This is a genomic window from Amycolatopsis sp. Poz14, from assembly GCF_006704225.1.
GTDB classification, from domain to species: Bacteria; Actinomycetota; Actinomycetes; order Mycobacteriales; family Pseudonocardiaceae; genus Amycolatopsis; species Amycolatopsis nivea.
Genome location: NZ_JACLHD010000001.1, coordinates 1 through 55079 on the forward strand (window position 1 = coordinate 1; position 55079 = coordinate 55079).

Annotated in this window: 62 protein-coding genes and 4 tRNA genes (1 of these 66 running past the window's edge); 21 read left to right on the forward strand and 45 right to left on the reverse strand. The window is 67.8% G+C overall.

Annotated elements, in window-relative coordinates; genetic code table 11:
• The 5 genes from rplA to FKO37_RS00025 form a co-directional block, all read right to left on the reverse strand.
• Window positions 1-561: 50S ribosomal protein L1 (gene rplA / locus FKO37_RS00005; protein WP_238603390.1), on the reverse strand; the 561-nt coding region annotated here is incomplete at its 3' end.
• Between the two features lie 90 nt (window positions 562-651).
• The gene (gene rplK, locus FKO37_RS00010) at window positions 652-1083 is read right to left on the reverse strand and encodes a 50S ribosomal protein L11 (protein ID WP_037360170.1); all 432 of its coding nucleotides are present in this window, start codon (window positions 1081-1083) and stop codon (window positions 652-654) included.
• An 82-nt stretch (window positions 1084-1165) separates the two neighbouring features.
• Window positions 1166-1987 (reverse strand): transcription termination/antitermination protein NusG, encoded by an 822-nt coding sequence (nusG, locus tag FKO37_RS00015; protein ID WP_037816303.1) that lies wholly within the window; start codon window positions 1985-1987, stop codon window positions 1166-1168.
• Between the two features lie 76 nt (window positions 1988-2063).
• On the reverse strand, window positions 2064-2498 hold the full coding sequence (gene secE, locus FKO37_RS47450; RefSeq protein WP_107051120.1) for a preprotein translocase subunit SecE: 435 nt from the start codon (window positions 2496-2498) through the stop codon (window positions 2064-2066).
• A 32-nt stretch (window positions 2499-2530) separates the two neighbouring features.
• Window positions 2531-2603: transfer RNA gene (locus FKO37_RS00025), tRNA-Trp, on the reverse strand.
• Window positions 2604-3037: 434 nt separating this feature from the next.
• Between FKO37_RS00025 and FKO37_RS00030 the strand changes: the two genes are divergently transcribed.
• From FKO37_RS00030 to FKO37_RS00040, 3 genes are all read left to right on the forward strand, one after another.
• Complete coding sequence (locus FKO37_RS00030) at window positions 3038-3940, forward strand: TIGR03619 family F420-dependent LLM class oxidoreductase (protein ID WP_037816305.1); 903 nt, start codon at window positions 3038-3040, stop codon at window positions 3938-3940.
• Window positions 3941-3990: 50 nt separating this feature from the next.
• A complete protein-coding gene (locus FKO37_RS00035; RefSeq protein ID WP_238603391.1) occupies window positions 3991-4899 on the forward strand; it encodes an SGNH/GDSL hydrolase family protein in 909 nt (302 codons plus the stop codon).
• Window positions 4900-5045: 146 nt separating this feature from the next.
• Window positions 5046-5936 carry a transposase family protein gene (locus FKO37_RS00040; RefSeq protein ID WP_238603392.1) on the forward strand — a complete coding sequence of 297 codons (891 nt, stop codon included), beginning with the start codon at window positions 5046-5048 and terminating at the stop codon, window positions 5934-5936.
• Between the two features lie 420 nt (window positions 5937-6356).
• Here the strand turns inward: FKO37_RS00040 and FKO37_RS00045 are convergent, their stop codons facing one another.
• From FKO37_RS00045 to FKO37_RS00070, 6 genes are all read right to left on the reverse strand, one after another.
• Window positions 6357-6755, reverse strand: a complete 399-nt coding sequence (locus FKO37_RS00045; RefSeq protein ID WP_238603393.1) for a MaoC family dehydratase — start codon at window positions 6753-6755, stop codon at window positions 6357-6359.
• Window positions 6752-7201 (reverse strand): MaoC family dehydratase N-terminal domain-containing protein, encoded by a 450-nt coding sequence (locus FKO37_RS00050; protein ID WP_037816309.1) that lies wholly within the window; start codon window positions 7199-7201, stop codon window positions 6752-6754. The genes FKO37_RS00045 and FKO37_RS00050 overlap by 4 nt, the downstream gene beginning before the upstream one ends.
• Window positions 7202-7326: 125 nt before the next feature.
• Window positions 7327-7491 carry a 50S ribosomal protein L33 gene (rpmG, locus tag FKO37_RS00055; RefSeq protein WP_005152047.1) on the reverse strand — a complete coding sequence of 55 codons (165 nt, stop codon included), beginning with the start codon at window positions 7489-7491 and terminating at the stop codon, window positions 7327-7329.
• 49 nt (window positions 7492-7540) lie between these two features.
• Window positions 7541-7613, reverse strand: a tRNA-Met gene (locus FKO37_RS00060).
• A 161-nt stretch (window positions 7614-7774) separates the two neighbouring features.
• Window positions 7775-7847, reverse strand: a tRNA-Thr gene (locus FKO37_RS00065).
• Between the two features lie 79 nt (window positions 7848-7926).
• The gene (locus FKO37_RS00070) at window positions 7927-10548 is read right to left on the reverse strand and encodes a bifunctional diguanylate cyclase/phosphodiesterase (RefSeq protein ID WP_037816310.1); all 2622 of its coding nucleotides are present in this window, start codon (window positions 10546-10548) and stop codon (window positions 7927-7929) included.
• Between the two features lie 249 nt (window positions 10549-10797).
• Here FKO37_RS00070 and FKO37_RS00075 point away from each other — a divergent pair, with 249 nt between their 5' ends.
• The 4 genes from FKO37_RS00075 to lon all read left to right on the forward strand — a co-directional run bounded on the left by FKO37_RS00075 (window position 10798) and on the right by lon (window position 15934).
• On the forward strand, window positions 10798-11739 hold the full coding sequence (locus FKO37_RS00075) for a GNAT family N-acetyltransferase (RefSeq protein WP_238603394.1): 942 nt from the start codon (window positions 10798-10800) through the stop codon (window positions 11737-11739).
• 35 nt (window positions 11740-11774) lie between these two features.
• Window positions 11775-12623: an SAM-dependent methyltransferase gene (locus tag FKO37_RS00080; RefSeq protein WP_238603395.1), complete on the forward strand. Its 849-nt coding sequence runs from the start codon at window positions 11775-11777 to the stop codon at window positions 12621-12623.
• A complete protein-coding gene (locus FKO37_RS00085; RefSeq protein WP_238603396.1) occupies window positions 12620-13444 on the forward strand; it encodes an SAM-dependent methyltransferase in 825 nt (274 codons plus the stop codon). Before FKO37_RS00080 ends, FKO37_RS00085 begins: the two co-directional genes overlap by 4 nt.
• Window positions 13445-13531: 87 nt before the next feature.
• The gene (lon, locus tag FKO37_RS00090) at window positions 13532-15934 is read left to right on the forward strand and encodes an endopeptidase La (protein WP_238603397.1); all 2403 of its coding nucleotides are present in this window, start codon (window positions 13532-13534) and stop codon (window positions 15932-15934) included.
• Between the two features lie 63 nt (window positions 15935-15997).
• On the opposite strand, the gene FKO37_RS00095 is transcribed toward lon, so the two are convergent.
• The 3 genes from FKO37_RS00095 to FKO37_RS00105 all read right to left on the reverse strand — a co-directional run bounded on the left by FKO37_RS00095 (window position 15998) and on the right by FKO37_RS00105 (window position 18765).
• A complete protein-coding gene (locus FKO37_RS00095; RefSeq protein WP_238603398.1) occupies window positions 15998-16645 on the reverse strand; it encodes a hypothetical protein in 648 nt (215 codons plus the stop codon).
• A 16-nt stretch (window positions 16646-16661) separates the two neighbouring features.
• The gene (gene rfbA / locus FKO37_RS00100) at window positions 16662-17543 is read right to left on the reverse strand and encodes a glucose-1-phosphate thymidylyltransferase RfbA (protein WP_037816316.1); all 882 of its coding nucleotides are present in this window, start codon (window positions 17541-17543) and stop codon (window positions 16662-16664) included.
• A 73-nt stretch (window positions 17544-17616) separates the two neighbouring features.
• Window positions 17617-18765 carry a hypothetical protein gene (locus FKO37_RS00105; RefSeq protein ID WP_037816317.1) on the reverse strand — a complete coding sequence of 383 codons (1149 nt, stop codon included), beginning with the start codon at window positions 18763-18765 and terminating at the stop codon, window positions 17617-17619.
• A gap of 198 nt (window positions 18766-18963) precedes the next feature.
• Between FKO37_RS00105 and FKO37_RS00110 the strand changes: the two genes are divergently transcribed.
• Complete coding sequence (locus tag FKO37_RS00110; RefSeq protein WP_238603399.1) at window positions 18964-19665, forward strand: hypothetical protein; 702 nt, start codon at window positions 18964-18966, stop codon at window positions 19663-19665.
• 38 nt (window positions 19666-19703) lie between these two features.
• On the opposite strand, the gene FKO37_RS00115 is transcribed toward FKO37_RS00110, so the two are convergent.
• Window positions 19704-20195 (reverse strand): YajQ family cyclic di-GMP-binding protein, encoded by a 492-nt coding sequence (locus FKO37_RS00115; protein WP_009072171.1) that lies wholly within the window; start codon window positions 20193-20195, stop codon window positions 19704-19706.
• 118 nt (window positions 20196-20313) lie between these two features.
• Between FKO37_RS00115 and FKO37_RS00120 the strand changes: the two genes are divergently transcribed.
• Window positions 20314-20395: transfer RNA gene (locus tag FKO37_RS00120), tRNA-Tyr, on the forward strand.
• Window positions 20396-20527: 132 nt separating this feature from the next.
• Here the strand turns inward: FKO37_RS00120 and xerC are convergent.
• The 18 genes from xerC to FKO37_RS00210 all read right to left on the reverse strand — a co-directional run bounded on the left by xerC (window position 20528) and on the right by FKO37_RS00210 (window position 32211).
• The gene (gene xerC, locus FKO37_RS00125) at window positions 20528-21874 is read right to left on the reverse strand and encodes a tyrosine recombinase XerC (RefSeq protein ID WP_238603400.1); all 1347 of its coding nucleotides are present in this window, start codon (window positions 21872-21874) and stop codon (window positions 20528-20530) included.
• Window positions 21874-22065 carry an AlpA family transcriptional regulator gene (locus FKO37_RS00130; RefSeq protein WP_238603401.1) on the reverse strand — a complete coding sequence of 64 codons (192 nt, stop codon included), beginning with the start codon at window positions 22063-22065 and terminating at the stop codon, window positions 21874-21876. The genes xerC and FKO37_RS00130 overlap by 1 nt, the downstream gene beginning before the upstream one ends.
• A gap of 184 nt (window positions 22066-22249) precedes the next feature.
• Entirely contained in the window at window positions 22250-23632 is a 1383-nt protein-coding gene (locus FKO37_RS00135) for a DUF3631 domain-containing protein (RefSeq protein WP_238603402.1), read from the reverse strand.
• Window positions 23632-24504, reverse strand: coding sequence for a bifunctional DNA primase/polymerase (locus FKO37_RS00140; RefSeq protein ID WP_238603403.1), 873 nt, complete (start codon window positions 24502-24504; stop codon window positions 23632-23634). Before FKO37_RS00140 ends, FKO37_RS00135 begins: the two co-directional genes overlap by 1 nt.
• Window positions 24501-24935: a hypothetical protein gene (locus tag FKO37_RS00145; protein ID WP_238603404.1), complete on the reverse strand. Its 435-nt coding sequence runs from the start codon at window positions 24933-24935 to the stop codon at window positions 24501-24503. Before FKO37_RS00145 ends, FKO37_RS00140 begins: the two co-directional genes overlap by 4 nt.
• Before the next feature lie 2 nt (window positions 24936-24937).
• Window positions 24938-25111 carry a hypothetical protein gene (locus FKO37_RS00150; RefSeq protein ID WP_238603405.1) on the reverse strand — a complete coding sequence of 58 codons (174 nt, stop codon included), beginning with the start codon at window positions 25109-25111 and terminating at the stop codon, window positions 24938-24940.
• Window positions 25108-25572, reverse strand: a complete 465-nt coding sequence (locus FKO37_RS00155) for an NUDIX hydrolase (protein WP_238603406.1) — start codon at window positions 25570-25572, stop codon at window positions 25108-25110. The genes FKO37_RS00150 and FKO37_RS00155 overlap by 4 nt, the downstream gene beginning before the upstream one ends.
• 234 nt (window positions 25573-25806) lie before the next feature.
• Window positions 25807-27993 (reverse strand): hypothetical protein, encoded by a 2187-nt coding sequence (locus FKO37_RS00160; protein WP_238603407.1) that lies wholly within the window; start codon window positions 27991-27993, stop codon window positions 25807-25809.
• Window positions 27994-28010: 17 nt separating this feature from the next.
• Entirely contained in the window at window positions 28011-29147 is a 1137-nt protein-coding gene (locus FKO37_RS00165; RefSeq protein WP_238603408.1) for a hypothetical protein, read from the reverse strand.
• Window positions 29147-29434 carry a hypothetical protein gene (locus FKO37_RS00170; RefSeq protein WP_238603409.1) on the reverse strand — a complete coding sequence of 96 codons (288 nt, stop codon included), beginning with the start codon at window positions 29432-29434 and terminating at the stop codon, window positions 29147-29149. Before FKO37_RS00170 ends, FKO37_RS00165 begins: the two co-directional genes overlap by 1 nt.
• A 15-nt stretch (window positions 29435-29449) precedes the next feature.
• Window positions 29450-29698 (reverse strand): hypothetical protein, encoded by a 249-nt coding sequence (locus FKO37_RS00175; protein WP_238603410.1) that lies wholly within the window; start codon window positions 29696-29698, stop codon window positions 29450-29452.
• Complete coding sequence (locus FKO37_RS00180) at window positions 29691-29933, reverse strand: hypothetical protein (protein ID WP_238603411.1); 243 nt, start codon at window positions 29931-29933, stop codon at window positions 29691-29693. The genes FKO37_RS00175 and FKO37_RS00180 overlap by 8 nt, the downstream gene beginning before the upstream one ends.
• Window positions 29930-30313, reverse strand: a complete 384-nt coding sequence (locus FKO37_RS00185; protein WP_238603412.1) for a hypothetical protein — start codon at window positions 30311-30313, stop codon at window positions 29930-29932. The genes FKO37_RS00180 and FKO37_RS00185 overlap by 4 nt, the downstream gene beginning before the upstream one ends.
• Before the next feature lie 94 nt (window positions 30314-30407).
• A complete protein-coding gene (locus FKO37_RS00190) occupies window positions 30408-30836 on the reverse strand; it encodes an RRQRL motif-containing zinc-binding protein (RefSeq protein WP_238603413.1) in 429 nt (142 codons plus the stop codon).
• Window positions 30833-31300 (reverse strand): hypothetical protein, encoded by a 468-nt coding sequence (locus FKO37_RS00195; protein WP_238603414.1) that lies wholly within the window; start codon window positions 31298-31300, stop codon window positions 30833-30835. Before FKO37_RS00195 ends, FKO37_RS00190 begins: the two co-directional genes overlap by 4 nt.
• Before the next feature lie 110 nt (window positions 31301-31410).
• Window positions 31411-31677 carry a hypothetical protein gene (locus FKO37_RS00200; protein WP_238603415.1) on the reverse strand — a complete coding sequence of 89 codons (267 nt, stop codon included), beginning with the start codon at window positions 31675-31677 and terminating at the stop codon, window positions 31411-31413.
• Window positions 31677-31991, reverse strand: a complete 315-nt coding sequence (locus FKO37_RS00205; protein WP_238603416.1) for a hypothetical protein — start codon at window positions 31989-31991, stop codon at window positions 31677-31679. Before FKO37_RS00205 ends, FKO37_RS00200 begins: the two co-directional genes overlap by 1 nt.
• Before the next feature lie 40 nt (window positions 31992-32031).
• Window positions 32032-32211, reverse strand: coding sequence for a hypothetical protein (locus FKO37_RS00210; RefSeq protein WP_238603417.1), 180 nt, complete (start codon window positions 32209-32211; stop codon window positions 32032-32034).
• 137 nt (window positions 32212-32348) lie between these two features.
• Between FKO37_RS00210 and FKO37_RS00215 the strand changes: the two genes are divergently transcribed.
• The 3 genes from FKO37_RS00215 to FKO37_RS00225 all read left to right on the forward strand — a co-directional run bounded on the left by FKO37_RS00215 (window position 32349) and on the right by FKO37_RS00225 (window position 34766).
• Window positions 32349-33170, forward strand: a complete 822-nt coding sequence (locus tag FKO37_RS00215) for a GntR family transcriptional regulator (RefSeq protein WP_238603418.1) — start codon at window positions 32349-32351, stop codon at window positions 33168-33170.
• Window positions 33170-34012 (forward strand): glycosyltransferase family A protein, encoded by an 843-nt coding sequence (locus FKO37_RS00220; protein ID WP_238603419.1) that lies wholly within the window; start codon window positions 33170-33172, stop codon window positions 34010-34012. The genes FKO37_RS00215 and FKO37_RS00220 overlap by 1 nt, the downstream gene beginning before the upstream one ends.
• Window positions 34013-34559: 547 nt before the next feature.
• Window positions 34560-34766 (forward strand): hypothetical protein, encoded by a 207-nt coding sequence (locus FKO37_RS00225; protein WP_238603420.1) that lies wholly within the window; start codon window positions 34560-34562, stop codon window positions 34764-34766.
• A gap of 314 nt (window positions 34767-35080) precedes the next feature.
• On the opposite strand, the gene FKO37_RS47455 is transcribed toward FKO37_RS00225, so the two are convergent.
• A complete protein-coding gene (locus FKO37_RS47455; RefSeq protein WP_167754348.1) occupies window positions 35081-35893 on the reverse strand; it encodes a ComF family protein in 813 nt (270 codons plus the stop codon).
• A complete protein-coding gene (locus FKO37_RS00235; RefSeq protein ID WP_037816320.1) occupies window positions 35890-36813 on the reverse strand; it encodes a DNA-processing protein DprA in 924 nt (307 codons plus the stop codon). Before FKO37_RS00235 ends, FKO37_RS47455 begins: the two co-directional genes overlap by 4 nt.
• Window positions 36814-37213: 400 nt before the next feature.
• Here FKO37_RS00235 and FKO37_RS00240 point away from each other — a divergent pair, with 400 nt between their 5' ends.
• A complete protein-coding gene (locus FKO37_RS00240; RefSeq protein ID WP_238603421.1) occupies window positions 37214-37702 on the forward strand; it encodes a VOC family protein in 489 nt (162 codons plus the stop codon).
• Window positions 37703-37719: 17 nt separating this feature from the next.
• On the forward strand, window positions 37720-38514 hold the full coding sequence (locus FKO37_RS47460; RefSeq protein WP_037816472.1) for a MerR family transcriptional regulator: 795 nt from the start codon (window positions 37720-37722) through the stop codon (window positions 38512-38514).
• 6 nt (window positions 38515-38520) lie between these two features.
• Here the strand turns inward: FKO37_RS47460 and htpX are convergent, their stop codons facing one another.
• Entirely contained in the window at window positions 38521-39369 is an 849-nt protein-coding gene (gene htpX / locus FKO37_RS00250; protein ID WP_182890326.1) for a zinc metalloprotease HtpX, read from the reverse strand.
• Between the two features lie 147 nt (window positions 39370-39516).
• Between htpX and FKO37_RS00255 the strand changes: the two genes are divergently transcribed.
• The 4 genes from FKO37_RS00255 (at window position 39517) to FKO37_RS00270 (ending at window position 43424) form a co-directional block, all read left to right on the forward strand.
• Entirely contained in the window at window positions 39517-40479 is a 963-nt protein-coding gene (locus FKO37_RS00255) for a YncE family protein (RefSeq protein ID WP_238603422.1), read from the forward strand.
• Window positions 40480-40518: 39 nt separating this feature from the next.
• Entirely contained in the window at window positions 40519-41388 is an 870-nt protein-coding gene (locus tag FKO37_RS00260) for an LLM class F420-dependent oxidoreductase (RefSeq protein ID WP_238603423.1), read from the forward strand.
• The gene (locus tag FKO37_RS00265) at window positions 41385-42257 is read left to right on the forward strand and encodes an LLM class F420-dependent oxidoreductase (protein ID WP_037816326.1); all 873 of its coding nucleotides are present in this window, start codon (window positions 41385-41387) and stop codon (window positions 42255-42257) included. Before FKO37_RS00260 ends, FKO37_RS00265 begins: the two co-directional genes overlap by 4 nt.
• Before the next feature lie 189 nt (window positions 42258-42446).
• On the forward strand, window positions 42447-43424 hold the full coding sequence (locus tag FKO37_RS00270; protein ID WP_238603424.1) for a hypothetical protein: 978 nt from the start codon (window positions 42447-42449) through the stop codon (window positions 43422-43424).
• An 18-nt stretch (window positions 43425-43442) separates the two neighbouring features.
• Here FKO37_RS00270 and FKO37_RS00275 read toward each other — a convergent pair whose 3' ends face one another.
• From FKO37_RS00275 to FKO37_RS00285, 3 genes are all read right to left on the reverse strand, one after another.
• Entirely contained in the window at window positions 43443-43856 is a 414-nt protein-coding gene (locus tag FKO37_RS00275) for a DUF2784 domain-containing protein (protein WP_238603425.1), read from the reverse strand.
• Window positions 43857-43993: 137 nt separating this feature from the next.
• Window positions 43994-45496 (reverse strand): lipopolysaccharide biosynthesis protein, encoded by a 1503-nt coding sequence (locus tag FKO37_RS00280; protein ID WP_238603426.1) that lies wholly within the window; start codon window positions 45494-45496, stop codon window positions 43994-43996.
• Complete coding sequence (locus FKO37_RS00285; protein ID WP_238603427.1) at window positions 45493-46428, reverse strand: glycosyltransferase family 2 protein; 936 nt, start codon at window positions 46426-46428, stop codon at window positions 45493-45495. The genes FKO37_RS00280 and FKO37_RS00285 overlap by 4 nt, the downstream gene beginning before the upstream one ends.
• A gap of 188 nt (window positions 46429-46616) precedes the next feature.
• Here FKO37_RS00285 and FKO37_RS00290 point away from each other — a divergent pair, with 188 nt between their 5' ends.
• Window positions 46617-47816, forward strand: a complete 1200-nt coding sequence (locus FKO37_RS00290; RefSeq protein ID WP_238603428.1) for an acyltransferase — start codon at window positions 46617-46619, stop codon at window positions 47814-47816.
• Here the strand turns inward: FKO37_RS00290 and FKO37_RS00295 are convergent.
• Both FKO37_RS00295 and FKO37_RS00300 read right to left on the reverse strand, forming a co-directional pair.
• Window positions 47738-48568, reverse strand: coding sequence for a hypothetical protein (locus FKO37_RS00295; protein WP_238603429.1), 831 nt, complete (start codon window positions 48566-48568; stop codon window positions 47738-47740). The two genes, FKO37_RS00290 and FKO37_RS00295, sit on opposite strands and share 79 nt — an antisense overlap.
• Before the next feature lie 71 nt (window positions 48569-48639).
• Entirely contained in the window at window positions 48640-49656 is a 1017-nt protein-coding gene (locus FKO37_RS00300) for a right-handed parallel beta-helix repeat-containing protein (RefSeq protein WP_238603430.1), read from the reverse strand.
• 274 nt (window positions 49657-49930) lie between these two features.
• Between FKO37_RS00300 and FKO37_RS00305 the strand changes: the two genes are divergently transcribed.
• On the forward strand, window positions 49931-50746 hold the full coding sequence (locus tag FKO37_RS00305) for a glycosyltransferase (protein ID WP_238603431.1): 816 nt from the start codon (window positions 49931-49933) through the stop codon (window positions 50744-50746).
• A 5-nt stretch (window positions 50747-50751) separates the two neighbouring features.
• Here FKO37_RS00305 and FKO37_RS47465 read toward each other — a convergent pair whose 3' ends face one another.
• Together FKO37_RS47465 and FKO37_RS00315 are read right to left on the reverse strand one after the other, a co-directional pair.
• On the reverse strand, window positions 50752-52278 hold the full coding sequence (locus FKO37_RS47465; protein ID WP_238603432.1) for an O-antigen ligase: 1527 nt from the start codon (window positions 52276-52278) through the stop codon (window positions 50752-50754).
• Window positions 52275-53120: a hypothetical protein gene (locus FKO37_RS00315; RefSeq protein ID WP_238603433.1), complete on the reverse strand. Its 846-nt coding sequence runs from the start codon at window positions 53118-53120 to the stop codon at window positions 52275-52277. The genes FKO37_RS47465 and FKO37_RS00315 overlap by 4 nt, the downstream gene beginning before the upstream one ends.
• Before the next feature lie 78 nt (window positions 53121-53198).
• On the opposite strand from FKO37_RS00315, the gene FKO37_RS47470 reads away from it, so the two are divergent.
• Window positions 53199-54353, forward strand: a complete 1155-nt coding sequence (locus FKO37_RS47470; protein ID WP_238603434.1) for a glycosyltransferase — start codon at window positions 53199-53201, stop codon at window positions 54351-54353.
• 5 nt (window positions 54354-54358) lie between these two features.
• Here FKO37_RS47470 and FKO37_RS00325 read toward each other — a convergent pair whose 3' ends face one another.
• Both FKO37_RS00325 and FKO37_RS00330 read right to left on the reverse strand, forming a co-directional pair.
• Window positions 54359-55072: a polysaccharide deacetylase family protein gene (locus FKO37_RS00325; RefSeq protein WP_238603435.1), complete on the reverse strand. Its 714-nt coding sequence runs from the start codon at window positions 55070-55072 to the stop codon at window positions 54359-54361.
• Window positions 55069-55079 carry the final stretch of a glycosyltransferase family 2 protein gene (locus tag FKO37_RS00330; RefSeq protein ID WP_238603436.1) on the reverse strand. 925 nt of this gene lie beyond the right edge of the window, so only the last 11 of its 936 coding nucleotides appear in the window; its start codon lies beyond the right edge, outside the window — the gene reads right to left on this strand; it ends in the stop codon at window positions 55069-55071. The genes FKO37_RS00325 and FKO37_RS00330 overlap by 4 nt, the downstream gene beginning before the upstream one ends.

Sequence of the window (55079 nt, forward strand, 5' to 3'; positions counted from 1 at the left end):
CTCCACCAGCTTCTCGGTGTCGAACGACGCCTTGCCGATCACCAGGTGCAGGTTCGCCTGCTTGTCGACGCGGAAGTTGATCTTGCCGCCCTTGATGTCCTTCACGGCCTTCTCGACCGCGGGGGTCACCGTGCCGGTCTTCGGGTTCGGCATGAGGCCGCGCGGGCCGAGGATGCGGGCGATGCGGCCCACCTTGGCCATCTGGTCCGGCGTCGCGATCGCGGCGTCGAAGTCGAGCCAGCCACCCTGGATGCGCTCGATCAGTTCGTCGGTGCCGACCGCGTCCGCGCCGGCGGCTTCGGCCTCAGCGGCCTTGTCGCCGACGGCGAAAACGATGACGCGGGCGGTCTTACCGGTGCCGTGCGGCAGGTTCACGGTGCCGCGGACCATCTGGTCGGCCTTGCGCGGGTCGACCCCGAGACGCATCGCGACCTCGACGGTCGCGTCCATCTTCGTCTTGGAGGTCTCCTTCGCCAGCTTCACGGCCTCGAGCGGCGCGTACAGACGCGCCTTGTCGATCAGCTCGGCGGCCTGGCGGTAGGCCTTGCTGTGCTTGGTCATGCTTCTGTCCTTAGTAAGTCAGTGGATCAGTGTGGTGACGAGCCAGCACCTGGCTCTCCCACTGGTTTTGCTTCGGCGAGGCCGAAGCAATTACTCGACCGTGATGCCCATCGAGCGGGCGGTGCCGGCGATGATCTTCGCGGCCTGGTCGATGTCGTGCGCGTTGAGGTCGGTCTCCTTGGTCTTCGCGATCTCGCGGACCTGGTCCCAGGTGACCTTGGCGACCTTGGTCTTGTGCGGCTCGCCGGAGCCCTTCTCCACGCCCGCGGCCTTGAGCAGCAGCTTGGCGGCCGGCGGCGTCTTCAGCTTGAAGTCGAACGACCGGTCTTCGTACACGGAGATCTCGACCGGGACGACGTCCCCGCGCTGCGACTCGGTCGCGGCGTTGTAGGCCTTGCAGAACTCCATGATGTTGACGCCGTGCTGACCCAGCGCCGGGCCGACCGGCGGCGCGGGGTTGGCCGCACCCGCCTTGATCTGCAGCTTGATGATCGCCGCAAGCTTCTTCTTCTTGGGTGGCATTACCTTGTGTCCTTCTTAACTGACGTGAGTCCCCCGCACACCTGCCAGTACGCGGGGACTGCCGACCGGGATGGCCCGGCCGTCAGATCTTGGAGACCTGGCTGAACGAGAGCTCGACCGGGGTCTCCCGGCCGAAGATCGACACCAGGACCTTCAGCTTCTGCCCGTCGACGTTGACCTCGGAGATCGTGGCGGGCAGCGTGGCGAACGGGCCGTCCATGACGGTGACCGACTCGCCGACCTCGAAGTCGACCTCGACGGCGGGCGCACCGGACGGCGCGGCCGCGGCGGATTCGCCGCCCTTGGCAGCCTTGGCCGGGGCTTCCTTCTCGACCTGCGGGGCGAGGAACTTCAGCACCTCGTCCACGGTCAGCGGCGACGGCCGCGAGGTGGCTCCGACGAACCCGGTGACGCCCGGGGTGTTGCGGACCGCGCTCCACGACTGGTCGTTGAGGTCCATCCGGACCAGGATGTAGCCGGGCAGCACCTTGCGCTGCACCTGCTTGCGCTGGCCGTTCTTGATCTCGGTGACCTCTTCGGTCGGGACCTCGATCTGGAAGATGTAGTCCTCGACGTCCAGGGTCTGGGTACGCGTCTCGAGGTTGGTCTTGACCTTGTTCTCGTAACCGGCGTACGAGTGCACGACGTACCACTCGCCCGGCGCGGCCTTGAGCTCGGCGCGCAGCGCGGCGACCGGGTCGTCCGCCTCGGGGGCGGGCTCGGTCACGTCGGCTTCGGCGGCGTCGTCCGCTTCCTCAGCGCTCTCGTCGGCGGCGACCTCGTCCTCGGCGACGGGCACCTCGACGGCGTCGGCGGACTCCTCGTCGCCGGGTGCCGTCTGCACCTGCTCGTCGGAAAGCTCGGTCAGGTCGCGACCGGCTTCGGTGCCGTTGTCGGAGGTCACGTTCCGTCCTCTCAGTTGATCGCTTGCCGGGCCGGACCGGGGCCCGGCCAGCGCGGTGGCGCGCCCGTTGCGGGCGTCAGCCGAAGACCAGCCCGACCAGCTCCTTGAAGCCGAGATCGAGGCCGCTCACGAGGGCCACCATGAACACCACGAACACCAGCACGACCGCGGTGTAGGTGACCATCTGCTTGCGGTTGGGCCAGATGACCTTGCGGAGCTCGGCCCAGACCTCGCGGATGAACCGCGTGAACCGGGCGAACACCGAGGCCTTCTTGGCCTTCCGGTCCCGTTTGGGGGTGGGCACGCCCTTGGCGTCGGCGGGCTTCGCGACCTTGTCGCCCGCCTTGCCGGACGGACGGGTCGAGCCCGGCCGTGCCTCGGACTTGCCTGCCGGCCGAGCGGAAGCGCGGCGTTCGCGCCGAGCCGCGGCGGACACCGGGCGGGATTCGACTCCGGGCTGCTTGCCCGAATCGTCCTGCTCGTGCTCGCCGCTGGCGTCGCTGTCGCTCACGACCACTCCTCCGCTCCACCAGTTCCCGTACGCAGGGGTGACAGGACTTGAACCTGCAACCTGCGGTTTTGGAGACCGCTGCTCTGCCAATTGAGCTACACCCCTGTGGAGCCCGGTCACCCTGGCTCCGGAGGACGCATTCCATCGTCCCCACCATCCGGCGGGGATGACCGTAGTGCGTTCCGAGTTCCGAAGTCTACGGCAACCCGTATGAAGCCTCGCAACCCAGCCCCCTCGACCGCGCCGCGACGGTCTCGCGGCACCCCGGAGACGGCCGTTCCGGACCCTTCGGACAGCACCCCGGAATCCTCGGCGAAGATCACCTGATCGTGCGAATATGAGCGCGTGCCCGCTATCCGATTAATCGTAAAGCCGCTGACGAGCGCTGTCCCGCCCGGCTTCACGACCGCTCCGGATCGCTGGCACGGCAACCGAAATCGCTTCCACGCCCGCGAAATTCCCCGTCAGGAAGCCAAGACCGGCACACTGGAAGATGATCTTCGTTGACCCGCAAGCGAAACTCTGATCAAGGAGCAGCGGTGACCTCATTCCGGCTTGGCCTCGCTTTGCCGCAGTACGGCAAGCTCGCCGATCCCTCCGCCATCGCCGGCTTCGCCACCGAAGCCGAGCGGATGGGCTTCGCTTCGCTGTGGGTCGGCGACCGGGTCCTGACCCCGGTCGCCCCGAAGACCTATTACCCGTCCGGTACACCCGAACAGCCGTACCCGCCGGAGTTCGTGCGCTTCGTCGATCCGCTGCTGGCGCTCACCATCGCGGCGAATTCGACCGAGACCGCGCGGATGGGGTCGAGCACCCTCAACGGCCCGCTCTACTCCCCGGTGCTGCTGGCGCGTTCGCTGACTTCGCTCGACCTGCTGTCCGGCGGCAGGCTCGACGTCGGCCTCGGGCTCAGCTGGCTGCGCGACGAGTACATCGCCGCCGGCGTGCCGTGGGAGCACCGCGGCGCGCGGCTCGCCGAACTGGTCCAGGTGCTGCGGACGCTCTGGACCGCGGATCCGGCCGGGCACCAGAGCGAACGCTGGGACATCCCGGACTCGCTGATCGGCCTGCGTCCGCTGCAGCAGCCCGGTCCGCCGGTGCTGCTGGGCGGGGCGTCGGACGCGGCACTGCGCCGCGTCGGCCGGATCGCCGACGGCTGGCTTCCCGCCGGGCTCCCGATCCCGATGCTGCGGCAGAAGTGGGACGTGGTCGTCGAATCCGCGGAGAAGGCCGGAAGGGATCCGGAGTCGCTGCGCCGGGTGCTGCGGATCAACCCGACGCCGGGCTCGAAGACGGCGTCCGTCGAGGACGTCGCAGCCCAGCTGAAGGCCGCCGAAGCGGACGGCATCACCGAGGCACTGGTCGATCTGCACTATGTGGCCGAAACCGTCCCGCACGCGCTGGAACTGGCGGGCGAACTGCACGCCGCTGTCTTTGCGTGATCACCCGTAAGCGGGTCGTCGGCGAGGAGCGGGACCGGTAAAACGGTCGGGTGGGGGCAAACAAAAGCGGTGGATGCGGGTTGCTCGTCCTCGTGGTGGTGGGGGCGCTGCTGGCCGTCGGCTACTACAAGTCGAAGCACGACTCGTCGACCGCACCGCCGTCCGGCGCGGACACCGGCGGCGGCAGCGGCCGCTACGTCGCGCTCGGCGACTCGTACACGTCGGCACCGCGCACCGGGAAGCAGGCGGGCTCGCCGGCCGGATGCGCGCGGTCGGACAACAACTATCCGCACCTGGTGTCGGCGAAGCTGAAGCCGGCGAAGTTCGTGGACGTCAGCTGCAGCGGCGCGACGACCGAGGACTTGACCGACACCCAGTCGACCCGCAACGGCGCGAACCCGCCGCAGTTCGACTCGGTCACCGCGGACACGACGCTCGTCACCCTGGGCATCGGCGGCAACGATGTGGGATTCATCTCACTGGCCCAGACCTGTGTGACCTCCCATCAGAGCGCCTCGCCGTGCAAGGACCGGCTCACCGCGGGCGGCAAGGACGAACTGGCCGACCGGATCAGCGCGACCGCGAAGAAGGTCGGCACCGCGCTCGACCAGATCCACAAGAAGGCCCCGAAGGCGCGAGTGGTGGTCGTCGGCTACCCGACGGTCCTCCCCGACGGCGACGGCTGCTGGCCGGTGCTGCCGCTGGGCTCCGGCGACGTGGCGTACCTGCGGGACGCGCTCGGCAAGCTCAACGACGCCCTGTCCGACCAGGCCAAGTCGCACGACGCCGGGTTCGCGGACACCGCCGCGCCGAGCAAGGGGCACGACGTGTGCGCGAACTCGGACGTCAAGTGGGTCGAAGGGGTGATCCCGACGTCCTCGGCCGCGGCCCTGCACCCGAACGCACGGGGCGAGGCGGGGATGGCTGACGTGGTGGAGTCGGTGCTCGGGGTGCACTGAGAGCGCCCCAATGGGGTTGTTTCATCGTGGTTGTGGCTGGTGGGGGCGGTGGTTGCGGGTTGGTTGGGTTGTGGGGCAAGGGGAAGTGCTGTCGAGGCCCGGCGTGGCGGCGTGGGCATGGGTGAAGCCCTCGGCAGGATCGAGATGTGAGTCAACCATCCGCCGAGGGCTTCGACCCTCTTTCCTACCAGGTCGTTCTTCCTCTTTCGCGGCAGACCCTGCAGCTGGTCGCCGAGTTGATCCGCGGGCGCCGGCGGCGGTTGCGGTCCCGCTGGCGCAAAGCCGGCCCGGCCGGGCAGGCTTTGGTGGTGCTGGCGGTGTTGCGCCACGATCCGCGGCTGGCGCACATCGCCGGCGGTCACGGCGTCTCGGCCTCCACGGTGCGCCGGTGGGTGCTGGAAACCGTCGGCCTGCTCGCCGCCCGCGCCGCCCGGCTGGACCGGGTCCTGGACCGGCTGGCCGCCCGCGGCGCGGCGGTGGCGCTGGTGGACGGGACGCTGATCCGGACCCGCCGCCGGGCCGGGCGCGCCAACCGGGCCCATTACAGCGGCAAGCACAAACAGCACGGGCTGGTCGTGCTCGGGCTGACCGACGAGGCGGGCCGGCTGCTGTGGATCTCCGCGGTCCTGCCGGGCCGCACCGCCGACATCACCGCCGCCCGCCGGCTGCGGATCCGCGAACGGCTCCACGCCCGCGGCTTGTCCCCGGCCGGGGACAAGGGCTTCCACGGCTGGCACAAAGACGTCCGCACCGCCCGCGACTGCCCGCACTGCGGCGGGCCCTGCGAGCAGATCGTGCTCACCCCGTTCAAAGCCGAAACCAACCGGCCGCTGACGAAAGGCCAGAAACAGGCGAACGCGGCGTTCGCCGCGATGCGCTGCGCGGTCGAGGGCGGCTTCGCCGCCCTCAAAAACTGGCGCATCCTCGACAAACTCCGCATGGCACCACGCCACGCCACCACACTGCTGCGCGCCCTGCTCGTCCTCACCCAGCACGAACAACACGCCCGCGACACCGCCCAGCCCACCCCGGCCTGACAACTACCACACCCCGCCAACCCGCCATGACCAGCACAAACCAGGATGAAAAAACCCCAATGTGGCATTCGGTGCGTCCCGCGCACCCAATGTGGCGTTCGGTGCGTGCCGCGCACCCAATGTGGCTTTCGATGCGTCAGATGCACCCAACGCCACATTGGGGCGATCAGGCCGAGCTGCGGGCTCGTCAGGGGCGAGCGAGAGCTGCGGTTTGCGGCGGGTTCCCGGTAGCGCTCGCCGGGCCGCGGCGGAGCACCGGCTGGCGAGGCTGGCCGCGTGGCTTCGCTTCCCCGAAAGGCCGTGAAGGGCTCCTTGAGGGAATCTGGTTCCCTCAAGGAGCCCTTCACGGACCGCAGCAGCGCGCCGGACCTATGGCGGCAGGACCGGCCACGGAGGAACCGCTGGGCAAAGCCGGGTTGCTCAGGGGCGGACGAGAGCCTGCGGTTTGCCCAGCACGGTCTTGCCCTCGAACTTCACCGTCAGGTCGATCCGGGCCAGTCCCTCGTCGGTCAGGGCGCCGACCTTGGCGGTCACCTCGACCAGTGCGCCCTCGTCGTTGTCCGGCACCACGACCGGGCGGGTGAAGCGCGTGCTGAAGTCCACGAGGCGGGCCGGGTCGCCGAGCCAGTCGGTGACGATGCGGCCGGACAGGGCCATCGTGAGCATGCCGTGCGCGATCACGTCCGGGAGGCCGACCTTGGTCGCGAAGTTCTCGTTCCAGTGGATCGGGTTGAAATCGAGCGAGGCCCCGGCGTAGCGGACCAGCTGCGCGCGGGTGATGCGGAGCTCCAGCGGAGGCAGTTCGTCGCCGACGTTCACGCTTCCGCCCCCCGAACCACGAGCTGCGCCCGCGTCGTGCACACGAGTTTGCCGTCCGCGTCGGTGATTTCCGCGCGGAGGTTGATGAAGTCGTTGCCCGCCCGCGCCATGATCGACTCGATCGTGGCCGAGATTTCGAGCTCGTCGCCCGCGTGGACCGGGCGTTCGTAGCGGAAGCCCTGGTCGCCGTGGACCATCCGGGAGTAGTCGAGGCCGAGCGCGGGGTCGGTCACGATGCCGTTGATCTTCGGCAGGTTCAGGATGGTGAGGAAGGTGGGCGGCGCGAGCACGTCCGGGTGGCCGGCCGCGCGGGCCGCCTCCGGGTCCCGGTACACCGGGTTCGGGTCGTCGATCGCGTCGGCGAACTCGCGGATCTTCTCCCGGCTCACGAAGTACTTGCTGTCCGACGGGTACTCCCGCCCGGTGAACGACTGGTCCAAAGGCACGCGAAGAAGGCTAACCGAACCCGGCGGCCGTCCCGCGCGGGTGCCTAAACCCGTCGGTAACAGCGAAAAGCCGCCCCGGCGAGTGCCGGGACGGCTTTTGCGAAGCTGGTAAAAGACCGCCTGCGTCAGCGGGTCTCTTTGTGAGTCCGGTGCGTACCGCAGTTCGGGCAGAACTTCTTCATCTCCAGGCGATCCGGGTTGTTGCGCCGGTTCTTCTTGGTGATGTAGTTGCGGTGCTTGCACTCCTCGCACGCCAGCGTGATCTTGGGTCGCACGTCGGTGGCAGCCACAGCGTTTCCTTCTCTCTCAGATCCGGGGGCCAGCCCCGTCGTTACCGCGTAGCGGTGGCCGGACTTGAACCGGCGACACAGCGATTATGAGCCGCTTGCTCTGCCAACTGAGCTACACCGCCCTACGTGACACCCACCCCACCCGACCCACCAGGTCAAGGTGACCCGGCCGGGGGTCCAGGGGGCATGCCCCCTGGCGGGGGTCTGGGGGTTCGACCCCCAGATGGACGCCGCGAAGCGAGCCACGTCTGCGTTTTCCGCAGACATAGCTCGCCTACTCGCGAGCCCCTTTACGGAATCGAACCGTAGACCTTCTCCTTACCATGGAGACGCTCTGCCGACTGAGCTAAAGGGGCCTGCCTCTCGCGAGGACTTGGAAAGATTAGCAACCCCCTTCACCCGCACGTGCAACCGGGGTCGGTTAACCGCAAAACCTCAGGTCAGCAGGGTCAGCACGGTCTCCGAGTGCCGTCCCGGCGAGCGTGCCGTGCGGGCCTGCAGCCACGCCTCGAGGCGGTCCTCCGGCAGCGGCCGCGAGATCAGATAGCCCTGGGCGACGTCACATCCCATCGCCTCGAGCTGATCGCGCGCCACGTCCTCCTCGACGCCTTCCGCCACGACCGTCAGGCCCAGCGAGTGCCCGAGCTCGACAATCGACCGCACCACCGCGAGGTCGCCGAGATCCGTGCCCATGCCGAGCACGAAGCTCTTGTCGATCTTGACCTGGTCCACCGGCAGCTGGCGCAGGTACGCGAGCGACGAGTAGCCGGTGCCGAAGTCGTCCACCGCCAGCACGATGCCCAGCGAATGCAGCTCGCGCAGGATCGGCAGCGCCTTCTGCGGGTCGGACATCACGCCGGACTCGGTCAGCTCGAACGTCAGCAGTTCCGGCGGCACGTCGAAGCGTTCCAGTTCGCGCTGGACCTTCGCCGGGAAGTCGTCGTCGGACAGGTTCCGCACCGACAGGTTCACCGCCGCGGAGATCCGCAGGCCCTCGTCGAGCCACTTGCGCACGCGCTTCAGCGATTGCTCCAGCACGAACGACGTCAGCACCCCGATCAGGCCAGCCGCCTCGATCGCGGGCACGAACTCGTCCGGGCCGAGCCTGCCGAACTCCGGGTGCACCCAGCGCACGAGCGCCTCGACGCCTTGCACCTGCCGGTTCGGCAGCGTCACCTTCGGCTGGTAGTGCACGGAGACGTGGCCGTCTTCGAGCGACTGCCGGAACTGCGTGACCATCTGGAACCGGCGCAGGAAGATCTGTCCCATGCTCGGCACGTAGCCGCGTACTTCCTCGCCGCCGCGAGTGGCGCGGACGGCGACGTCGGCACGCTGCAGCAAGCCGTCGACGTCAACCTCGCCGGCGTCGTCCACGGAGCTGGCGTAGCCGATCATCGCGTTGGCCTCGACCGAAAGCCGGTCCACCGGGTACGGCTCGGACAGCTGCACGCGAAGCCGTTCCGCGGCGCGGTGTGCGTCTTCGATCGTGCAGTCCACGAGCAGTGCGGCGAAGGACGCGCCTTCGAGCCGGGCGAGCGGGACGTCCGGGCCGAGTGCGCCGCGGATGCGGGTGCCCGCGGCGACGACCATCCGGTCCGCCCACGAGTAGCCGAGCGCGTCGCTGACTGTGGAGAAGACGTCGAGGTCGATCCGCAGCACCACGACCTCCGCCGATTCGCGCAGCGGATCCCGCGAGACCTGCTGGAATCCGGGCCGGTTCAGGTGCCCGGTGAGCGGGTCGTGGTAGGCGTCGTGGCGGAGCGTGGCGAGCAGCCGCCGGTTGTCGAGCGACGTCGCGAGGTGGCTGGCCATCGTGCCGAGCAACTGGACGTCGTACTTGCCGAAACCGCGCCAGCGCGAGAGCCGGTCGTGCGCTTCGACGACGCCGAGCAGCCGGTTCGCGCTGCGCAGCGGCACCACGAGCGCTTCCTGCGCACTGCGTTCCAGCAGCGCCGCGCGGACGTCCGGGTTGGCCTCGGTGATCCGGAAGTGCCGCACGTGCGCGCCGGGCAGGCGCAGCAGCGGGTCGTCGCTGGCCGGGTCCGAGGCCGGGAGTTCGTTGCCCGCGACCACGACGCGCATCGGGTCTTCGGGCTCGAGCCGCAGCCGGAGCACGACGCGTCCGGCGGCGAGCTGGTCCTTGATCCGCTCGGCGATCGTGGCCCATTCGCGCACGTCGACGCCGCCCACCAGTTCCTCGCCGCGGCTCGCCGGACGGGCGGCGGCCTGCTGTCCGGACCGCGCGACCATCAGGCTGACGTCGGACAGCGCTTCCATGTCCCGCTGTTCGCGAAGCAGATCGGAGTACGCCCAGTACAGCGCGGTCAGGCCGAGGAACACCGCCAGCACCAGCGGCCAGGCCTGCGGGGTGCTCGCGATGACGAGGTAGCCGGTGAGGCCGACCGAGGCGTTGACGAAGCCGACCACGAGGATGCGGCCGGTCAGCCGGATCGCGGTGCTCACGCGCATCCGGCGGCGCAGCACGCGCACGGCGGCCAGCGCGAGCAGCGTGCTGACCAGCGGCGCGGTGAGCGTTCCGGCGAGCGCGGCGACCCACGGCATGGTCGGCCCGCCGCCCATGGCCAGGTGCACGAGCCCGGCGACGGCGAACGCGCCGGTGATTTCGAGCAGGAACGCGCCCGCGTTGTAGAGGACGCGGCCGGCGACCTTGCGGGCCAGCAGCGTGCCGATGCCCGCCACGAGATGCGCGGCGAGCACCACTTCGAACGGGGCGACGAAGAAACCGATTACCAGCGGAATCTCGGTGAACGAGATGGTCCACGAGATGCCGCTGCGGACGTCGACGTTGATGCCGAGCTGTTCGGCGAGCAGGAACGCGACCGCGAGCACCGGGCCGATCCACCAGAGCTTCGCCGAGCCGTGGAACGGCAGCCAGGCGCCGACGGCGAAGGCCGCGAGCAGGCCGAGACCCAGCACGAAGAAGGTGTAAACGCGGAAGCGGCTCTCGTCCGTGCGGCCTTCGGCCGGTGCGGAGCCAGCACCTCCCGAGCCCATCGCCTCCGGCGCGGTACCGGGATGGGCGTTGCTGTCCGGCATCCGACCTTCCTTCCCGGCTGCCCGGTCGCGCTCGTCCGTGACGTCAGGTGTGGGCGAGGGCGCCACCTTACCCCGTAGGGCGTACCGGCGTCCCTTTCGAGACAGTAGGAGATCACCCCAGGGTTAACAATGGGCGTTCTTCTCTGACCTGCGTGGACCAAGGAGTGAAACTCCCGGTTCGCCCCGGAACCCCCGGGCCGGGGAGTGTTCTGGGGGTCTTTTCCGGCCCGATCGGCGGACAATGGCGGCATGCACAACGACGTGACAGCCACCGGGCATGCGGCGCGCATCGCCACGGTGGACGCGCTGCTTCCCGCGCCACTCCCCTTCGAGGTCGGAGGGGATTCCGTCCTGCTTTCCGCCGAGGTCGGCGACACCACCGCGGCCGGTCTGACCACCTGCACCGGGCTCGGCCCGGACAGCCCGCGGTCGATGTGGCGGGCGCTCGTCGAGCACCGGCTGGAGGTCCAGCTCGCCGGTCCCGATCCGGCCGCCGGACTCGACGCGTTGCTCACTCGATGGGATGAACACCTGCGGTCCCTCGCCCGAGTGGGGGATACGGAGTGCGCCGCGGTGCTCTCCCGGCCCAGCCGCGACACCGCCGGGGCCACCGAACTCCTCCGGCACGGCTTCGCCCCGGTCGGCGTGCTCGCGGTGCGCCCGGCGCAGCGGATGGCCGCCGGACCCGACGCGACGCCGGGCGTCTGCATCCGGCACGCGACGCCGGACGACCTCTCCACCGCCGTCACGTTGCAGCTCGAACTGCAGCGGTACGACGCGCAGTTCGGCCGGATCACGCTGCGCCCCGGCGTCGAGGAGCTGATCGCCAAGGAACTGCTGCACCACCTCGAACGGCCGGAGCCGCAGGTCTGGATCGCGGAGCTGTACGGCCAGCCGCTCGGCATGGTCGTGCTGCAGATGCCCGACGAGACCGGCTGGATCCGGCACCGGGTGGCCGCTTCCCGCGTGGGTTACCTGTCGTCGCTGGCGGTTTCCGAGGCCGCTCGGTCGTCCGGTGTCGGCACCGCGCTGGCCGCGCACGCGCACCAGGTCTTCGACGAGGCAGGAGCGGATGTCGTGCTGCTGCACCACGCCGTGGCGAACCCGCGGTCGACGCCGTTCTGGTACGCGCAGGGCTACCGGCCGCTGTGGACCGGCTGGCAACGCCGGCCCGCCGTGCGTTCTCGCTAGTCTGGCGCGGTACGGCCTGTTCGAGGGGAGTCCCAGTGACCGAAAAGCCCGACGCTGCACCGAAAGCGCCGGAAGGCGTCGATGTCGAGAAACCTTCGGCCGCGCGGGTCTACGACTGGTACCTGGGCGGCAAGCAGAACTGGGCGGTGGACCGGGAATTCGGCCGCAAGGTCGAGAAGATGTGGTCGCTCGCCCGGCCCGGCGCGAAGCAGAACCGCGAGTTCATGAACCGCGTGGTGCGCGCCGCGCTGAACGCGGGCATCCGGCAGTTCCTCGACCTCGGCTCCGGCGTGCCGACCGCGGGCAACGTGCACGAGGTGGTCGAGGCCGCGCTGGGCGACGACGACGAGGCCACCGTGGTGTACGTCGACTACGAGCCGGTGGCAGTGGCGCACGCGACGCTGATCCTCGAGGACGAGGCGGCCACCGACTGGGCCGGCATCGTGCAGGCGGACATGCGCGATCCCCGGGCGGTGCTGAACCACCCGCGCACCCGCGAGCTGATCGACTTCGACAAGCCGGTGTGCGTGATGCTGATGGCGGTGCTGCACTTCGTCGGCCCGGACGACGATCCGGACGCCGTCGTGCGCGCCTACCGGGACAAGCTCGTGTCCGGCAGCTGGCTGGCGATCTCGCAGATGAGCGAGGGCGACGGCAGCGGTCCCGCGCTGGAGGGGCTGCGCTGGTTCGTCGAGCAGTACCGCAAGACGAGCAACCCGATGTGGCTGCGCGACCGCGAAGAGATCGAGCCGTTCTTCGGCGGCTGGCCGCTGCTGGAGCCGGGGATCACGCATCTGCCGGACTGGCGGCCGGAGCGCGAGCTGAACGCGGTCGAGGCGGAGGCCCGCCCGTTCGCCTGGTGCGCGGTGGCGCGCAAGCCGTGACCGCGCCGGACGCACCGCGGGGCGTGGACGTCGACAAACCGTCCGCCGCCCGGATCTACGACTGGTACCTCGGCGGCACCCAGAACTGGGCGGTGGACCGGGAATTCGGCCGCCGCGTCGAGAAGGTGTGGCCGCTGATCCGGCCGATGTCGCGGGAGAACCGGGCGTTCATGAACCGGGTCGTGCGAGCCGCGCTCGACGCGGGGATCCGGCAGTTCGTGGACCTCGGCTCGGGCGTGCCGACGGCGGGGAACGTGCACGAGATCGTCCGCGATCGGCTGCCGGCGAGGGTCGTGTACGTCGACTACGAACCGGTCGCGGCGGCACATTCGCGGGTGATCCTCGAGGGCGAGGACGCGACCGACTGGGCCGGGATCGTCGAACGCGACATCCGCGATCCGGAAGCGATCTTCGCCGACGAGATCACCGAGGAGCTGATCGACTGGTCGCAGCCGGTGTGCCTGCTGATGATCACCGTCCTGCACTTCCTCGGCCCGGGCGATCGGCCGGAAGAGCTGGTCGCCGCCTACCGCGACCAGCTCGCGCCCGGGTCGTGGCTGGCCGTCACGCACGGCACCTGCCGGGACGACGCGCCGCCGGAACGGGCCGCCGAGGTCCGCGCGTTCGTCGACGCGTACCGGGACACGTCGAACCCGGCGTACCTGCGTTCGGACGAGGAGATCCTGCCGTTCTTCGGCGGCTGGCCGCTGCTGGAGCCGGGGATGAGCGCGCTGCCGGACTGGCGGCCGGACGAGCCGGTGTCGGAGTTCGCCGCGGAGGTCCGGCCGTTCGCCTGGGGCGCCGTCGCGGTCAAGCCCTGACTTCTCTCCCAGCGAACACTCCCTGGGAAACAAACCTGCCCTTCGGAGAGTTGAGCACTGCAGACTCAACTTATTCGAGGAGTGCACATGTCCGACCCCCGCCTCCTGCCCGTCCTCCCGCTCGATGACGACGTCGTGCTGCCGGGCATGGTGGTCCCGCTCGACCTCGGCGACGCAGAGACCCGGGCCGCAGTGGAGTCCGCTCAAGCCAAGACCCCCGCGACCGCGTCGTTCCCCGGGATCCGCTCGGGCGCGGCGAGCAAGGCCGAAGTCCTGATCGTCCCGCGCGTGCACGGCGAGTACGCCGAACTGGGCACCGTCGCGACCGTCGAACGGATCGGCCGCGTCCCCGGCGGCAAGACCGCCGTGCTGCTCCGCGGCACCTCGCGCGCTTCCGTCGGCCGGATCGCCGACGGCCCCGGCGCGGCCCGCTGGGTGCACGCCGACGCCGCGGAGGAAACCTCCGACGACCGCACCGCGCAGCTCGCCGCCGAGTACAAGGCCGTGGTCATCTCGGTGCTGCAGCAACGCGGCGGCTGGCAGATGATCGACGCCGTCCAGCAGGTCGAGGATCCGTCCGCGATCGCCGACCTGGCAGGCAACGCGCCGTACCTGTCCACCGACCAGAAGCTGGAGCTGCTGAGCGCGCTCGACGTCAGCGTCCGGCTGGAGAAGGCCCTCGAGTGGAGCCGGGAGTACCTGGCCGAGCTGGAGGTCACCGAGACCATCCGCAAGGACGTCGCGGACGGGATGGAGAAGCAGCAGAAGGAATTCCTGCTGCGCCGCCAGCTCGAAGCGATCCGCAAGGAACTGGGCGAACTCGACGGCACCGCGGCCGACGACGACTACCGCGCCCGGGTGGAAGCCGCCGACCTGCCGGACGAGGTGCGCAAGGCCGCGCTGGCCGAGGTCGACAAGCTGGAGCGGACTTCCGAGCAGTCGCCCGAGGGCGGCTGGATCCGGACCTGGCTCGACACGGTGCTGGAGCTGCCGTGGAACGAGCGGACGGAAGACGTCTACGACATCGCCGCCGCGCGCGCCGTGCTCGACGCGGACCACGCGGGCCTGGACGATGTCAAGGAACGGATCATCGAGTACTTGGCCGTGCGCAAGCGCCGCGCGGAATCGGGCCTCGGCCCGGTCGGCGGACGGCGTTCCGGCGCGGTGCTCGCGCTCGCCGGTCCTCCCGGGGTCGGCAAGACGTCGCTGGGCGAATCGGTCGCGAAGGCGATGGGACGCAAGTTCGTGCGCGTCGCTCTGGGCGGCATCCGGGACGAGGCGGAGATCCGCGGCCACCGGCGCACGTACGTCGGCGCGCTGCCGGGCCGGATCGTGCGGGCCATCAAGGAAGCCGGCTCGATGAACCCGGTCGTGCTGCTCGACGAGATCGACAAGGTCAGCGCCGATTACCGCGGCGACCCGACGGCCGCGCTGCTCGAAGTGCTGGACCCGGAACAGAACCACACGTTCCGCGACCACTACCTCGAGGTGGAGCTGGATCTGTCCGATGTGGTCTTCCTGGCGACGGCCAACGCGCTGGAAACCATCCCCGGCCCGCTGCTGGACCGGATGGAACTGGTGACGCTGGACGGTTACACCGAGCACGAGAAGGTCACCATCGCACGGGATCACCTGCTCCCCCGCGAACTCGAGCGAGCCGGTCTGGCGTCTGGTGACGTGGTGCTGACCGACGACGCGTTCAGCCGGATCGCCGCGGAGTACACCCGCGAGGCCGGGGTGCGCGACGCGAACCGGACGATCGCGAAGGTGCTGCGGAAGATCGCGACGAAGGTGGCTTTGGGTTCGGTCTCGCTGCCACTGTCGATTTCGGCGGAAGACCTGGAGACCTACCTCGGCCGCCCGCGGCACGTACCGGAATCGTCGCTGCCGACGGCGACCCAGCGGACGTCTTTGCCAGGCGTGGCAACGGGTTTGGCAGTCACCGGCGCGGGCGGAGACGTGCTGTACATCGAGGCGTCGCTGGCCGATCCGGAGAGCGGGGCGTCGGGACTGCAGCTGACCGGGCAGCTGGGTGACGTGATGAAGGAGTCGGTGCAGATCGCGCTGTCGTACCTGCGCTCGCACGGTGCGGAGCTGGAACTGCCGGTGGGAGACCTGCGAGAGCGGGGAATCCACGTACACGTCCCGGCGGGCGCGGTACCGAAGGACGGACCTTCGGCGGGCATCACAATGACGACCGCGCTGGCGTCACTGCTGTCGGGCCGGGTGGTCCGGGCCGATGTGGCGATGACCGGAGAGGTTTCGCTGACCGGGCGAGTGCTGCCGATCGGCGGGGTCAAGCAGAAGCTGCTGGCCGCGCACCGGGCGGGGATGAAGACGGTGATCATCCCGCAGCGGAACGAGCCGGATCTGGATGACGTGCCGGCGGAGGTGCTGTCGCAACTGGAGGTGCACGCGGTGGCGAACGTGCGGGAGGTGCTGGAGTTGGCTTTGACGCCAGCGTCTTCGGAGGTTCGGCAGGCGGCTTGACCGTAAGTCCGTGAAGGGCTCCTTGAAGGAATCTGATTCCCTCGAGGAGCCCTTCACGGCACGTCAGGAGAAGTCGACCTTCTCCCATTCGAAGCCTTCCACCCAAGACGATTCCTGCGCGGCAAAGCCGGTGAACGCCGTCACCACCTCCGCCAGGCTCCCGACCTCCGTGCGGTAATGCCGCTCCGGCGACCCGTCCCGGCGCTCCAGCGCGAACTTCCCCCGCGGAGCCGCCGCGAACTTGCCCTGTCCTATTTGGACATAATGGTCGCCGAGTTCCAAGACGGCGTACCAATTCTTCGCCGACAACCGGCCCAGCGCCGCCTTGATCCCTGCTGCGTCAGGGTTTTCCACGCGGGAACCGTCGCACATGGTCAGGTCCAGCACGCTCGGCCGGTGCACCTCGCCGGCCTGCGGATTGAACACCGTCAAGCCGTGTTTTCGTGCCAGGTCAAGGACAACACGCGTCACCGCAACCGCGCGCGAGTGCTGGATCGCCAGGACCGCTCCATCGCCAGAGCGCTCGATCGCCGCATTCCACGGGGATTCCTCGGGATCCTCGGCCTCGTGCAGTTCCGGGTATTTCGCGGTCAGGTCGCGGTAAAACCCGTCCAGCTCCGGAGCAGCCGAACCAGAGCTGTCGCAAAGGCTGGCGTAGCGGGCTTGCGGATCCTCGGCATCCCCAGCCCATACCCCCAGGTCGTAACTCACAAATTTCCCCTCCGGGTCAGCCCTGCGCCCCCGCGAGCAAGGCCACGTTCATCACGTACTCGCCATATCCGGACTTCGCCAGTTTGGTGCCCAGCGCGTGGCATTCGTCCGCGCTGATGAAGCCCATCTTCAACGCGACCTCTTCCAGGCACGCGATCCGCACCCCGGTCCGGTGTTCCAGCACCTGCACGAACTGGCCGGCTTCCAGCAGCGAATCGTGCGTGCCGGTGTCGAGCCAGGCGAAACCGCGGCTCAGCTCGATCAGTTTGGCGCGGTCGCGGCGCAGGTAGGAGAGGTTGACGTCGGTGATCTCCAGCTCGCCGCGCGCGGAGGGCTTCAGGTTGCGGGAGATGTCGACGACCTCGTTGTCGTAGAAGTACAGCCCGGTGATCGCGTTGTTCGACCGCGGCTTCTCGGGCTTTTCCTCAATGGACAGCAGGGTGCCGTTCTCGTCGACCTCGCCGACGCCGTAGCGCTCGGGGTCCTTCACCTGGTAGCCGAACAGGACGCAGCCGTCCAGGTCGGTCGCGGCGGTGCGCAGGGTCGTGGAGAAGCCTTGGCCGTAGAAGATGTTGTCGCCGAGCACCAGCGCGACGGAATCGTCGCCGACGAAGTCCGCGCCGATCACGAACGCCTCGGCGAGACCGTTCGGGCTCGGCTGTTCCGCGAACGAGAAGGAGAGCCCGAACTGGCTGCCGTCGCCGAGCAGGCGGCGGAAGTTCGGCAGGTCGGCCGGGGTCGAGATGATCAGGATCTCGCGGATCCCGGCCAGCATGAGCACTGAGATCGGGTAGTAGATCATCGGTTTGTCGTAGACCGGCAGCAGCTGCTTCGACACGGCCTGCGTGATCGGATGCAGACGGGTTCCGCTGCCCCCGGCGAGCACGATGCCCTTCACAGCCCCTCCTCAATGCGGTGGTGGTGTTCACCGTACCGAGTGAGCATGGAGGCCGTCCGGGGCTTCGCACAACTCAGAAAGCCGGACCTTTCCCGAAGAACGCCTGGCAGCCGTGCGCGTACTCGGTGGCGATTTCCAGCACGTTCTTCCCGCCGTCGACCGGCAGCACGGTGGACGAATAGTTGGGGCAGTAGTTGTTGTAGATGCCGCTGATGTGGACCGGCGCGGGCAGTTCGTACCAGTTGCCGGCGCCGAAGTTGTCGTTGGCCAGCAGCGTCTGCCCGTTTCCGGCCACCGGGGCGCCGTCGGCGGTCGTGTAGATCTGGCCGACCATCACCAGCCGCACGCCGTTCGGGCCGCCGGGGAACAGCGTGGTGGTCTGGGCGTGCTGGAAGTAGTTGCCGCTCGCGGTGTTCACCCTGGTGCCGGGATCGGCCGGATCGCCCCAGTTCGCGCCGTCCGCGGAGATTTTGTAATACGGATCGCAGTAGCGGTCGCGGTAGTTGCAGATCTCGTAGCCGAACCAGTACCGGCCGTCGGGCAGCCTGCGGATGATCGGCATGCCCGGACGCACCCGGGACGGTCCGATGGCCATGGTGAGCTGCTTGGTGCCCCAGTTGATCCCGTCGGTCGAGGCGACGCGGTTGAGCACCTGGCCGTACTTCGGCGCCTGCGTCTCGTCGGCGTAGTGCAGCCAGAGCGTGCCGCCGGCGTCCACAGTGAACTCCGGTTCCCAGACGCCGTCGTGGTTGTGCGAGAGCGCGGCCTCGGACAGGTACCGCCAGTTGTGGCCGCCGTCGCGGCTGGCCCACACCTTGATCCCCATCCGGCGTTGCGGTCCCGCGTCCTGCCGGTAGGTCGCCGCCCACAGCAGCGTGCCCGCCCGCAGACGGCCGACCCGCTGCGGCAGTTCGTAGAGGGTTCCGCAGCATTGGCCGGACCTGGCGTCGGGGTCGCGGATCTCGCCGATCTGGTGGAAGCTCGCGCCCTCGTCGGTGCTCTCGAGGATCGGCGCGAACCGGCCGTTGCCGTCCTCGCTGGTCAGCGACGCGATGATGTTCCCGCGCCCGAACGGCGAGTGCTCCAGCCGGATCAGCCGCGGGTACGAGCCGAAGCCGGGTACGAGCAGCTTCCGGTCGGCGGCTTCCGCGACCGGCGCGATCGCGGTCACGAGGACCGCCAGCGAGGTGAGGAAAGCAAGCACGGGAGTCCAACGGCGCATCCAGAAACTCCTCTCACGACCAGCCGGGCGATTACACCACGTGGTCGCGTCGCCACCATCGATTTCGCCTGGTCACCCGCGTGAGTCCACCCCTTCGAGGAGATCACTGGGCTGTTCAGGGCGCCCGTTTCGTAACGACTGGGCGGAGCGTGACGAAAGATCATCCGGAGGCCCCGTCGGGGCAAGCGAGGGGGAATCATGCGCCGCACCGCAGTGCGTCTGGCCGCCGTCTGCGCGGCGGTAGCGCTCACCGCGTCGTGCTCACTGCAGCCGAGCGGGATCGGGGCGATCGTGTACCCGATGGAAGACGAACCCGGCGACTCCCCCGCGCCGGTTCTGCCTCCGCCGCCGCGACCGGAGAAGCCGCGCCTCGCCGAGAACCCGACGGAGACCCACCAGGGCAAGAACAACGCGACCGTGCCGCTGACCTGGCCGTCCGGGGTCGCGGGATTCCTCACCTTCGACTGTCCGAAGTGCACCGGACACATCGCCGTGACGACCGACGGCACCGAAAGCCTGCTGGTCAACGACGGCGACGCCTACCACGGGACGGCCTGGTTCAACGTCTCCCCCGGCGGCAAATCGGTGCACACGCTGACGGTCGAGGCGAAGGGCGCATGGACCGCGACGATCACCGACTACCGCGGAGTGCCGCCTGTCGAACCGGGCAAGCCGTACAACGGCCACGGGGACGCGGTCCTCGCGGTGCCCCCCGGCATGGTCATGGGGAAGTTCTTCACGGGCTCGAAGGGCTCGAACGGAGTCTGGGTGCTGGCCGACGGCTACCCGCACCTGGCGGTGAACCACATCGGCCAGACGACCGAGGAGTTCCCGCTCGAAGGACCCACGTATGTAGCGGTGGAGACGTTCGAGGCGGATTGGACCTTTACCGCCTGGTGAGGTGCTGCGGACGTGTTGGCGTCCGCAGCACCCGTAGGTCACCGGTAGTTGGTGAACTGCAGCGCGATCTCGAAGTCCTTGCCCTTCAGCAACGAGATCACCTCCTGCAGCTGGTCCTTCTTCTTGCCCGACACCCGCAGCTGGTCGCCCTGGATCTGGGCCTGGACGCCCTTCGGGCCCTCGTCGCGGATGAACTTCGCGATCTGCTTCGCCTTGTCCGACGCGATGCCCTGCAGGATCTTGCCGCTGATCTTGTAAATCTTGCCGGAGATCGCGGGCTCGCCTGCCTCGAAGGCCTTCAGCGAGATGTTCCGCTTGATCAGCTTCTCCTTGAAGACCTCCACCGCCGCGAGGGCGCGCTCTTCGGTCTCCGACTCGATCGCGATGGCTTCCTCGCCGGACCAGCTGATGCCGGTTCCGGTGCCGCGGAAGTCGAACCGCGTGCCCAGTTCCTTGCTGGCCTGGTTGAGCGCGTTGTCCACCTCCTGGCGGTCGACCTTGCTCACCACGTCGAAAGAGGGATCCGCCACGTGTCCTCACACCTTGTCTCAGCTCGTCAGGGACCCCCAGCGTAGCGCCGGGGGATCCCGGTTGACCGGCCGTCCGGACCGTTGGGTATCCTTCTTCCCGGCCGGTTCGCCCGGCCATGGCAGGTTACCCAAGCGGCCAAAGGGATCTGACTGTAAATCAGACGGCTCAGCCTTCGGGGGTTCGAATCCCTCACCTGCCACACCAGCCAAATCACCCCCGTGACCAGCGTGAACCGGTCACGGGGGTGATCTTGTGTTGTGCGGTTGTATGCGGACGTGTGCGGCTCTCTGCGGCTGATCGCCCCCTATTCGCCCCCGAGTTTTTGTGAGGCTCAGGAGTCGCCCAGCGCGTCCCCCATGCGGTCCCGGGCCGCCTGCTCGCCCCCGTCGATGCACTTCGCGTAGACGCGAAGCAGGACCGCCAAACTGTGCCCTGCCCACTTCGCGACCCGCGTCGGCTCGATGCCCGCAGCAAGCCAGGTCGACACAGCGGCATGGCGCAGGTCATACGGCCTCTTGGCCAGCGGTCCAGCCTGCACCTCAGCGGTGAATACCGCCTTCCGGCAGGCTGCCCAGGCTCGCCCGTAGACAGTGCTGCCGATCCGTCCGCCGTCGCGCTCACCGCGGAACAGCCGCCCGTCGGGTGCGGTGCCGAAGGTGTTCAAGTGGTTGTGCAGCAGCTCCGTGAGCGCGGGGACACATGGCACTGAGCGCCCGTGACCGGCAGGACGATGCTTGAGCGGGCCGACTTCGGATGCCTCGCCGCTATCGGTCCAGACCCCGTTCACCTCGGGTCGAGCACCTTGCAGGTGGATATCACCCCAGCCCGACTCAGGAATCGTCAAGTCGCTCTTGCCTAGATTTGCCGCTTCCTCCGGCCGGAGGGCGGCGTAGTACATGAGACCGAAAAACGCCTTCAATCGCGGAGGTGCAGCGTCGATCAACATGCGACCCTGGATCGGGTTTACGACCGCCTTCGGGTCGACTTCTGCGAGCACAAACTTTTGCTTCTTCAGCTTTACACCGTCCATCGGGTTTGCCGAGATAGCCTTAAGCTCAACCCGTGCATATTCGATCAACTCCCCCAGCGCCGTGCGTCGAATTCGAACCGTGTTGCGGGCGGCTTGCCCGCCATCCAACTTGAGGTCCATAGCATCCAAGACACCCCGGAAGATCTCCGGCTTCCCCAGCTCAGCCACGTCACGGCTCGCCTTCCGGGCGAAGCTGAGAGCGTGTTGAATCTCCGGCAAGTGCTCACCTTCCCGCGTGTTCTTGTTGTACGCGACCTTCAACGCCTTCCGAAGCGTCGCCTCCTCCCCCTGATACTTCCCTTTCAGCATCGGAATAGTTGCGGAAACCATCGACTCCACCAACGAAGAGCGGTATTTCGGTGAAGCGTCTTTCCACTTCATGTCCACGTACGCGCACGCGCATTCGAAGAAGGTCATCTTCCGCCGCGCCCTCAGCATCGACAGCGGCCAGCCTGTCTCGATGTCGAACGCTTCACCCTTACTCACCGCAGTCAGCAGGGCGGAGCGGAAATTGTTCGCTAGCGGGAACGTGTCGAAGGTGTCATCGCATCGCTTTTCCGCGACGACCCATCGAACTCGATAGGTGGTCTTTCGCTTGCCCTTGCGCGTCTCGATCGACCAGACCTTTACCTTGTACGTGGTCTCCATCAGGCCGCCGCCTCCTCGCATCCGTCAAGCCAGTTGTCCAGGTCCATCCGCCGGACACGAAGCGATCCGTTCGGCAGTTTGATGCACTTCGGCGCACGTCCTTTAGCGCGCCATTCGTAGAAGGTTCGGCGGGAAATGCTCAGCTCGTCACAAACGGCGTCGACGGTGAGACTTTGACGAAGGGCAGCCATTTTCTTACGACTCCTCGCGCGGTGGTGGCAGCGGTGCGGGGCGCGTCGAACACGGGTACCTCCTCGGGTTTGGGTAGCGGGTCGCCGCTACAGGACTGGCTGAACTTGTCCGCTACATCCGCTACAGGCGCTACATGCCTGGTCAGAGGCGTAGCGGATACGTGGGGTGTAGCGCTCGTATCCGCTACACCGGTCCGGCGGACGACGGCTCGCTGCTATCGGGTGTAGCGCTCGTATCCGCTACAGGCTCGGCGTCCGCTACGCCCGCGACCTGCGACGTAGCGCGTGTAGCGGATGTAGCGGACGTAGGCAGGTAGCGGCTCCACGCGTCCGCGAGACCTCCTTCACCGTCGATCCGGTATCCCTTGGGCACCTTGCCGCCGGGCATGCGGACATTCTTCGATTTCACGCCGTACGGCTCAAGTTCCTTTGCCAGGCGGCGAGAGTCGAGCGTTTTGCCGTGCCCGTCGAGGTCACCCCACGGTGCCTCTTCGATTTCGCACAGAGCGGCGATAATCTCCGCCGTCGGCATCTCGGTCACGCCGCGGCTGGTGAACAGGTCGCGCAAGTCCGAGAGCAACCGGATGCGAAGCCCGCCGCCCTTCCGATCCACGTTGGCGGCGGCCACGAAGTGAGAGCAAGCTGCCCGCGCGGTCTCCGGCCAGTGATCCCCGGCGGCATCCGCGATCGCGATCAGCGGTCGCCAAATCTCCGCCGACCGGTCTCGTACTCCAGCGGGCATCTCGGGTCGGCCGCGGCTGATTTTGTCGGTCACGGTGCCGATCCAGGCAGCCAGCTGCTCACGAAGCGGGGTGGCTTCAACCTCTACGTCTTCCTCCCAAAACTCCTCAACTTCCTCGTCTTCGCGGCGGCGTTGCATGTGGATGGTGATGGCACGAGTGGTGATAGTGTCGGGCATGTTTCCGGCAATGCCGGCAAGGGCAGCGGGCGCGTAGACCGGGAACCGCTGCACCTTCATCGCACGAGCGTCACCGACGCAGCGCGCAATGGTGGCCGACCGCTTGTACCCGGCGTTGAGCAGCCCGCGCAGATCTTCGTTGTTGCCACCGCTCTTCGGGTTGAAGATCGTGTCGACCTCATCGAACAGGATGGTGATCGGTCCGTCGTTGACCATGCGGAACAGTGCGGCCGTAGTGGCGGAGATGGTCATCTCCGGTGCCCTCACGAGGTGCTGAGCCACCTCGAGCACCCGAGTCTTTCCGCTGCCCGGCTCCACACTCGACAGGATCAGCCGCGGCGTGACGTAGAAGTGGTCGACGGCGTGGGTGTGCGCGTACCAAAGCGCGAGCATCGGTGCGCAGTGCTCCGACGGGAACGCGTTGAACCGCAACACGAAGTCCCGCACGTTGTTCAGCACCTCATGCCCCGGCGCGACCGGCACGTTGGCCGCCCGCCACGCCGCTTGGCACTCCTCAGTGCAGAAGTCGTCCGACGGCGATCCGTCCAGCGGGCGGCCGCACTGACAGCACGCGCCGCCACCGTCGGCAGCGCCGGGGGCACCGATCGCCGCTTCGATGGCGGACACGGTGCTGTCCACATTGGTCATTAGGCTGCCTTTCCTCGGCGGGCTACGGGGTTAAGGGAACCGGCGTCAAGACCGGCGGTGACGACGCGTTCGACCTCGCGGGTCGTGCAGTCGCATGGAGCGGAAACCATGTGTCCGGCAGCCGCTACCAGCTCGGCGCGCGCGGTGTCGTAGGCGACCAGCTCCGCACCGACCTTCCGGCCGATCGTGTAAGCCGCGGACGACAGCACCGCGTTGTGCTGCTCCGGCGGAGCCGTACGGATGCGTTCACACTCCCCCGCGAGTGCCGCCGACCCGTAGCGATTCGGGTCGGCAGCGCGGATCTCACGCGGCGCTGAGATGGCCGTAGACGCGCGTTCGGCGCACACCTGGACTAACCATCCCGGCAGTTCGGCAGGATCGGTCTCGTCGGCAAGTTCCCAGCCGCCCGCCGCGGCGATTGACCCGGGCCCCACGACGTACCCGCCGTTTGCCCGGACGTCGACGCGCGGAGCCAGCTGACCGGCACTGCTGCGGAGGTGCGTCCCAGCCGGGGCGCGGAAGTACAGGTGCAGCCCGCCCGACGGCGTGGTGACGGTGTAGGTCGCCGGGACCGGACCGCCTCGCCGCTCGGCAAGCTCGGCGAGCGCGGTGGCTCCGTCCGCGCCGGACTGTCCGGGTTTCGGCTGGTCCAGGTCGATGACCACGAGCCGCGCGGGACCTGTGGCGACGGCGACGTTCCAGCTGTCAGCGCTCCAGCATCGGCGGATACGGGCGGGGTCGGTGGTGGCGCGCGCTTCCCACTCTCGGACGGCTGGCCGCTTGCGACCGGGTACAAGCGGGAACACCGGCCATCCCGAGCCTGCGAGGTACAACGCCCACTCCAGCGTCAGAGCGCCGTGAGGCGTAGTCACTCGGACCACCCCGCGTTGGGGTCGCAGTCGGGCGCGTCGGGATCGACGTTGTAGACCTTCCACGGGTCCGGTGCCCGGTCGGCGAACTCGGTCAGCGGGTCGCCGGGGGCGGTCTCGTCCGGGATGCGCCGCACCGGCAGCCGGTCGGCTCCCAGCCGCTTGGCCTGCTGCGCTGCCCACGCATCCATGGCGGCTTCGTCGTCTTCGGCGAAGTCCGGCCGGGCGGGCACGGTGCGCAGCTGCGGGTGTTGCTCGAACAGCCACGCCTTGCACTGCTGGCCGTAGGCGATCGCGGTCATCCCGGCAGACGGGGCGGTGCGTCCGATGAGGAATCCGACGATTTCCCGGTACTGCTGGGGTGTGGAGGGCAGGCCGTGCGTGACGGCGAGGATCGAGTACAGGTCGAACACGCGCACTTCGTTGGCGTCCATGGTCACTTACCTCCGTTGGCGGCGTAGACAGCGAGGCAGGCTGGGCACTTCGTCTTCGTGGCGGGGAACCACGGCGTCCGGGATCCCTTGCGGGAGTACGTGAGCCCGCAGTAGGTGGTGAAAGTCCCGTGCCACAGCGAGGTCTTGGCGACGAGGTGGTAGATCTCGGTGCTCACTTGGCCTCCCGCGAGATGAGGGCGACCAGGACTGCGGCAGCGTCGGCGAGAATGTCGGCGTGGTCGAACGCGAGGCGCGCGGACAGCGCTGTGTCGAGCGGGACCCATTCGGCAGTGGCGGCGTCGTCTCCGGCGCGCGGCGGCGTCAGTCCCGGCAGGACGGCGACGTACGCGACGTTCACGTAGCGCCCGCGCGGGTCGCGCCCCGGGTGGTCGTAGATCCCGACCTGGTACAGAGCGTCGGCGGTCACGCCGGTTTCCTCGGCCAGTTCCCGCATTCCGGCTTCGGGAAAGGTTTCCTCGACGTCGACGTGACCGCCGGGCAGCGCCCACAAGCCCGTGAAGGGCTCCCAGCGGCGACGGATCAGCAGAACGTGCCACGCGCCTTCTTCGTAGGCGAACGCGGCGACGTCCGCGGTGAGGTGGGCCAGTTCGTGGTTACCGTGCTCGTGAGCGTCCATCTCGGATCTCCTTCTTTCGGTTACGGTGTGTGCCTGTTTTTGGCATGGCTCGGCTGGCGCGATGCCCCGGGAGGGAGTCGCGTGACGGGGTGTGCGGGTGTGGTTTTCGGTGCGTAATCAGCGGGCGTCGGGTTTGGTTCCCTCGCCTCCCTGATGAATGTCGTCGCTGGTCAGCCAGGGGAGGCGGGCCCGGGGAGGCAGTGAGGGAGAACTCCCCGAATTCCGCGGCCTCCCTTAGTCGGTTCCCTCGTTTTCGTCGGCGTCGGAGTCGCCCTGTTCGTCACGCTCTGCCATGGCTTCACGGACACGAGTGGCGCTGACTTTGATGTGGCCGCCGGACTTGTAGGGCTTGGCCGAGTCGGGCAGCGCCTTCTGCAAGTCGCTGAACGTCCAGCCGCCGTAGGTGTCGCGGTCGAGATTCGCGAGGCCCTGCAACACTTCCTGCGTACGCATCCGGGCTTCGGTGCCGATGGCCTTCGCGATGTCGGCGAGGTGGTCGACTCGTTCGGCGCGGACTTCGGCCGGTCCGGCAGGCAGCGCGGTCTGCTGCGCCAGTTCCATGGCGCGCTTGGTGATTCGGGCGGCGTCCTTCTCGCCGTTGTAGAAGCTGCGCAGCAAACCGGGCTGTGCGGTGAACCCGCGCTGCATGCAAGTGCCCACGTCGCCGGGGCCTTCGTCGGTCTTGGGCACGAGCCCGACCGCGGAGATGCCCGCTTTGTAAGAGCCGGTACCGAGCACCGCGTCATTGGCCATCTGGTCGCCGATCGCGAAGCACGCCTTGTTGCTGGCCACCGAGGTGATTTTGCGCGGGAGCGCGTCCTTCGACGGTTCTGGCGTCAGGAAAATCAGGGTGATGGCGTACTTCCGCGCGGTGGACATGAGCTTTGAGGCGACCTCGATCGCGACCTTGCCGTCCTTGCCCATGAACAGGTTCTGGCACTCATCGATCACCACGACGCGCGGGCGGAGCCGTGCGTCCTTTTCGGCCAGTTCGCGGGTGACCGCGCGGGAAACGGCGTGTTCCTTGATGGCCTGCCCGCGCACAGTCAGGTCGTCGTACAGCTCGCACAGCAGGTTCAGGCACTTGTCCACGGTTTCCTCACCGGCACCGGTGGTCAGCGAGTTCAGCCGCGGTTTCATCGGGTCGTAGTCGGCGTTTTCGGCCATGACCACGACGTCGATGAGGGTCAGCGGGTCGAGCATCGCGCCCAGCACCAGGTTGATCGCCAGCGTGGACTTGCCGGAGCCCATCATGCCGCCGAACACGTAGTTCGCCTCGAACAGCCGACCGTTCACCACGTCGCCCTTGAGCGTCACCCCAACCGGCACGCCCGCGAAGTAGTCGACCTGCGCATTGTCGAGGTCAGCGAGCAGCGGCCACGGGCCGACAGGACCGGACAGCGCACCGGGCTTGGCCACCCACAGGTCCAGAACGGACGGTTGCGGTTCGGTCGGCCACACCTCGCGCGGATAGCGGACGAGGTTGTGCGCCAACGTGGTCTTGCGCTTGACGATCTCCTCGACCGGGCAGGCCGGAGGCAGCGCAACCTGCGTACGCCAACCCTTGCCGTCGACCACGGGCGGGGTGATGAACTTGATCCGCCACCCCTCCTTAAGCGCGGCCTTGAAGCCCGGGATGTTCAGGTTCTTCAGCGCGTTCAGGATGGTGTTCTCGTCGGGAAGTTCGTCCATCGTGTTGCCCTCGACCTTCGGGGCGAGCCACTGCGGGGTCTCCCCGTGAGTACGGCCGGTCTGGTACAGGTAGCCCAGCCCCAGCACGGTGCCCCCGACCAGGAGGAACACGCCGTAGGTGGTCAGGAACCACACCGTGAACGCGATCGCGTCCAGCACCGCGCCGATCGGCGCGAGCACCTCGGACACATCGCCGTTCTTGACCGCCAGCACCATGCCGATCCCGAGCAGCAGACCGGCTAGGCCCAGCAACCCCACCACCGTGGCCTTGATGACCTTCCCGGGCGCAGAAATCCAGTCCTGGACCCGATCGTGACGACGCTGCTTCTCGGCCACGTCGGCTTCCTGCCAGTACCGCAACGCTTCCTGGTCGCCCGCGGCTTCGGCGGCGCGCATCTGTCGCTCATACCGGTTCGCGCCGTGCGCGTCCCGGTACCGGCGGACCACGATTTTCACGCCGCTGGTCGGGTAGACGATGACGTGGCGGAACGCGGCCTTCGTGCGGTCGTGCTTGGCGACCTTCTTCGCGGTCCGCACAACCACTACTGCGTCATTGCGGTAGCCAGCCCAGCGGGCGAGTGCCTGTTCCTTCTGCGACTTGCGCCGTTCGTACTCCTCGGCCGTCAGCACCTCATCGGCTTCGAGCACTTCGCCGGTCTCGTCGCGGGTCGGCAGGCGGTGCACGGTGGCCAGTTCACCGGCGGCCGGGGTGGGTTTGTTGGCGTCCATGGTGATGTCCTTCCGGCTCACTGGTGGTCTGCCTTGTACTCGTCGCGCAGTTGCCGCGCGGCCTTCGGCGCGCACTTGAGCGCCTTACGGATCGACTCAGCCGACGCGGGATCGATCGACACCTTCGGGTCCTCGATCGCTGCGGCGAACGCCTCGCGAAGCTGAGCGATCGTGCGAGTTTTGGGCGCGGGATGCGTCCGCTTGCGCGGGGTCGATTTCCGCTGGTCGGAGGGTCGATCGAGGGTCGACACGGCCGCGTCGGCGATCGGGTTGTCCTCGGCCGATTCGGTCGGCTGGTCCTGAGTCGCGAGCCACGCACCAATCTCGTCGGCAAGCACCTCGCCGACCGGTGCGGACGGCTCGATGGCACCAGTGAGGACAGAGCCGCGAAGGTGCCGACGGAGGACGTAGCGACCCGGGGTGAAGACCAGCCGCGCCGACCCGTCCGCGCCGATCTCGGCTACCGCGTCGCGCACCGCGACGCGACGGACTTTCGCAACTTTGCGGGCGGCGTCCCGCTCGATCCGAGCGGCGTCGGCGGCAGCGCGGGCGGCGTGGCGTTCCTCCCGCGATCGGCGCGGCGCGGCGACGGCGATTTGGTGCGCGACCACACCAGCGACCGACACGATTCCCATCACCATCGCGGCGTCCCATCCGCGGTGCAGGCCGTGCAGAACGTTTAGCCCGAACCCAACGCCAGCGAACACCCACACGCCGGTCTGCAATGCCCAGACCGGCCGGTCCGGGTGGCGATGGCGCGTCACCTCGACCGCGAGCGCGAACGCCCACATGCCGAGTTCCGACAATGCCGGCAATGCCGCACCGGTCCAGTCGCCGTACGTGTCGCGGCCGTATCCGGCCATCGCGGGAATGGCCATCACAGCGGACACCACGGCGAGCAGATAGATCGGCAGGCGTACACGGTTCGCCGCGAGCCAACCCCGGACCTGAGCCCGGGTCGCCTGGCGGGACGCCTTACGCGCGGCGCGGCGCTGGTCGGCGAGATCCGCGGCCGCCGCCTGGTCCGCGCGGCGTTCTGCCGCTCGGTGCGCGGCGGCGGACAAGGTCCGGTCAAGCTTCGCCGCGGCGTCCTTGCGGGATTGTTCGGCGGCGGCCGCACGGTCTGCGCGCCGGTTCTCTGCCCAGGTGCTCATCACGCACCCTCCTTGTGCTCGTGGTGCCCGGCGGTCAGTGCCGGGACCGGTGCGGGGTCAGCTGCGGCGATCTGTTGCGGCGCGGCGTCAGCTTCCGGCCCGCGACGGCGGGCAGCGATTTCGTGTCCGGCCCACGCGGCAGCGACGACGGCCGAACCGAGTGCGAACCAGCCGGTGAGCAAGGCAGCAAGCACGAGCGGCGCGGCAACGGCGAGCAGTTCGGCGAAGTGCCACACCACCCACTGAATCGCCTGGTCAGTACGGGTGCAGGTGTGTCGAGCGGTCATGACGTTCACCTCCGTTCAGCGGAACAGTTCGCGGCGGTAGCGGCGGGCCTTGCGCAGCAGACGGGTCCACCACAAGGCGCGGCAGGCCATGAGGAATCCGGCCGCGGCGGCCGCGATAACCCACGGGCCGGGGAATGCGAGCGCCAGAGTGATCAGGACTCCGGCGAGCAGGGCCAGTCCGCGCAATGCGGCCTCGGCGTCGTAGATCGCGGCTTCGCAGGTGACTTCGTTCCAGGTCAGGACAACGCGGGGACGCTTACGCATGACGGGCCTCGCTCGTGCTCTCGTGCGGGAAGAACTGGTTGACCGGCCGGTTCGGCGGCCGGGACGCCTGCGCGGTGGCGTAGCGGTCCAGCTCGCCCATGACGCCCTCCAGCACCCGCGCCACCACCACGAGCGGGATGCGAACCAGGTGCAAGACCAGAAACAACAGGACCGTGACCGCGTGCCGGATCAGCGCCAACGTCCCGTACCGGGACAAGACATCGAACGTGCTCACGACTGGTCACCCCCGTTGTTGCGAGCCACCCAGCGGTGGCACCACGCGAGGATGTCCTCGCCGGGCGAAGCCCAGCCGACGGCGGGGTCGGCGTCGAACTCGCGGGCGGCGGCAACGGCCCTGGCCTGGTCGCCGATGCTCAGCGGGAGAGTGTGAGCCGCGTAGAGATCCACGCACACCGGAACCCACCGGTCGAGGCGGAGCTTGACGCCGTCGTCGGCAGCTTCGACCACCGGGCTCACCGCAATGCGGTTGTCGATCATCACCAGCGGGCGCGGCACCTGAACGGTGACGCCGCCCACCTCGACCTCGCAGCTCACGCCGATGATGCCGCCGCGTGCGGTGGTGGCGACGGGCATGAGCTTCAGGTAGCTGGTCATCGGTTCCCCTCCTGGCGGCGGCGTTCGCTGGCGATACGTTCGTTTTCACTGGTGACGTGGTCGTGGATGTCCCACGGGTTCTCCGGTGCCGGGTTCATGCCGCGGCCTCGATCCGGTCGGCATGCTCGTTGTCGAAGCAGTCCCAGCACTGGCGCGTGCTGGTCGGCACGCAGTAGCCCATGACCCGAGTGCAGTCGACGCAGGTGCGGCGGGCTTCCATCGCGTGGTCCATCTGCCCCGGCGCGGCCTGGCGTTTCGGCGCGGCCCGCTCGACCGAGAACAGCTCGCTCACGGTTTCGCGGGCGTAGGGCTTGCGGTGCCGGAACACGAGCAGCGCCAACGGGTCTTGGCCGTTGGGTCGAAGCCCGGCGTCCCGGAGCTGGGTCTTCGTGAGCAGGGTCGAGGGGGCCTCGCCCCACCCGAATACCGGCAGCCCCTCGCGGAAGCCGCGGCACAACGCGATGTGGTGGGTGCGGCCGTCGAACACGCGGGTAACTTCCTGACGGCGGTTGCGAGGGTTCATCGCGCCGTCACCTCCACCGACGGGTCCGCGGCCAGCGCCTCGACCAGGGCCGAATAGGCGGCCGGGGCACGCACGGCGAGGATGCGCAGCGCGGCGCTGACCTGACCGCTGTCGACCGCCGCGCAGTGGGCACGGAACGCCAGCCCTTCCGCCCGTTCGGCGAACGCGGCGAACACCTTGCGGTACAACGGGTATCCGGGGATCGAACGCGGCAGGACGACCAGATGCACGGTCGCGGCGAAGAAAGTCAGGTCTCGCGCGGTGGCCGGGTCAGCGAGCATGTCCGCGATCCGCTCCAGTCCGGACCGGGCGGTGGTGCGGTCGAGAAGACCGGCCATTTCGCGGAGCGCGGGACCGTAGGTGTCAGCCAGCTGCGCGAACTCCGTCGCGATGTCGCCGGTGAACAGAACAGCGGCCGCGCCGCCGTCTGGCGGCTGTGCGCCGCGGTCAGCGCGTTCTACCATCTGAATCTCCCTCGTACGGTCTTGCGGCTGGACGTGGGGACCCGGCGCGGCGTGCGCGTTCTTGGCGGGATGAGCCGCCGCGTCGGGGTGGAAGGTCAGCCGGGCGCACATCACGACGCCAGCCTGTGCAGGTAGTTCTGCAGCGCCATGCCCGCTTCGGCCATCAGCCCTTCCAGGGCGCTGACCTGATCCGGAAGGCCCATGTAGATCTGCATCGCCTTATCGACGTCTGCGGTGATCGCGCCTTCCGTGGCCTCGAACAGCTGGCCGAACATGCCCTGGGTCTCGTTGTAGAACTGGTGCAGCAGCCCCTGAGCCGCGAGGCCCTGGGAGATGACGGCTTGCACCTTGTCGCGAAGCTCCGAAGCGTTGGACATCACGCGGCCTCGCTCTCGATCGCCGAAGCGGTGGGCTGAGCGATGGTCGGCAGCGACCGGAGAACGGACCGGCTGGCACGACGCTGGCGGCGACCCGCGCCGCGCTGATCACGGAAGTCATGCAGGTAGTCGTGCATCGCGGCCAGCTCAGCCGCAGACAGGAACAGTTCGGTCTCTTCGGCCGCGGCGTCGAGCTGGTCGAACGGGTCGAACTCGAACGCGGACCGTTCCTGAACAGCGAGAACGTCGTAGTTCTCGTCCATGCCGTCGTACGCGGCTTCGGCGGCGCGGCGGCTGGTGAAAGCGGACCTCATTGGATCTCCAATCAACGAAAGGTGCAGGTCAGGAGCGGAATCAGATGGACTTGAAGAACGAGGAGACGCTTCCGACCACGTGGCGCACGAAGTGCGCCGACTCCAGCGGCGAAGTGATGACCATGAACAGCACGAACACGAGCAGCCCAGCGCCGAACAACTTCCCTCCGAGACCGGAGCCGCCGAGTTTGAAGCCCTTCGGAAGCGTCTGCTTGGCCATGTCGTCCTCCTAGTTCGAGCGTTTGCCGGTTTGAGAGTTTGTACTCAAACCTGCTGACATGGATCAACGTAGCCGACGGCGCGGGCGGCGCGCAAGAGGGTTTGTGTACAAACCCTCAAACGCCTACGATCGGCGGTATGGAGACACAGCGGACCCCCGCGCGGCAGACGATCGCGCTTCGGATCGCCGACGACCTGCGGATCAAGATTGAGCTGGGCGAACTCCGAGCAGGGGACTCGCTGCCCCCGCTTCACCAGCTCATGGAGGAGTACGACGCATCGCAGACGTCGGCGCGCAACGCAATCGCACTGCTCAAGCAGCAAGGATTGGTAGTGGTGAAGCGCGGCACCCCGCCGAAGGTGCGGCCGAAGCCCAAGAGGGTTGAGCGAAGCTCGGACCGCCACCAGGCGGAGAAGGACATGGTCCGGCAGCCGGAAGACGTCCGCGCTGGCCACGGCCTGGCCGAGGATGACATGGGCGAGTCGATCGACCGATACGACTTCATCCCCAACTACTCGCTCGTACCGGCAGACCTCGACCTGGCCGACGCGTTCGGCGTCCCGGAGGGCACAACCCTCCTGCGACGCGAATACGTTCACCGAGACCGAAAAACCGGCGCACTTGAGGCCAAGTCGCTGTCTTGGCTCTTAAAAGAAGTAATCGACGCAAACCCGAAAATCGCCGACCTCAAAGAAGCAAAATGGCCGGGCGGAACCATGCATCAGCTCTACACGGTCGGAATCGAGATTGACGAAGTAGTCGACCACGTGACTTCCACGATGCCAACAACCGTGGAAATGGAGGAGTGGAACCTAGTCGAGGGAACACCACTCCTCCTGGTCCGGCGGATATCGATCGACACGAATGGTCGAGTTGTCGAAGTAAGTGACGCTCAGTACCCCGCCGATCGGACCATGCTGACCTTCCGCACGCCGCTCAAGCGATGGGACGACAAGTAATGACAAAGCGACTTTCTATCATCACTGCCGCATACGCCCCGCTGTCCGAATACTTCGATGAAACGATTCGGAGTGTAATGAGCCAGGATCTCCCAGAAGGGTGGGAATTTGAATGGCTGATTCAGGAGGATGGCGAATCGCCTGGACTATCAAGCAAGGTGGCCGCCCTGCCGAACGTTCGATATGCGCCAAACCGCGCGCACACCGGCATTGCAGCAACTCGTAATCTCGCGCTGACCAGGGCTACCGGCGACGTCGTGCAGGTACTAGACCATGATGACGTCCTGTTGCCCGACGCGTGGCTGCGGATGCTCCCGCACTTCGAGCGGCCAGATGTGCACTGGGCGGTGGGCCAGGCCGATGACCTGCTGTCTAACGGCGAGCGGCGAGGCTACGAATCGGCTATCGCATTCGGCGAGGTGCCCGCTGGCCTGGTCAATACCTGGGCAATCGACCACGAGGGGAACTGGCCGATCCACTGCGCCGGACTGTACCTGAGGACCGAGCTGGTCCGCGCTTTCGGCGGCTGGGGCGGTGCCCCTGTTGACGATGACATCATCATGTTTGCCGCACTATCCGAAGTGGTCAATGGCTACAACGAAAGCGCCGTTACCTGGCTATACCGCGTACATGATCGGCAGACCTCGAAGAGCGCAACATGGAGGGAACGCAGCAGCGACGGCCGCCGAATTGCACTACAGCGAATCGAGGCTATTCGAGCCGTCGGATTGAAACCTACCGGCGACCTGTCCAACCTTTCACCAAGCAAGACTGTGCATGTCGGCCCGGCAGCAAAGGAAACCATCGGCGGAGCCTGGTGGAAAAATAGCGGTCATTCCTAGAACCGGCGCGGACGGAGCAGCGCCACCACGATTGCCGTTCCGAGCGCGACTAGGACGCTAGAGCCAAAACCCCAACCAACGCTCATGCCCACGACGAACGCAGCCAGCGCGCACAGAAGTGGGAGTATCCAGCGGCGACGTGGTCGAACTTGCTCGACAACGACGTATTCGGTTGGTCGACGGAACATTTCGTGTTTCCCCTCTTGCACGAGTACAAGCCCAAGTTGCACATTAGACGAGTTCGCACAGGTTGGGGAGGGATTCGAGGATGACGGGGCGACCAGAGGGCACCTCGGGCGGCTATAACGACCGAGGGCCGGACGACTATGACCAGGACGCATGGCAGGAGTTCACGCCGTGGCGGCCGGGCGATCCGACCACCAGGGGCGAAGCGCCAGCGAGTTACGCGGTCGGATTCGAGAGCGCAGGGCTCTACCGGCCGTCAGAGGACGAGAATGCCGGCCGGACGCACCCGGTTGACCGGGAACCGCCAGGCCAGCCGTCCAACGATCGGCCTCGGTCACGATGGTGGACAGAAGACCAGCCGGTGCGGCTCGATCGCGGCGACCGCGTGACCAGCCGGTCCGCGGTTGGCGGCGCGGTGTTCTCCCACGTTCCGGCCGGTACCGAAGGGCGCGTAACGGGCACTCGGTCCGGGCTCTTCGGCGGCGACTTCGCCACAGTCGAGTTCGCGAACGGCTACGTGGAGGAAGTACCCGCGTCGGAACTCAACCGCGAGACGGGCTGGTTCTGAGCCGCCCGCGCGCCCTATTTCATCCCAAGCGGGGGCGAAAAACTGCTCCGGTGCAGGTCAGAGGGGGTGCAGCCTCTCGTCTGTAAATCAGACGGCTCAGCCTTCGGGGGTTCGAATCCCTCACCTGCCACACCAGCCAAATCACCCCCGTGACCAGCACGAACCGGTCACGGGGGTGATTTCGTGCTGCATGGTCGAGCGCATCTGATTCCGGTTGGGCGTGCATTGGCCGCGGCGCACGGCGGCGCGGAAGTCACCGCGAGCCTTCGCGACGCGTACGGCTTCCGCTCAATGGCCCCGCTGGGCCGTGTGCATCAAATCCCAGTGCCCGACGCCGCGACGGTGCAGGACGGGCTCTGTACCGGGCACACGAACGCGTCGTAGGGCGCGGTGCATGAGTCAAGCAACTGCCGATGATCGGACCAGTCATGGCGACACCATCGCGCGACGCACAGCGCGGTCACCTGGCTCGCACCTGCATCATGCAGCGCAACCGCAGCCGATTGGACGGTTCCTCCGGTCGTCCAGGTATCGTCGACCAGGAGGATTCTCTTGCCCGCAACCCTGTCAAGGGCAGATTCAGGAACTGAAAACCTGTCTGGCACGATCGTGCGCTTAGGCGCATCAATACCCACGCCTAGATGCAGCCTGAACCTGTTCTTGGATCCATTGCACAAGGCGACGTTGCGAGCAAGTTCCGCGACCGGATGCTCCGGACCCGGCCGACTTTTCGACGGGACGAAAGTGACCGAATCCCAGGCCTCCCCGGAACCCTGCCCCGCAATACACCGCCAATGTATGTAAGTCGCGGCAAGAATCATCATCGCGAGGTCTTCGGCACATTTTTCCGCTGGCGGAATCGATTTGTACTCTCGCACATGGTGAGCCGATTGATGTAATCCAGGCGCATAGCCTCGCGCGTACGCAAGGATCGCCACCTGATTGGCGAGCCTGTCGCCGAACTCATCTCGATGCCCCGCACATTTACCGCAGACTACCTCCGTGGCCGGTCCGGCACAGACCTGACATGCGACGCCCGGATCCTTGCGAACGTTATGAAAGAAGCCGCCCACGCGACGCGTGAGGGCCGCGCGAAGCCTCTCCGCAACAGGATCAGCCGGACTCATCGAACGATGAGCTCCCTAAACTGACTAAGCTCATCGCCCGCAGATGCGGCATCCATCGCCATACTGACCGCTTCATGCTCACTTGTCGCATGAAATACACCAGGCTGGTCAAGCAAGGCGATTCCCCACTTAGTCGCATCGAGCACAGAACTAGTCAGGATAACCGGACGACCGTGAGCCACCGCAACCCGAGCTTGAATGCGCGCCCCACTGTGCTCTCCAGCTTCGACGACGATAGTGGCCATTCCATACGCGCTCATTGTTGCGTTACGCATGGGGAATGTTTGCTTACTGGGCGGAGCATCCGGCCAAAACTGCGATAGAATCAGGCCGTCGCTGTCAATAATTCTCTGCCGAAGCTCAGCGTTCTCCGCCGGATAGACTTTCCGGATCCCGGTGCCCACGACCGCGACCGTGCGCCCGCCAGCTTCCAGGGTCGATTCGTGCGCGGCAGAGTCGATGCCCCTGGCCAGGCCGCTCAGGACCGATACTCCTCGCCGCGACAGCTCGGCGGCAACGTTCCGCGCAAACGCAAGCCCCCGAACAGACGCGTTTCGCGAGCCTACGACCGATATGCCACGGTCGTAGGCTCGGAGCGCACCCTGCGCGAACAGGACCGGCGGAAGCTGGTGAACCTCTCGAAGCTGGGCGGGGTACCGCTCATCCTTGAAGGTCATGAACTCGAAGTCGGCGTTCCGCCATCGCCGGACGTCCGCGCGAGCGGCATCCAACAGCTCCTCGGGACTTGACCCCCGTCCGGCCATGCTAAACAGACCGGCGGGGTAGAACTCGTCCCAGAGCCGCATGGCACTCCCGCACTCAGCAACTCGCGCCGTGATATGCGACCAGCTCAGACCATCCGGGCGCGCGCGAAGCAACGCAACCAGGGCGCTCCGCTCCTCGTCGTCCCACTCGTCCATGGCGGCCAGCTTAAAGCCATGCGCTCCGTTCACCTCGCCCCTCGCTCCCCTGATGCGTCACCCTGAGACTGAAATCTCGATTCTATCGAACATATGAGCGAAGAGAGTATCGGGAGAGCGGCAATTACACGGTCGGGGGCCAAGTCCGCCTGATCCTGACAAAGTAACCGCCCCATCGCTCCGCGGCCGCACACTCAACAACCCCACAGGTCAAAGCAAGCTTTCCGCTGGCCAACAGAGCAGACAACTCAGCCGTCCCGGGTTCGGATCCCGCACTGCCACACCGCCAGAACGGCCCCGGTGCCGAGTCACGCGGCTGTTCTCGACTGCTCGTCAATTTACGACCCTGCCACAAGCCCGGACTTGACCCTCCTGCGACAGGAGGCTCCACCCTCTCCCCATGAACGAATTTCGCGGCCCGGTTCCCACCCCCGCCTACGACGCGGTGTCTCCGGGCAACTATCTCGGCTTCTACGGGATGCCGATGTTCCCCAACGTGCCCACCGCCGACCTCGATGCCTCCACGGACTTCTGGCTTCGCGGGCTCGGCTTCGACAACCTGTTCACCTTGCCCGGCCAGATCGTGCATCTGCGGCGCTGGGCGTTTCAGGACGTCCTGCTCAAGCCCGGGACCCCAGCGACCCCGAGTGAAGTCAGCATCAGTTTCTCCTGCGTGCTCAGCGAACTCGACGAAATCGCCAAGCGGTGTGAGGAAATCACGCCGGGGTGCACTAGCGGGCCGGAGTTGATGCCGTGGAACTCGCGGGAGTTGACGGTCGTCACGCCGGAGGGCACGAGGGTCGTGATGACCGCGGCGGAGCCGATCGATCCGGACGGGCCGGTCGCGGAGGGGATGCGTGCTGTGGGGATCGACGTGCCACGGCCGTGAGCTGCGACACTGAGGTCGTGACCGAGCAAGACGGCCTCACTGTCGGACGCACGGCGACGCTGGTCGGCGTGAGTGTCAAAACCCTGCATCACTGGGACGCCGTCGCCCTGGTGCGTCCGAGCGGGCGCACCAGGGCCGGCTACCGGGTGTACTCCGCCGAGGACATCGCGCGGTTGCATCGGGTGCTCGTGTACCGCGAGCTCGGCTTTCCGCTGTCCGAGATCGGGCGGCTGCTGGACGATCCGACCGCCGACGCGCACGCGCATCTGACTCGGCAGCGGCGCGAGCTGCGCGACCGGATCGCGCGGTTGGAGCACATGGCGTCCGCGGTGGACCGGATGGCGGCGGCGACCCGGGGCGGGATGCAGTTGACGGCGGAGCAGCAGGTCGAGATCTTCGGGTCCGAGTGGGATCCGGAGTGGGTCGACGAGGCCGCGGAGCGCTGGGGCGACACGCGGCAGTGGGCGGAGTACCGCGAGCGGACCACCGAACTGACCCCGCAGGACTGGCAGGAGGCCGCGGCCGAGCACGAGACGCTCCACGCGGACCTGGCGGCGGCGCGGCGGGCCGGGGTAGAGCCTGGGTCGGCGGAGGCGAACACGCTCGCGGAGCGGCATCGGGCGACCTTGTCGCGGTACTTCGACTGCACGCATTCGATGCAGGTGTGTCTCGGGCGGAAGTTCGTGGAGGAAGCCGGATACACGGAGTACTACGACGCGTTGGCGCCTGGTCTCGCGGGCTGGCTGCGCGACGTGATCTTCGCCAACGCGATCGTGCACGGGGTGGATCCGGCTACCGCGGAATGGGAGTAACGCGGGTCAGCGGCCGCGGGCCATCTCCTCGAGCCGCCGGATCCGGTCCTCGATCGGCGGGTGCGTCGAGAACATCTTGCTCAGCCCGGCCCCGGGCCGGAACGGGTTCGCGATCATCAGATGCGACTGCGAAACCACCGCCGGTTCGGGGGCGAGCGGCGCGGCCCGGGTCCCCCGCTCCAGCTTCCGCAACGCCGAGGCCAGCGCCAGCGGATCACCGGTCAGCTCAGCCCCGGAAGCATCCGCCTGGTACTCCCGCGACCGGCTCACCGCCATCTTCACCACCCCGGCCGCGATCGGGCCGATCAAGACCAGCAGCAGCGACATGAACGGGTTGCCCTCGCGGTCGTTCCCGCCGAAGAAGAACGCGATGTTCGCCAGCACGCTGACCACACTCGCCAGCGCCCCGGCGACGCACGAGATCAGGATGTCCCGGTTGTACACATGCGACAACTCGTGCCCGAGCACCGCACGCAACTCACGCTCGTCGAGCAGCTCCAGGATCCCAGTGGTGCAGCACACAGCCGCGTGCTGCGGGTTGCGCCCGGTCGCGAAGGCGTTGGGCGCCGCGGTGGGGCTCACGTACAGCGAGGGCATCGGCTGCCGCGCGGACGTCGCCAGCTCCCGCACGATCCGGTACATCGCGGGCTGCTCGACCTCCGACACCGGCCGCGCGTGCATCGCGCGCAGGGCCATTTTCTCGGAGTTGAAGTAGGCGTAGGCGTTCATCCCCAGCGCCACGACCAGGCCGATCACCAGGGCTCCGCGGCCGAACAATCCGCTGATCCCGACGATGATCGCGGAGAGCAGACCGAGCAGCATCGCCGTCTTCAGTCCGTTGTGGTGCTTGTGCACGCGCGCTTGCCTCCGTCCGCTCTGGCAGGTGCCGCAAGGTGGGTTACTCACTGGAAACAACGCGATCGGGGGACGCGAAGTTCCTTCAGCCGATCCTCGTCCGGGTTAGGGTCGGCGGGCAACCCAACCGACCGGGGCAGGTGAGCGATGCGCGGTTCCCAGTGGTCCCGGAGAGGGCTGTTCGGCCTGGTCAGCGCGGGTGCGGCGGCGCTCCTCGGCGGTACCGCGGGGGCGTCCGGGCGGGTCACCAGCGTGCAGGTCGGCGGGACGCTTGCGGCGCTCGCGGTGAGTCCGGTCACCGGGCTGGTGTACGCCGCCGACCAGGCGTCCGGCATGGTCGTCGTCCTCGATCCGGACGCGGCACGGGTCGTGGCCGCGCTCGCGGTGGGCGGGGAACCGAGCGATGTGGCGGTGGACACCGAGCGGATCTACGTCACCAATCCGGCCGGCGGCACAGTGCTCGCCTTCGACAGCCAGACGCACCGGTTCCTGAGCGCCGTCAGCGCGGGGGCGGGTGCGTCGGCGCTCGCGATCGATCCGCAGGCCAACCTCGTGTACGCGGTGAGCGGCAAGACCGGCACGTTCGCGGTGCTCGACAGCATCAGTCTCACTCAGCAGGACCTGCTGCCAGCGCCGAAGCCGGGCCTCGCCGGGATCGCGCTCGACCGCGGCCGACGGCGCGCCTACTGCACCAGCCCGAACACGAACTCGGTCGAAATCTGCGACCTGGACGCGGGCACGTTCACCGCGAGCGTTCCGGTGGGTGCTTCTCCTACCGGGATCGACGTCCACGAACTGAGCGGATCGGTGTTCGTGGCGAACTCGGCGATCCACCATATGTCCATTGTGGACGGCTCGGCGCGGGCGCAGGTGAAGACGGTGCTGCTGCGCAGTGAAGCTTCGTCGCTCGCGGTGCATCAGGCCAGCGATGTCGTGTACACCAACGGCGGGCAAAATGGACTGTCCCGCGTGGACGGACAAACCGGGACCCTGAACGGCGAACTGAGTCTCGGGGTGAACCCGGGCGCCGTGGCGGTGGATCAGCGCACGCACACGGTGTACGTGACCGATCCGCTGCACGGCACGGTCAACGTGGTGCGCGATTTCTGACTGCGCACATGAAGTTACTCCAGGTATACGGTGTCGGGTATGGAACTTGGCCTCCAGGTGCCCGACTTCACGCTGCCGGGAGGGACCGCCGCGCTCGGCGGCGAACTCGCCGAGGCGGTGCGGGCGGCGGACGACGCCGGGTTCGCGTATCTCGCGGTGATGGACCACTTCTTCCAGATTCCCAGCGTTGGTCCGAGCGATCACCCCATGCTTGAGGCGTACACGACGCTCGGCTACTTCGCCGCGCACACCCGGCGCGCGAAACTGTTCACCTACGTCACTGGCGCGATTTACCGGCATCCCGGCCTGCTCGCGAAGGCGGTCACCACGCTCGACGTGCTGTCCGGCGGGCGGGCCATGCTCGGCATCGGGGCCGGGTGGAACGAGGAAGAAGCCCGGGGTCTCGGCTTCCCGTTTCCGTCCACCTCGGAACGGTTCGAGCTGCTCGAAGAGAACCTGCAGTATGTCCGGCAAATGTGGGATGCGGACGAAAAACCGTTCTCCAGCAAGCATTTCACCGCCGAACGACTGCTCAGCAGTCCGCAGCCGCCGCACCGGCCGCCGATCATGGTCGGCGGCGGGGGCGAGAAGAAGACGCTGCGGCTCGTCGCGAAGTACGGCGACTTCTGCAACATCGGCAACGGCCCGGATCTCGAACGGAAGCTCGACGTGCTCAAGCGGCACTGCGAAACCGAGGGCCGCGACTACGCCGAGATCGCCAAGACCGTTTACCACTACCTGGACATCGGTCCGTCCGGGGAGAAAACCGGCGAATTTCTCGCCGAGGCGCAGCGGCTGCACCGGCTCGGCGTGCACGCCGTGATCGGCCCGCTGCCCGGCGGCCTGGGTCGGGACCGGATCGAGATTTTCGCGCAAGACATCATTCCGGCGGTTAAGGAGTTGGCATGAAACTCGGGTTGCACCTGGCTCAGCAGACCTGGCCGAACGGCCCGGCGGCGCTCGGCGCGGACCTGGCGCGGGTGGCCCGGACGGCGGACGAGGCCGGGTTCGAATACCTGTCGGTGATGGACCATTTCTTCCAGATTTCGAGCTACGGCCCGCCCGAGCACGAAATGCTGGAAGCCTGGACCACGCTCGGCTTCCTGGCCGCGCACACCGAGCGCGTCAAGCTGCTCACGCTCGTCACCGGCGTCATCTACCGCCACCCCGGGCTGCTCGCGAAGGCGGCGACGACGCTCGACGTGCTGTCCGGCGGGCGGGCGATCCTCGGCATCGGGGCAGGCTGGAACGAGGAGGAATCCCGCGCGCTCGGGTTCCGATTCCCGCCGATGAAGGAGCGGTTCGAACAGCTCGAGGACGCGCTCCGGTACGTCCACCAGATGTGGTCGGACAGCGACGAACCGTTCACCGGAACGCATTTCAGCGGTGAGCGGCTGCTCAACAGCCCGCAGCCGATCCAGCGTCCGCATCCGCCGATCATGATCGGGGGCAGCGGCGAGAAGAAGACCCTGCGGTTCGTCGCGCAATACGGCGACATCTGCAATCTGCTGCCCAACGCGGACCTTCCGCGCAAACTGGAAGTCCTGAAGCAGCATTGCGAGGACGTCGGCCGCGACTACTCCGAGATCACGAAAACCGCTTCGCTGCGGCTCGACACCGGCGAAAACGGCGAGAAAACCGGGGAACTGCTGGACGAACTCGGCCGGCTGTCGGAGCTCGGGTTCACCGTCGCGACCGGCTGGGCGCACGGCGTGCCGGACCCGGCGGTGCTCGAACGGTTCGCCACCGAAGTGATCCCGGCGGCGGAAAAACTGTGATCCGGCGGTGCCGGGTGGCCGTCGCGTCGCCCGGCACCCGCTCCGCCGGACAGCCGGAAAACTGATAACCGTAACGAAATCAGGGCGCAGCAACGACATCTCGGACGACCGCTCGGCGCATCCAGGGAGAAACCAATGCCCGCCAGCAGACCGTCCCGTCCTGTTCTGCACACCGGAGAGCGTGTGCGAGTGCGCAGTGCCGAGGAAATCCTCGCGACCCTGGACCAGAACGGCACGATCGACGGACTTCCGCTGATGCCGGAAACACTGCGGTTCGCCGGGCGGGAGCTGCCAGTGCACCTGAGCGCGCACAAAACCTGCGACACCATCAACCACAAGGGCACCAGCCGTCGCATGGACCGTGCGGTGCACCTCGCGGGTGCGCGGTGCGACGGCCAAGCGCACGGCGGCTGCCAGGCCGGATGCCAGCTGTTCTTCAAGGAAGAGTGGCTCGAACGGCTCGACGGCAGCCCCATCCGTCCGGAACGGCCCCGCACCGGAACCATTCCGCTGCCGCTCGAGGTCGTCGAATCCGGCACCCGGGCCGGCACTGACGCCGACGGCGAACCGCTCTACCGCTGCCAGGCCACCGAACTCGTGCGTGCGACGTCGTACCTGCCCGTGCAGGATTGGCGACAGTACGTCGACGACGTGCGGACCGGGAACGTGCCGCTCGGCTCGACTCTCCGAAGCCTGGCGATCTCCGCGTTCAACAACTTCCAGAAACTGTGCCGCAAACTCCCGCCGCGGCTGCGGATCCGCGGCGGCTCGTACTACCCGTTCTACCGCGGCACCGGGGCGGCGAAACAGGCACCCGCCGACCTCGACCTCCAGCCGGGCGAACTGGTCGAGGTCAAGAGCAAGGACGAAATCATGGCGGCCCTCGGCCCGAACAACCGCAACCGCGGCCTGTGGTTCGACGCGGAGATGCTGCCGTACGCGGGCCGCCGAGGCAGAGTGCTCGGGAAGGTCGAGAAGATCGTCGACGAGGTCACCGGCAAGATGCTGAAGCTGCGCGATTGCGTGGTCATCGACCAGGTCAACTGCGCCGGGCAGTTCAACCGGTACTGCCCGCGCTCGGACTACATCTACTGGCGCGAGGCGTGGCTGCGGCGAGTGCCGGAAAAGAGCCGGACAGCTGACAGCTCGGACAGCGCGAAGGTGTGACCGCCCGACCGGTCCCTGCTAGTTGACCGGGAGCCGCGACGAGTTCGGCGGCGCGGAGTCGAGCAACCGGCGAACCGCCCTCCTGCGATGTGCGTACCACCAGGCACCCAGCCAGCTGACCACGACCAGCAATCCGATCACGGCGCGAAAACGGTTGACGTGGTGCGGGTCGTAGAGCACGCCTGCGAGATAGGTCTCTACGAAGCCTTGGGTGTAGGGCAGCAGGCCGCCGGCCTGGCGCAGCCCGTTTTCCGCTTCGGTAAGCGGGCAGGCGAGCGGAAAAATCGAACTGACAATCGCCCACGCCACCAGCGGAATGTGCGCGAACAACGCACCCGGCCATTTCCACGCCGCGAATCCACCGAAAATCAGGTAGCCGAGCACTAAGAAGTGCACGCCCAGCAGGATGTAAGCCAGCAGCTGTGCGGCCAAGGGTTTCCTCCCTCCGCTCACCGGGTTGCCCCCGGTTCTCCACTCCATTGCCGAGACTCGGCAACGGGCAGGCGACATTCGGGAAATCGCACCGGGGACACGGATCGTTTCCGCATTCCCCCGATCGTGACCTCGGATCAGCTGTTTTTCAGCAGTTTTCCAGTCGACAGCATGCGCGCCGCGAACAGGCCCTCGCGGAATGCCCCAGGGAAGAACAGCCGCAGGAACCCGAGGTAACCGGCCAGCACCACGGCCAGTCCGGCGACGAGCGTCACGATCGCCGGAACCCCGTGCTGGCGCAAGACGATGTGCACCACCCACGCGGCCGCGACCGCGGGCATCGAGGAGATGAACGCGGGAAGGATGGTCAGGATCCAGGTGCCCAGCCCGAAGCCGGCGAGTTTGCCGATCGCACGCACGAGGAACGGCGTGATCACGACCGTCGCGATGGTGTAAGCCGTCGCCACCCCGGTCACGCCCCACGGGAGCCCCAGGAAGAACGCGGGCACCATCAGAGTGAGCGGAATCCAGGCCCAGCGGAGCGAGACGTCCGCACGGCCCAGCCCCATGAATACCGACCCTCCGGGCGTGGTGAGCGACTGCAGCACACCGGTGACCGCGAGCGCCGTCACCACCGGAGCCGAAGGCAGCCACTGTGCACCGAACACCGTCTCCACGAAGTCCGGGGCGAGCACGGCCACCCCGAGCATGCTGGGCAGTGCCACGAGCGCGATCACCCCGGTGATCCGGAGGAACACCGACCGCACCCGGGCTACGTCGTCCTGCACCTTCGCGAACACCGGGAACGCCACGCGGTTCGCCACGTTCCCCAGCAGGCTCACCGGAATCAGCATGATCCGGTACGGCACCGTGTAGTACGACAGCGCGGTCTGCCCGAGGAACCGGCTCACCACGACATTGTCGACGTTGCGCGCGGCGTAGCCGATCAGCTGCGCACCCACGAGCGGCAGGCCGAACACTCGCAGGTACTTCCACGCTTCCTTGTCCACCGCGATCTTCGGCAGGCCCGCGGCGGCGAACCAGAAAACCAGCACGATGAGGTCGGTGCCGACCTGCTGCACGACCAGTGCCCAATACCGCATGCCGAACTCGGCCGCGACCACGCCGATCGCTCCGCCGAGCAGGGTGCCCGCGATCTCGGTGACCGCCATCGCGCGGAACCTCAGGTTCCGCTGCAGTTTCGCGGCGGCCACATTGGACACACCCTTGAGGACCGGGCTGGCGGCGAGCGCGATCAGCACCGGGCCGAGGTCCGGCACGTCGAGAAAGCCCGCGATTTCGTCTGAGAACAGCACTGTTGCCCCGGCCATCGCGAGCCCGATCGCGGCCAGCGTCCAGAACGTGACCCCTTCGTCCTGTGGCCGCAGATCCGGCTTCTGCACGATGCTCGACGACAGACCGGCTTCGAGCAGCACCGCGGTAAGCGAGATGTACACCGTCGCGGCCGCCGCGACGCCGAAGTCCGTGGGACCCAGCAGCCGAGCCAGCACCACCGCGAAGCCGAGCCGCCCGAATTGGCGCACGATCATCGCCACGACAGTCCAGCGAGTGCCATTCGCCGCGGCTGCCGCCGTCGAGCGCGGCGGTGCGGGGGCGGGCTGCTCCGCGTGCGTCGTCACCGGCGGTTCCCCGCGCGTACCGCGAGCTTCGCGTACTCGTACCCGCCGCGAGCGACGGTGCGCAAGATCCGCCTCCAGTTCGTGCGCAGCCATCCGCGCATCTGCAGCAGGCAGCGGACCTTGTCGCGCGGGCTGATCCGGGACCGCAGCACCGCGAGCGCGTACTGGCGGCCGATGTTGAGCACTGGAAACGGGATCCGGCCGCGCCACTCTGGGTCGAGAATCAGGTATCGCGACCGTGCGGTGGGCGCCTGCCGCATGATGCGGCCGGGGTGTTCGCGGTGCAGGAACAGCTCTTCGTCGACCAACCGGATCGGCCCGTGCAAGGCGAGTTCGACGATCTCCAGGCGGTCGGCCGAATCGAACGACGCGTGCAGCGACGTCAGTGCGAGCAGATCCCGGTTCACGACGCCGAACCATGCGAAGCACATGTGGTCGCGCTGGGTCAGGTCGCGGAACCGCACCGCGACGTCCGGGTGTTCGGCTCGCAAGTTTTCGTCCCAGCGGTGCGTGCGGTTGCCGTCGACGTCGATGTCCACCGCGACGGTGTGCGCGCACGACGCCTCCGGGTGCGCGCGCAGTTCCTCCAGACACCGGCTGAAGTAGGTGGGCAGGTAGACGTTGTCGCCATGCACCCACGCGAAATAGTCGCCGTCGGTGTGGTGAAAACCGTAGTTGTGATTGCGCGCCGCGCCGAGGTTGCGATCGTGCCGGACGTACGAAATGCGCGAATCGAGCGCGCAGTACTCCTTCGCGATCGCTTCGGTGCCGTCGGACGAAGCGTTGTCGCAGATCAACAACTGCCAGTCGGCGAGATCCTGGGCACAAATGCTGTCGAGCGCCTGGGCGAGGAACCGTTCGCCGTTGTAGATCGGCATCGCCAGCGACAACAACGGTCTGCGTCCTCCGACTGCGCTTGCTCCGTACGCCATGCCTGCCCCTCCGCCGTTCTGACGCCGGGCGGCGGGTCCGGCCCGCGCACCTCATCGCCAACGGAATCGGAAACCGCCGATCGACGTTACGCGTACGGCACCGGTTGCGATGTACTGAGGACGGCATTGTTATTTCTCCGGCCCCGGTGTCACCGGGACAACGGAACCGGCTGCGGGGAGTTAGCGACATGACCGGCACCGAACCGGAGAAGACCGCGCGCGCCCGGCTCTCCGGGCTGGACGGCCTCCGCGGGATCGCCGCGCTGTTCGTCGTGCTGCACCACTGCCGGCTCTTCGCCTACCCCGGCTTCCCCGCCGACAACGGCCCGCCGTGGCTGTCGCCTCTGCTGTACGGGCATCTCGCGGTGGTCTTGTTCATTGTGCTGTCCGGGTTTTCCCTCGCTGCGGCTCCGGCACAGAGAGACTGGCGGCTGGGGCGCGTCCGTACCTTCCTCCGCCGGCGGGCATGGCGCATTTTGCCCGCATACTGGGCCGCGCTGCTGCTGAGCTTCCTGGTCGCGCGGTTCCTGGTGACCGAGACGCCGGATGTGGTTCCGACCGGAAAATCCTTGCTGGTTTTCGGTTTCCTGGTCCAGGACGCGGTGTCCGCGCCGAGCCCGAACAGTGCGTTCTGGTCGATCGCGGTGGAAGCTCAGCTTTACCTGGTTTTCCCGCTGCTGCTTGTGCTGCGGCGGCACGTCGGTGCGATCACGCTGATGGTGTGCGTGTGCACCGGCGTCATACTCATCCGGCTGCTGTCGGGACAAGTACCGGTTTTCGCCTCGCTGCTCCACGCGACTCCGGAGTTCGCCGTGCTTTTCACGCTCGGTGCGGTCGCGGCCGGAGTTCTCGCTCCGGGAGCGCGGCACCGAGTCCCGTGGCCATGGCTGGCCCTCGGCGGCGGAGTGGGGATTGCCGGGCTGATCGCGGTGCTGGGCTCCGTGCGCACGGTCAGCAACTATTTCTGGATCGACTTGCTCGCCGCGTTCCCGACGGCGGCGCTGCTCGCCGGACTCGCACAAGGGCGTCCCAGGGGTCTGGTGCGGCTCCTCGACACCGCACCGCTGCGGGCACTCGGGTCCTGTTCTTACAGCCTGTATCTGGTGCATGTGCCGATCGTTGCGGTGGTCAGCAGGCTGCTCATCGGACCGCATGTGCCGGCCGGGCTGCCTGCGTTCCTGCTCACGACTGTGATCGTCCTTCCCGTGGCGCTCGTCTTCGCCCGCGGTTTCGCGGCCGTGTTCGAACTGCCGTTCCAGCGGCACCGGTCCGCCGCGGCACTGCTCGCCGCAGTACGCGCGAGCCTGTCTCAGCGCGGCAGCGGCACCGGCGCGCCTCCCGCGAACACGTTGCCCGACGCGATGCGGACGTCGAATTCCGAAGGGTAGATCGGCCCGTATTTCGCGCCGGGCAGGAAAGTGTTGCCGGTGAAGACGACGTCCTTCAGCCGAGCGCCCTGCTGGCCTCCGACCGAATAGAACGTGTAGCCGCCACCGCCGAGAGTGTTGCCGGAGATGACGACAGGGCCCGCGTCGGGATGGTCGGGTCCGATGTCCGGGGAAAGGAACACCGCGGAGTTGGCCCCCTCGCCGGTGCCGATCTCGATACGGTTGTTCTTCACCACTACGTCGCCGACGTCTTCGGTGAGCTGCAGCCCGTCCGAGTGCGCGCCCGGCGAGGGGGCGAAGTCGTGGATCCACGAGTCGGTGATCGACGTGTGCGCGCCGAGTTTCGCGCCGTCGTTGGACATTCCCGTAATCTCGACCCGGATCGCCGACCAGTTTCCGTACGCGATCCCGGCGTCGGTGTAATCCCCGGTGATCAAGGTGTCCTCGATCCGGACCGAACCTTCGTTGCTGGTGCGGATTCCCCACGGCGTGCTGCCGTCACCGGTGAATTTACTGTTCCGCACCACCACTCCCGGCGCCGTGACGGTGAGCATGCCGCGCACATCGAGACCGCTCAGCACCATTCCCGGCCGGTCCGCGGTCAGCGAACCGGTCTGGGCCGGGCAGGGAGACGACCGGGCATCGGAGTCGGCGGAGGGTTCGCAGCGCTGAGCGGACACGGCCACGACGACGGCGGCTGCGGCCGCGGCAACCACCACCGCCGCGACCACAAGCAGTTTCGCCGGTCGCACTATCGCGACGATACCCGGAACACGGTCCGGCCCGATGCTGCCGAGAGAGTGGTACCGGGCCGGACCGCCGATCAGGACGGCATCTGCAGCGCGCTGCCGTCCGCGTACGTGTTGCCGGAGACCGTTTTCGCGACGAACTCGCTGGAGTACACCGGGCCGTACACTGCGTCCTTGACGAACTTGTTGTTCGTCACCGAAACGTTCTGCAACGTCGCTCCCTCGCGGCCGTTCACGCTGTAAAGCGTGTAACCGCCGCCGCCGAGCGTATTGCTGTCGATCGTGATCGGGCCGGCCGACGGGTTCTCGGCGCCGATGTCCGGGGACAGGAAAATCGCCGCGTTGCCGACCCGGGAGCCGAGGTCGATCTTGTTGTTCTTGATCACGATGTTGCCCACGTCCTCGACCAACTGCACGCCGTCGCTGTGCGCACCGGCGGCGGGCTTGAAATCGTGGATCCAGGAATCGGTGAGCGACACGTTGTTGCCCAGTTTCGCTCCGTCGTTGCTCATTCCGGACAGGTCGATCCGGGTGGCGCTCCAGTTGTGGTAGCTGATCGCTTCGCTCTGGTAGTCGCCGGAGAACGTGGAGTCCTCGATCCGCACCGAACCCTTGCCGGTGGTGCGCACCGCCCAGTCCTGGCCGCTGCCGGTGAACTTGCTGCGCTTGATCGTCACGTCGGGAGCCGACACGGTGATCGTGCCGCTCACGTTCAGCGCGTCGAGGACCTGGCCGGCCTGGTCGGCGGTCACGTCCTGGACGCTCTTCAGCGTGACGCCGGCCGGCACGCCGTACCCGCCGGCGGGTGCGGGCTGCGCGGACGTGGACTGAGCGGCGCTGGTGGCGGACGCCGACAGCGCGGCGGACGCGGCCGGAGGCGCGGGCTGTTCGGGGGACGAGGTTTGCGTGGGGACGGAAGACGGGGTGGCCGGGCGGAAGTGCCGGTCGGCCCCGTGGTGGCGGGTGTGCCACGACGCGTCGGCCACCGCCGCCGGGGGCTGGCTGGCGAACCCCCCGCCGAGCTGGATCACCACGAAGGCGGCCGTGAGGACGGCGGCCATGAGACCCGCGGAAACAAGGATGCGGCGCAAGAGCGCCTCACCTCCAAGGTAAAGATCACAGAAATGCAATCGAGATCGTTTTGTGATGGAACGAGAGGGACTATGCACGGTTGCCCTCGGCAGTGCAAGGCATCGCCCGGTGACAGCCCGTGAAAACCGGTGCCGACCAGCGTGATTATTTACCAGAAATGACATCCGGCACGGCCCGGAAATCGATCTTCCACCCTTTCCAGTGAAATAATCACCGAAATTTCCCGGGACGATCTTCTTCCGCCGCGGCGGTGACATTCCGTAAACTGCACCAGTGGACGTGGTCATCCCTGCGCACAATGAAGAGGCGTCGGTCGGCGCGGTGGTCCGAAAGCTGTGCCGGGAACCGCGTCGGCTGCGCTGCGTGGTCGTCGCGAACGGATCTTCCGACCGCACAGCGGAAGTCGCCCGCGCAGCCGGTAGCGACCTCGTACTGGAGACCTCGCGCCCCGGCAAGGCGCACGCGCTGAACCTCGGCGACGAGAGGTGCGTCACCTTTCCCCGCGCGTACGTGGACGCGGACATCGGCATCGACGCGGACGGGTTGCTCCGGCTCGGCTCCGCTCTGGCGAAAACCGGTGCACTGCTTGCGGTCCCGGGTGTTCGCCTGCGCACCGAGGACGCGTCGTGGCTAGTCCGCCGGTACCTCGCGGCGTGGCAGCAACTGCCGGCGGTCCGGACGAACGGCGCGGGCCGCGGCGTCTACGTGCTCTCGGAGGAGGGCCACACCCGGACGTTCCCGCTACCGGAGAATCTCATCGCCGACGACGGTTACGTAGAGCGCCGGATCGGCCCGGCGCAGCGGGTGGTGGTCGGGGAGGTCGAGGTGACGGTGACGCCGGTGCGCACCATCGCGGCCATGGTCCGCAGGCGGATCCGCGTCGTCGCGGGAAATCGGCAGCTCGCCGAACTGGGCCTGCCCGCAGCCAGCGGTGCCGCCGGAGTGGGCGCGCTGACCCGCCTGGTGCGCGAGCGGAAGGTGCGGCTGCTCGACGCGGCGGTGTTCGCCGGGGTGAGTCTCGTCGTGCGCGGGCTGGACGCGATCCGCCGCGCCCGCCGCCAGCGGGTCGCGTGGGGAACCACTCGCTGAGAGCCTCAGACCGGATGCCAGCTCTGGTTCGCCAGCCTGCTGATCCATGAGGGCGGCTGCAGCTGCGCGTCCGGCACGTCGCGAACCGACACCCGCCACAGCGCCGCGGCGCATCCGATCAGCAGGTGCGTCGTGATGAACATGATCGCGAAACCGAACGCGTCGAAGGTGAACGCCGCGACCGCGGCGGCGGCGATCGAACCGGCCAGCGCCTGGCCCATGCCTCGCGCGTCGGCGCTCGGCGCGCTTCGATGCACCCGCCGCGCGAGCGAGTAGCCCGTCCCGAACAGAGCCAAGCCCACGGCCAGTCCCACGACGCCGACCGTGACGAGTTCGTACAGATACTCGTTGTCCAGCACGCGGTACAGCTTCGGCACGTAGGTGCCGGGTCCGATGCCGAAGAACGGGTGGTGCTGCCACAGCCCGAACACCGCGGCGTAGTCGTCGGTCCTGCCCTGGATGCTCGGATCGGTGCCCGCGTTCGTGAACAGGCCCTTGATGCTCGTCAGCAGACCCGGCGCGCCCGCCTGTACCGCGACGAATCCGGCGATCGCGAACGGCAGCAGGTTCAGCAACGCCCGCAGCCGCACGGACCCCAGGTAGACGAGCAGCGCCACCCCGGTGGCGAGGATCGCCGACCGGCCGACGGACAGCGGGATCCCGCCGGCGATCATCGCCACGATCGTCCAGCGCGCGGGTTTGTGGCGTTGCGCGGTCAGCGCGAGGTGCAGCGCGAGCGGCAGCGCCATGCTCAGCACCACGCCGTATTCGATCGGGTGGGTGGCGAGCCCGGCGACCCGGTTGAAGCCGTCGCGGCTTTGGACGAAGTCCGCCGTCGATTCGTGCACGGTGAGTCCCGGCACGCGGATCATCTTCGACAGATCGACGATGTCGAAGAACTGCAGTGCCGCGACGAAGGCGAGCACTGCCGCACCCATGGTCACCCGTGTCAGCACCCGGCGCACCGCGCGGATGTCGCGCAGCGTGTCCGCGGTGTACAAAAGCACGCCGATGGCACTCAACTCGCCGAGCAGTCCGGAGTTCGCTCCGGACGCTTCGAGCGCGCTGAGCCCTCGGATCTGTCCAGCCGCATAGCTCGCCAACTGGCTCACCACCGCCAACAGCACCAAGACCCGCAACGGCTGGAAGCGGCGGTCGGTGCCGAGGTCCGGCGCGAGCCGCAGGAAGAACCAGATCAGGAACAGCCCGGTCGCCAGCAGCCCGCTCGGCACGCCAGCCTGGCCGAGCGGGGCGATCACCAGGTTCGCGGGCAGCAAGAACGTCAGCGAGAGGAGGAGGGTCAGCCCGGTCACCTCGTCCTTGGGCGAGAACGCGTACCCGATCAGCAGTGCCGTGACGGCGAGGGCCAGAAACGTCAAGTCCGGCACGAATACCTCGGCGACCGTCGCCAGCGCTCCGCCGCCGAGCGCGGCGGTGGCCAGCCACGGGTGCTTGTCGATGCGCCGTTCGATCGGGATGAACTCGCCGAGGCCCAGCCGGGCGCGCAGGCCGGAGCGCGGAAGGCCGCTCACTGTGCCCGTTCGGCTTCGGGAACGTCACCGCGCGCCCCCGACCGGGCGACCGTGCCGTTCACCCCGACCGGGCGGAACTTGCGGGTCGGCTGGTCGGACAGCGGTGTCGCGGTGCGTTCCGGCCTGGACGCGCTTTTCTCCTCCGGCCATTCGATCCGCCGGTCGTCGACGCCCGCGGCGTCGTCCGGCGGAGGACCGGCGGCGGGGTCAGCCGTCGCGGCGGCGGCGGACGCGGCGGCACGGACCGAGCGCCGGCGCAGCAGGTAGTCCACATACACCGACGATCCGAGCGCCAGCACCACACCGATGGCGAGCGCGGCGAGCAGCACCTTGGTACGGCTGCCGCTCGAGATCGCGGCTTCCTTGGGCTGCAGCGCGTCGTCGACGGTCACCCGGAACTGGGCAGGGATCTGCTTGACGTCCTGCAGCGCCTGCATCCGCCGATCGAGTTCCTTCCACAGCAGGCTGTAGGTGCTGAGCGAGCTTTGCGCGGTCTTCCCGGTGATGGTGATCAGCAGCAGCGGACGGCCACTGTCCACATTGATCACATAGTCCGGGCTGCCACCCGCCTTCCCGACCACGTCGCGCACGTCCGGCGAATCCGCGATCGACCCCATCACCGACGCGGCGGTCCGGGTGTCGAAGTACGGGTTGCCGGCCAGCCGCGCGGCCGCGGCTTCGTCTTGCGCGTACGGGATGTTCACGACGAGGACGCCGTTGACCGAATAACTCGGCGCGACCTGGCTCGCGGCGAGGAACCCCAGTAGGCCCGTCGCGACCAGAGCGGCGGCAAGGACGTACCACCGCCGGAACGCGATCCGGAAAATCCCGAAGAGGTCCATTGACCCGCCCTTCGCCTGGCCGTCAGGATGGGTCTCCCCCGGCCCCTCGAGTAGTGAATCGACAAAGGCGGTCCGAACGTGACAGATCAAGGGTCACCGTCTGGTGTCGCGTCTCCGCAACGAGGACAATCCGGCCGGATCTCACTCGGGTTCGCCTGCGCGTGGGACGACCCGCCACAGCCGACCTGGTCTTACACGCCTTGGTATTTGCGAGCCGCGTTGCGCGAGCGGGCCGACGTGCGCGACGTCGGCCTCACCTGGGCGCGCCCGGCGCGGACGGCGCTGAAAGTACTCGCCGCGCACCGCCACGAGGGACGCTGGGCAAGCGGCTGGAAACACCATCCGCTCACCCAAGGGCTCGCCGGAAGGCGGTTGCGGCGGTCGGCCGCGGACTGTGACGCGGTACTGCAGATCGGCGACCTCGCGCGGCTGCGCACGCCGTACCTCGTCTACCAGGACCTGAGTTTCGATCTGCTGCGCGAAGAACGCCGGCTGCGGCATTTTCCGCACTTGAACGCGCGCCGGCTCGCACAGCTGCGCGAGCGGCAACTGGAGATCTACGCGGAGGCGGCCGGGGTGCTGGCGATGAGCGAATGGCTCGCCGGGCACCTGATCCGGGTGACCGGTCTGCCCGCGGAGCGGGTCCACGTCGTCAATCCGGGCTGCAACGCTCTCCCCGAGTCCGCGCCGACGGTTCCCGAGCGCGCTGGCCCGCCGCGGCTGTTGTTCGTCGGAAAGGACTTCACCAGCAAAGCGGGACCGGAGGTGCTGGCAGCGTGGGAAATTCTCCGACGCGAGTCGGATCCGCGGATCGAATTGACGATCGTCGGGCCCGTCGCGTGGCCGCTGCCGGGGCCGGTCCCAGACGGTGTGCGGTTCCTCGGCAGGATCCCGCTCGACCAGGTGGCGGCGCTCTACCACCAGCACGACCTTTTCGTGATGCCAAGCCACTTCGAGGGGTACGGGATCGCGTTCGTCGAGGCGTTGGCGCACGGTATCCCGTGCGTTGGCCGCGACCGGTGTGCGATGCCGGAGATCATCCGCCCCGGAGACAACGGCGGCCTCGTGTCGACCGACGACCCGGCGGAACTCGCCGCCCTGATCGCTGACCTGCTGGCAGACGAAAGCGTCCGCGCCCGCACGGTGCAGCAGGCTCCGGAAGTGCTGGCACACGCCACCTGGGGGCGCGCGGCGGAGGAAATCCTCGCTGTGACAGCCAAAATCCTCAGCTGAGCACCTCACCGCCGAAACCACGCCCACCGCTCCGCGGTGCCCGTTCGCATCGCCGCCTCCAGCGAAACCCCCCGCAGTCCGCGCTCCGCCAGCGCGTCAAGCACGGCGGACGCCAACGCTCCGCGGTCGAACGTCGGCGCCGGAGCACCGGAAGGATCGCCGGGGTCGTCACCGTAACCATCGTGCGCGAGAAGGATCGCTCCGCGCTTCATGCCCTCCATCGCGCGTGCGGCCAGGACCGGCACTGGTTCGTCGAGCCAGTCCCACGCGGTCGGACCCCAGAGGACCGGCTCCAGACCAGTGCGCCGGACAGCCCGCCACGTCGCCGGGGTTTGCGCGCCGTACGGCGGACGAAACCAGCGCACCGGTGTGCCGAGGGCGTCCTCCAGCACCCGGCGGGCAGTCGCGACCCGCGTCCCGACCTCGCGCGCACCGAACCGCGTCAGCCGGGAATGATCGAGACCGTGCAACGCGATCTCGTGGCCCTCCGCGACGGTTTCCGCGAGTAGCGTGCGGTATTTCCCGACCCGCTCTGTCAGTACGAAAAACGTCGCGCTCGCACCCCTCGCCGCCAAGGCGGAAAGAACGCGCTCGGTACCGACCGGATCCGGCCCGTCGTCGAAGGTCAGGACCGCGTGTGCTTCCTCGGTCCGGACCGCGCGCACCGAACCCGCCCAGGTGGTGCCTGCGCGCACCGCCGCCCGGAGCACGGATCTCACGACGACA

What these genes read in the sequence shown, in the direction of transcription:
- rplK (WP_037360170.1), bottom strand. Translation starts at nt 1,083, where the DNA reads ATGCCACCCAAGAAGAAGAAGCTTGCGGCGATCATCAAGCTGCAGATC.
- FKO37_RS00070 (WP_037816310.1), bottom strand. Translation starts at nt 10,548, where the DNA reads ATGCCGGACAGCAACGCCCATCCCGGTACCGCGCCGGAGGCGATGGGC.
- FKO37_RS00075 (WP_238603394.1), top strand. Translation starts at nt 10,798, where the DNA reads ATGCACAACGACGTGACAGCCACCGGGCATGCGGCGCGCATCGCCACG.
- lon (WP_238603397.1), top strand. Translation starts at nt 13,532, where the DNA reads ATGTCCGACCCCCGCCTCCTGCCCGTCCTCCCGCTCGATGACGACGTC.
- FKO37_RS00105 (WP_037816317.1), bottom strand. Translation starts at nt 18,765, where the DNA reads ATGCGCCGTTGGACTCCCGTGCTTGCTTTCCTCACCTCGCTGGCGGTC.
- FKO37_RS00110 (WP_238603399.1), top strand. Translation starts at nt 18,964, where the DNA reads ATGCGCCGCACCGCAGTGCGTCTGGCCGCCGTCTGCGCGGCGGTAGCG.
- xerC (WP_238603400.1), bottom strand. Translation starts at nt 21,874, where the DNA reads ATGGAGACCACGTACAAGGTAAAGGTCTGGTCGATCGAGACGCGCAAG.
- FKO37_RS00130 (WP_238603401.1), bottom strand. Translation starts at nt 22,065, where the DNA reads ATGGCTGCCCTTCGTCAAAGTCTCACCGTCGACGCCGTTTGTGACGAG.
- FKO37_RS00135 (WP_238603402.1), bottom strand. Translation starts at nt 23,632, where the DNA reads ATGACCAATGTGGACAGCACCGTGTCCGCCATCGAAGCGGCGATCGGT.
- FKO37_RS00145 (WP_238603404.1), bottom strand. Translation starts at nt 24,935, where the DNA reads ATGGACGCCAACGAAGTGCGCGTGTTCGACCTGTACTCGATCCTCGCC.
- FKO37_RS00155 (WP_238603406.1), bottom strand. Translation starts at nt 25,572, where the DNA reads ATGGACGCTCACGAGCACGGTAACCACGAACTGGCCCACCTCACCGCG.
- FKO37_RS00160 (WP_238603407.1), bottom strand. Translation starts at nt 27,993, where the DNA reads ATGGACGCCAACAAACCCACCCCGGCCGCCGGTGAACTGGCCACCGTG.
- FKO37_RS00165 (WP_238603408.1), bottom strand. Translation starts at nt 29,147, where the DNA reads ATGAGCACCTGGGCAGAGAACCGGCGCGCAGACCGTGCGGCCGCCGCC.
- FKO37_RS00170 (WP_238603409.1), bottom strand. Translation starts at nt 29,434, where the DNA reads ATGACCGCTCGACACACCTGCACCCGTACTGACCAGGCGATTCAGTGG.
- FKO37_RS00175 (WP_238603410.1), bottom strand. Translation starts at nt 29,698, where the DNA reads ATGCGTAAGCGTCCCCGCGTTGTCCTGACCTGGAACGAAGTCACCTGC.
- FKO37_RS00185 (WP_238603412.1), bottom strand. Translation starts at nt 30,313, where the DNA reads ATGACCAGCTACCTGAAGCTCATGCCCGTCGCCACCACCGCACGCGGC.
- FKO37_RS00190 (WP_238603413.1), bottom strand. Translation starts at nt 30,836, where the DNA reads ATGAACCCTCGCAACCGCCGTCAGGAAGTTACCCGCGTGTTCGACGGC.
- FKO37_RS00195 (WP_238603414.1), bottom strand. Translation starts at nt 31,300, where the DNA reads ATGGTAGAACGCGCTGACCGCGGCGCACAGCCGCCAGACGGCGGCGCG.
- FKO37_RS00200 (WP_238603415.1), bottom strand. Translation starts at nt 31,677, where the DNA reads ATGTCCAACGCTTCGGAGCTTCGCGACAAGGTGCAAGCCGTCATCTCC.
- FKO37_RS00205 (WP_238603416.1), bottom strand. Translation starts at nt 31,991, where the DNA reads ATGAGGTCCGCTTTCACCAGCCGCCGCGCCGCCGAAGCCGCGTACGAC.
- FKO37_RS00210 (WP_238603417.1), bottom strand. Translation starts at nt 32,211, where the DNA reads ATGGCCAAGCAGACGCTTCCGAAGGGCTTCAAACTCGGCGGCTCCGGT.
- FKO37_RS00215 (WP_238603418.1), top strand. Translation starts at nt 32,349, where the DNA reads ATGGAGACACAGCGGACCCCCGCGCGGCAGACGATCGCGCTTCGGATC.
- FKO37_RS00220 (WP_238603419.1), top strand. Translation starts at nt 33,170, where the DNA reads ATGACAAAGCGACTTTCTATCATCACTGCCGCATACGCCCCGCTGTCC.
- FKO37_RS47455 (WP_167754348.1), bottom strand. Translation starts at nt 35,893, where the DNA reads ATGAGTCCGGCTGATCCTGTTGCGGAGAGGCTTCGCGCGGCCCTCACG.
- FKO37_RS00235 (WP_037816320.1), bottom strand. Translation starts at nt 36,813, where the DNA reads ATGGACGAGTGGGACGACGAGGAGCGGAGCGCCCTGGTTGCGTTGCTT.
- FKO37_RS00240 (WP_238603421.1), top strand. Translation starts at nt 37,214, where the DNA reads ATGAACGAATTTCGCGGCCCGGTTCCCACCCCCGCCTACGACGCGGTG.
- FKO37_RS00255 (WP_238603422.1), top strand. Translation starts at nt 39,517, where the DNA reads ATGCGCGGTTCCCAGTGGTCCCGGAGAGGGCTGTTCGGCCTGGTCAGC.
- FKO37_RS00260 (WP_238603423.1), top strand. Translation starts at nt 40,519, where the DNA reads ATGGAACTTGGCCTCCAGGTGCCCGACTTCACGCTGCCGGGAGGGACC.
- FKO37_RS00265 (WP_037816326.1), top strand. Translation starts at nt 41,385, where the DNA reads ATGAAACTCGGGTTGCACCTGGCTCAGCAGACCTGGCCGAACGGCCCG.
- FKO37_RS00285 (WP_238603427.1), bottom strand. Translation starts at nt 46,428, where the DNA reads ATGGCGTACGGAGCAAGCGCAGTCGGAGGACGCAGACCGTTGTTGTCG.
- FKO37_RS00290 (WP_238603428.1), top strand. Translation starts at nt 46,617, where the DNA reads ATGACCGGCACCGAACCGGAGAAGACCGCGCGCGCCCGGCTCTCCGGG.
- FKO37_RS00315 (WP_238603433.1), bottom strand. Translation starts at nt 53,120, where the DNA reads ATGGACCTCTTCGGGATTTTCCGGATCGCGTTCCGGCGGTGGTACGTC.